Origin of the sequence: Nonomuraea sp. NPDC049158 (genome assembly GCF_040648335.1) — a bacterium.
Taxonomy (GTDB): domain Bacteria; phylum Actinomycetota; class Actinomycetes; order Streptosporangiales; family Streptosporangiaceae; genus Nonomuraea.
In genome coordinates this window covers 115,008-170,333 of record NZ_JBEZDM010000020.1, presented here as the reverse complement: position 1 = coordinate 170,333, position 55,326 = coordinate 115,008, and the positions used below count along the sequence as shown (strand labels likewise).

General features: G+C 70.6%; 56 protein-coding genes and 1 pseudogene (2 of these 57 running past the window's edge). 28 read left to right on the top strand and 29 right to left on the bottom strand.

The genetic code is table 11. The features are described 5' to 3' along the window. Positions 1-843 carry the 5' portion of an MFS transporter gene (locus tag AB0B61_RS35460; protein ID WP_358441464.1) on the bottom strand. Its footprint begins 414 nt before the window's first position, so only the first 843 of its 1,257 coding nucleotides appear in the window; it begins with the start codon at positions 841-843; the stop codon falls past the left edge of the window. A 79-nt stretch (positions 844-922) separates the two neighbouring features. Here AB0B61_RS35460 and AB0B61_RS35455 point away from each other — a divergent pair, with 79 nt between their 5' ends. From AB0B61_RS35455 to AB0B61_RS35445, 3 genes are all read left to right on the top strand, one after another. Next, complete coding sequence (locus AB0B61_RS35455; protein ID WP_358441462.1) at positions 923-1,843, top strand: LysR family transcriptional regulator; 921 nt, start codon at positions 923-925, stop codon at positions 1,841-1,843. 33 nt (positions 1,844-1,876) lie between these two features. After that, positions 1,877-2,098 carry a hypothetical protein gene (locus tag AB0B61_RS35450; protein ID WP_358441459.1) on the top strand — a complete coding sequence of 74 codons (222 nt, stop codon included), beginning with the start codon at positions 1,877-1,879 and terminating at the stop codon, positions 2,096-2,098. A 246-nt stretch (positions 2,099-2,344) separates the two neighbouring features. Then, positions 2,345-3,982: a phospholipase A2 gene (locus tag AB0B61_RS35445; protein WP_358441457.1), complete on the top strand. Its 1,638-nt coding sequence runs from the start codon at positions 2,345-2,347 to the stop codon at positions 3,980-3,982. 51 nt (positions 3,983-4,033) lie between these two features. On the opposite strand, the gene AB0B61_RS35440 is transcribed toward AB0B61_RS35445, so the two are convergent. Further along, positions 4,034-4,669 carry a CGNR zinc finger domain-containing protein gene (locus AB0B61_RS35440; RefSeq protein WP_358441454.1) on the bottom strand — a complete coding sequence of 212 codons (636 nt, stop codon included), beginning with the start codon at positions 4,667-4,669 and terminating at the stop codon, positions 4,034-4,036. Between the two features lie 67 nt (positions 4,670-4,736). On the opposite strand from AB0B61_RS35440, the gene AB0B61_RS35435 reads away from it, so the two are divergent. The 4 genes from AB0B61_RS35435 to AB0B61_RS35420 all read left to right on the top strand — a co-directional run bounded on the left by AB0B61_RS35435 (position 4,737) and on the right by AB0B61_RS35420 (position 9,238). Next, positions 4,737-5,126 carry a RidA family protein gene (locus AB0B61_RS35435; protein ID WP_358441451.1) on the top strand — a complete coding sequence of 130 codons (390 nt, stop codon included), beginning with the start codon at positions 4,737-4,739 and terminating at the stop codon, positions 5,124-5,126. Between the two features lie 53 nt (positions 5,127-5,179). Continuing rightward, the gene (locus AB0B61_RS35430) at positions 5,180-5,461 is read left to right on the top strand and encodes a hypothetical protein (protein ID WP_358441449.1); all 282 of its coding nucleotides are present in this window, start codon (positions 5,180-5,182) and stop codon (positions 5,459-5,461) included. A gap of 189 nt (positions 5,462-5,650) precedes the next feature. Next, entirely contained in the window at positions 5,651-8,611 is a 2,961-nt protein-coding gene (locus tag AB0B61_RS35425) for a glycosyl hydrolase (protein WP_358441446.1), read from the top strand. A 96-nt stretch (positions 8,612-8,707) separates the two neighbouring features. Continuing rightward, positions 8,708-9,238 (top strand): MarR family transcriptional regulator, encoded by a 531-nt coding sequence (locus AB0B61_RS35420; RefSeq protein WP_358441444.1) that lies wholly within the window; start codon positions 8,708-8,710, stop codon positions 9,236-9,238. Between the two features lie 50 nt (positions 9,239-9,288). Here the strand turns inward: AB0B61_RS35420 and AB0B61_RS35415 are convergent, their stop codons facing one another. Next, positions 9,289-10,038: an NAD(P)-binding domain-containing protein gene (locus AB0B61_RS35415; RefSeq protein WP_358441441.1), complete on the bottom strand. Its 750-nt coding sequence runs from the start codon at positions 10,036-10,038 to the stop codon at positions 9,289-9,291. A 101-nt stretch (positions 10,039-10,139) separates the two neighbouring features. On the opposite strand from AB0B61_RS35415, the gene AB0B61_RS35410 reads away from it, so the two are divergent. Then, on the top strand, positions 10,140-10,742 hold the full coding sequence (locus AB0B61_RS35410) for a TetR/AcrR family transcriptional regulator (protein ID WP_358441438.1): 603 nt from the start codon (positions 10,140-10,142) through the stop codon (positions 10,740-10,742). 34 nt (positions 10,743-10,776) lie between these two features. Here the strand turns inward: AB0B61_RS35410 and AB0B61_RS35405 are convergent, their stop codons facing one another. Together AB0B61_RS35405 and AB0B61_RS35400 are read right to left on the bottom strand one after the other, a co-directional pair. Beyond that, on the bottom strand, positions 10,777-11,958 hold the full coding sequence (locus tag AB0B61_RS35405) for an erythromycin esterase family protein (protein WP_358441435.1): 1,182 nt from the start codon (positions 11,956-11,958) through the stop codon (positions 10,777-10,779). 73 nt (positions 11,959-12,031) lie between these two features. After that, positions 12,032-12,769, bottom strand: coding sequence for a haloacid dehalogenase type II (locus tag AB0B61_RS35400; RefSeq protein WP_358441432.1), 738 nt, complete (start codon positions 12,767-12,769; stop codon positions 12,032-12,034). Positions 12,770-12,893: 124 nt separating this feature from the next. Between AB0B61_RS35400 and AB0B61_RS35395 the strand changes: the two genes are divergently transcribed. Continuing rightward, positions 12,894-13,775 carry a nucleoside hydrolase gene (locus tag AB0B61_RS35395; protein WP_358441429.1) on the top strand — a complete coding sequence of 294 codons (882 nt, stop codon included), beginning with the start codon at positions 12,894-12,896 and terminating at the stop codon, positions 13,773-13,775. A gap of 17 nt (positions 13,776-13,792) precedes the next feature. Here the strand turns inward: AB0B61_RS35395 and AB0B61_RS35390 are convergent. Together AB0B61_RS35390 and AB0B61_RS35385 are read right to left on the bottom strand one after the other, a co-directional pair. Continuing rightward, positions 13,793-14,065, bottom strand: a pseudogene (locus tag AB0B61_RS35390) (helix-turn-helix domain-containing protein); the annotation flags it as partial. Positions 14,066-14,146: 81 nt separating this feature from the next. Then, positions 14,147-15,106, bottom strand: a complete 960-nt coding sequence (locus AB0B61_RS35385; RefSeq protein WP_358441426.1) for a hypothetical protein — start codon at positions 15,104-15,106, stop codon at positions 14,147-14,149. Here AB0B61_RS35385 and AB0B61_RS35380 point away from each other — a divergent pair. From AB0B61_RS35380 to AB0B61_RS35370, 3 genes are all read left to right on the top strand, one after another. Then, a complete protein-coding gene (locus AB0B61_RS35380) occupies positions 15,081-15,314 on the top strand; it encodes a hypothetical protein (protein ID WP_358441423.1) in 234 nt (77 codons plus the stop codon). The two genes, AB0B61_RS35385 and AB0B61_RS35380, sit on opposite strands and share 26 nt — an antisense overlap. Positions 15,315-15,637: 323 nt before the next feature. Next, the gene (locus tag AB0B61_RS35375) at positions 15,638-16,582 is read left to right on the top strand and encodes a DUF5829 family protein (protein WP_358441420.1); all 945 of its coding nucleotides are present in this window, start codon (positions 15,638-15,640) and stop codon (positions 16,580-16,582) included. A 321-nt stretch (positions 16,583-16,903) separates the two neighbouring features. Next, a complete protein-coding gene (locus AB0B61_RS35370) occupies positions 16,904-17,146 on the top strand; it encodes a hypothetical protein (RefSeq protein ID WP_358441418.1) in 243 nt (80 codons plus the stop codon). 134 nt (positions 17,147-17,280) lie between these two features. On the opposite strand, the gene AB0B61_RS35365 is transcribed toward AB0B61_RS35370, so the two are convergent. From AB0B61_RS35365 to AB0B61_RS35350, 4 genes are read right to left on the bottom strand one after another with little or no spacing between them, the layout of a single operon-like run. After that, positions 17,281-17,691 (bottom strand): VOC family protein, encoded by a 411-nt coding sequence (locus AB0B61_RS35365; protein WP_358441415.1) that lies wholly within the window; start codon positions 17,689-17,691, stop codon positions 17,281-17,283. A gap of 10 nt (positions 17,692-17,701) precedes the next feature. After that, positions 17,702-18,142: a helix-turn-helix transcriptional regulator gene (locus tag AB0B61_RS35360; RefSeq protein WP_358441412.1), complete on the bottom strand. Its 441-nt coding sequence runs from the start codon at positions 18,140-18,142 to the stop codon at positions 17,702-17,704. A 55-nt stretch (positions 18,143-18,197) separates the two neighbouring features. After that, positions 18,198-18,404: a tautomerase family protein gene (locus AB0B61_RS35355; RefSeq protein ID WP_357650494.1), complete on the bottom strand. Its 207-nt coding sequence runs from the start codon at positions 18,402-18,404 to the stop codon at positions 18,198-18,200. Positions 18,405-18,452: 48 nt separating this feature from the next. Then, positions 18,453-19,187 carry an SDR family oxidoreductase gene (locus AB0B61_RS35350; protein ID WP_358441410.1) on the bottom strand — a complete coding sequence of 245 codons (735 nt, stop codon included), beginning with the start codon at positions 19,185-19,187 and terminating at the stop codon, positions 18,453-18,455. A gap of 110 nt (positions 19,188-19,297) precedes the next feature. Between AB0B61_RS35350 and AB0B61_RS35345 the strand changes: the two genes are divergently transcribed. Continuing rightward, complete coding sequence (locus tag AB0B61_RS35345; RefSeq protein ID WP_358441407.1) at positions 19,298-19,996, top strand: TetR/AcrR family transcriptional regulator; 699 nt, start codon at positions 19,298-19,300, stop codon at positions 19,994-19,996. Here AB0B61_RS35345 and AB0B61_RS35340 read toward each other — a convergent pair. After that, a complete protein-coding gene (locus tag AB0B61_RS35340; RefSeq protein WP_358441404.1) occupies positions 19,980-20,714 on the bottom strand; it encodes an alpha/beta hydrolase in 735 nt (244 codons plus the stop codon). The two genes, AB0B61_RS35345 and AB0B61_RS35340, sit on opposite strands and share 17 nt — an antisense overlap. Positions 20,715-20,821: 107 nt before the next feature. Here AB0B61_RS35340 and AB0B61_RS35335 point away from each other — a divergent pair, with 107 nt between their 5' ends. Beyond that, on the top strand, positions 20,822-21,265 hold the full coding sequence (locus tag AB0B61_RS35335; protein ID WP_358441401.1) for a hypothetical protein: 444 nt from the start codon (positions 20,822-20,824) through the stop codon (positions 21,263-21,265). Between the two features lie 15 nt (positions 21,266-21,280). Here the strand turns inward: AB0B61_RS35335 and AB0B61_RS35330 are convergent, their stop codons facing one another. Next, complete coding sequence (locus AB0B61_RS35330; protein WP_358441507.1) at positions 21,281-21,664, bottom strand: hypothetical protein; 384 nt, start codon at positions 21,662-21,664, stop codon at positions 21,281-21,283. Here AB0B61_RS35330 and AB0B61_RS35325 point away from each other — a divergent pair. Next, positions 21,548-22,465: a sulfatase/phosphatase domain-containing protein gene (locus AB0B61_RS35325; RefSeq protein WP_358441504.1), complete on the top strand. Its 918-nt coding sequence runs from the start codon at positions 21,548-21,550 to the stop codon at positions 22,463-22,465. The genes AB0B61_RS35330 and AB0B61_RS35325 overlap by 117 nt on opposite strands. Positions 22,466-22,504: 39 nt before the next feature. Here AB0B61_RS35325 and AB0B61_RS35320 read toward each other — a convergent pair whose 3' ends face one another. After that, positions 22,505-22,945, bottom strand: a complete 441-nt coding sequence (locus AB0B61_RS35320; RefSeq protein ID WP_358441399.1) for an Lrp/AsnC family transcriptional regulator — start codon at positions 22,943-22,945, stop codon at positions 22,505-22,507. Positions 22,946-23,024: 79 nt separating this feature from the next. Here AB0B61_RS35320 and AB0B61_RS35315 point away from each other — a divergent pair, with 79 nt between their 5' ends. Continuing rightward, entirely contained in the window at positions 23,025-23,777 is a 753-nt protein-coding gene (locus tag AB0B61_RS35315) for an AzlC family ABC transporter permease (protein WP_358441396.1), read from the top strand. Next, on the top strand, positions 23,770-24,096 hold the full coding sequence (locus tag AB0B61_RS35310; RefSeq protein ID WP_358441394.1) for an AzlD domain-containing protein: 327 nt from the start codon (positions 23,770-23,772) through the stop codon (positions 24,094-24,096). The genes AB0B61_RS35315 and AB0B61_RS35310 overlap by 8 nt, the downstream gene beginning before the upstream one ends. 70 nt (positions 24,097-24,166) lie before the next feature. Here AB0B61_RS35310 and chrA read toward each other — a convergent pair whose 3' ends face one another. From chrA to AB0B61_RS35285, 5 genes are all read right to left on the bottom strand, one after another. After that, positions 24,167-25,390, bottom strand: coding sequence for a chromate efflux transporter (chrA, locus tag AB0B61_RS35305; RefSeq protein ID WP_358441391.1), 1,224 nt, complete (start codon positions 25,388-25,390; stop codon positions 24,167-24,169). Next, the gene (locus AB0B61_RS35300; protein WP_358441388.1) at positions 25,387-26,073 is read right to left on the bottom strand and encodes a TVP38/TMEM64 family protein; all 687 of its coding nucleotides are present in this window, start codon (positions 26,071-26,073) and stop codon (positions 25,387-25,389) included. The genes chrA and AB0B61_RS35300 overlap by 4 nt, the downstream gene beginning before the upstream one ends. Before the next feature lie 276 nt (positions 26,074-26,349). Beyond that, a complete protein-coding gene (locus tag AB0B61_RS35295; RefSeq protein ID WP_358441385.1) occupies positions 26,350-26,745 on the bottom strand; it encodes an arsenate reductase ArsC in 396 nt (131 codons plus the stop codon). A 193-nt stretch (positions 26,746-26,938) separates the two neighbouring features. Further along, entirely contained in the window at positions 26,939-28,099 is a 1,161-nt protein-coding gene (locus tag AB0B61_RS35290; RefSeq protein WP_358441382.1) for a winged helix DNA-binding domain-containing protein, read from the bottom strand. Positions 28,100-28,105: 6 nt separating this feature from the next. Further along, on the bottom strand, positions 28,106-28,723 hold the full coding sequence (locus tag AB0B61_RS35285; RefSeq protein ID WP_358441380.1) for a DinB family protein: 618 nt from the start codon (positions 28,721-28,723) through the stop codon (positions 28,106-28,108). A gap of 61 nt (positions 28,724-28,784) precedes the next feature. Here AB0B61_RS35285 and AB0B61_RS35280 point away from each other — a divergent pair, with 61 nt between their 5' ends. From AB0B61_RS35280 to AB0B61_RS35270, 3 genes are all read left to right on the top strand, one after another. Further along, entirely contained in the window at positions 28,785-29,789 is a 1,005-nt protein-coding gene (locus AB0B61_RS35280) for a WYL domain-containing protein (RefSeq protein WP_358441377.1), read from the top strand. Positions 29,790-29,903: 114 nt separating this feature from the next. Next, complete coding sequence (locus AB0B61_RS35275; protein ID WP_358441374.1) at positions 29,904-30,317, top strand: ribonuclease domain-containing protein; 414 nt, start codon at positions 29,904-29,906, stop codon at positions 30,315-30,317. Positions 30,318-30,325: 8 nt separating this feature from the next. Continuing rightward, on the top strand, positions 30,326-30,694 hold the full coding sequence (locus AB0B61_RS35270) for a barstar family protein (protein WP_358441371.1): 369 nt from the start codon (positions 30,326-30,328) through the stop codon (positions 30,692-30,694). Between the two features lie 28 nt (positions 30,695-30,722). On the opposite strand, the gene AB0B61_RS35265 is transcribed toward AB0B61_RS35270, so the two are convergent. Next, positions 30,723-32,228, bottom strand: coding sequence for a helicase HerA-like domain-containing protein (locus tag AB0B61_RS35265; RefSeq protein ID WP_358441369.1), 1,506 nt, complete (start codon positions 32,226-32,228; stop codon positions 30,723-30,725). A 416-nt stretch (positions 32,229-32,644) separates the two neighbouring features. On the opposite strand from AB0B61_RS35265, the gene AB0B61_RS35260 reads away from it, so the two are divergent. Both AB0B61_RS35260 and AB0B61_RS35255 read left to right on the top strand, forming a co-directional pair. Further along, the gene (locus AB0B61_RS35260) at positions 32,645-33,808 is read left to right on the top strand and encodes a Cmx/CmrA family chloramphenicol efflux MFS transporter (protein ID WP_358441366.1); all 1,164 of its coding nucleotides are present in this window, start codon (positions 32,645-32,647) and stop codon (positions 33,806-33,808) included. 174 nt (positions 33,809-33,982) lie between these two features. Continuing rightward, positions 33,983-39,442: a carboxyl transferase domain-containing protein gene (locus tag AB0B61_RS35255; protein ID WP_358441363.1), complete on the top strand. Its 5,460-nt coding sequence runs from the start codon at positions 33,983-33,985 to the stop codon at positions 39,440-39,442. A gap of 126 nt (positions 39,443-39,568) precedes the next feature. Here the strand turns inward: AB0B61_RS35255 and AB0B61_RS35250 are convergent, their stop codons facing one another. Beyond that, positions 39,569-40,432: an NAD(P)H-binding protein gene (locus AB0B61_RS35250; protein WP_358441361.1), complete on the bottom strand. Its 864-nt coding sequence runs from the start codon at positions 40,430-40,432 to the stop codon at positions 39,569-39,571. 130 nt (positions 40,433-40,562) lie between these two features. Between AB0B61_RS35250 and AB0B61_RS35245 the strand changes: the two genes are divergently transcribed. Next, a complete protein-coding gene (locus AB0B61_RS35245; RefSeq protein WP_358441358.1) occupies positions 40,563-41,276 on the top strand; it encodes a TetR/AcrR family transcriptional regulator in 714 nt (237 codons plus the stop codon). A 925-nt stretch (positions 41,277-42,201) separates the two neighbouring features. Here AB0B61_RS35245 and AB0B61_RS35240 read toward each other — a convergent pair. Together AB0B61_RS35240 and AB0B61_RS35235 are read right to left on the bottom strand one after the other, a co-directional pair. Continuing rightward, entirely contained in the window at positions 42,202-42,924 is a 723-nt protein-coding gene (locus AB0B61_RS35240; protein ID WP_358441356.1) for a Tn3 family transposase, read from the bottom strand. Positions 42,925-43,150: 226 nt separating this feature from the next. Next, positions 43,151-43,651, bottom strand: coding sequence for a ricin-type beta-trefoil lectin domain protein (locus tag AB0B61_RS35235; protein ID WP_358441353.1), 501 nt, complete (start codon positions 43,649-43,651; stop codon positions 43,151-43,153). Between the two features lie 1,022 nt (positions 43,652-44,673). Here AB0B61_RS35235 and AB0B61_RS35230 point away from each other — a divergent pair. From AB0B61_RS35230 to AB0B61_RS35220, 3 genes are all read left to right on the top strand, one after another. Beyond that, the gene (locus AB0B61_RS35230) at positions 44,674-45,858 is read left to right on the top strand and encodes a DUF2786 domain-containing protein (protein WP_358441350.1); all 1,185 of its coding nucleotides are present in this window, start codon (positions 44,674-44,676) and stop codon (positions 45,856-45,858) included. Positions 45,859-46,155: 297 nt separating this feature from the next. Next, on the top strand, positions 46,156-47,538 hold the full coding sequence (locus AB0B61_RS35225; RefSeq protein ID WP_358441348.1) for a cytochrome P450: 1,383 nt from the start codon (positions 46,156-46,158) through the stop codon (positions 47,536-47,538). 97 nt (positions 47,539-47,635) lie between these two features. Next, positions 47,636-47,989 (top strand): hypothetical protein, encoded by a 354-nt coding sequence (locus AB0B61_RS35220; protein WP_358441346.1) that lies wholly within the window; start codon positions 47,636-47,638, stop codon positions 47,987-47,989. Positions 47,990-47,998: 9 nt separating this feature from the next. Here AB0B61_RS35220 and AB0B61_RS35215 read toward each other — a convergent pair whose 3' ends face one another. The 5 genes from AB0B61_RS35215 to AB0B61_RS35195 are packed head-to-tail and all read right to left on the bottom strand — an operon-like array spanning position 47,999 to position 53,982. Further along, the gene (locus AB0B61_RS35215; protein ID WP_358441343.1) at positions 47,999-50,329 is read right to left on the bottom strand and encodes a penicillin acylase family protein; all 2,331 of its coding nucleotides are present in this window, start codon (positions 50,327-50,329) and stop codon (positions 47,999-48,001) included. Positions 50,330-50,336: 7 nt separating this feature from the next. Continuing rightward, a complete protein-coding gene (locus AB0B61_RS35210) occupies positions 50,337-52,556 on the bottom strand; it encodes an FtsX-like permease family protein (RefSeq protein WP_358441340.1) in 2,220 nt (739 codons plus the stop codon). Continuing rightward, positions 52,553-53,245 (bottom strand): ABC transporter ATP-binding protein, encoded by a 693-nt coding sequence (locus tag AB0B61_RS35205; protein ID WP_358441337.1) that lies wholly within the window; start codon positions 53,243-53,245, stop codon positions 52,553-52,555. Before AB0B61_RS35205 ends, AB0B61_RS35210 begins: the two co-directional genes overlap by 4 nt. Continuing rightward, positions 53,242-53,769 carry a PadR family transcriptional regulator gene (locus AB0B61_RS35200; RefSeq protein WP_358441334.1) on the bottom strand — a complete coding sequence of 176 codons (528 nt, stop codon included), beginning with the start codon at positions 53,767-53,769 and terminating at the stop codon, positions 53,242-53,244. The genes AB0B61_RS35205 and AB0B61_RS35200 overlap by 4 nt, the downstream gene beginning before the upstream one ends. 48 nt (positions 53,770-53,817) lie before the next feature. After that, positions 53,818-53,982: a hypothetical protein gene (locus AB0B61_RS35195; protein WP_358441332.1), complete on the bottom strand. Its 165-nt coding sequence runs from the start codon at positions 53,980-53,982 to the stop codon at positions 53,818-53,820. Positions 53,983-53,994: 12 nt separating this feature from the next. On the opposite strand from AB0B61_RS35195, the gene AB0B61_RS35190 reads away from it, so the two are divergent. Beyond that, complete coding sequence (locus tag AB0B61_RS35190) at positions 53,995-54,456, top strand: hypothetical protein (RefSeq protein WP_358441329.1); 462 nt, start codon at positions 53,995-53,997, stop codon at positions 54,454-54,456. Between the two features lie 33 nt (positions 54,457-54,489). On the opposite strand, the gene AB0B61_RS35185 is transcribed toward AB0B61_RS35190, so the two are convergent. Next, positions 54,490-54,864: a nuclear transport factor 2 family protein gene (locus AB0B61_RS35185; protein WP_358441327.1), complete on the bottom strand. Its 375-nt coding sequence runs from the start codon at positions 54,862-54,864 to the stop codon at positions 54,490-54,492. A 167-nt stretch (positions 54,865-55,031) separates the two neighbouring features. Here AB0B61_RS35185 and AB0B61_RS35180 point away from each other — a divergent pair, with 167 nt between their 5' ends. Continuing rightward, on the top strand, positions 55,032-55,326 hold the start of the coding sequence (locus AB0B61_RS35180) for a YafY family protein (RefSeq protein WP_358441324.1). Its footprint extends 725 nt past the window's final position; 295 of the gene's 1,020 nt are visible here — the first part of the coding sequence; its start codon is at positions 55,032-55,034; its stop codon lies off the right edge, out of view.

Sequence of the window (55,326 nt, the reverse complement as noted above, 5' to 3'; positions counted from 1 at the left end):
GTACCCGCGGTCGGCCAGCCGCCCGGCCACCGTGGCGGCCAGCGCGCCCACGGCACCGGCCAGCCCGAACAGGCCGATGGCCGACTCCGACCAGCCGTACGGCGAGCCCGCCAGCAGGAAGGTCAGCGCCGTCCACAGCACGCTGAACGAGGCGAAGCTCAACGCGCCGATCCCCGCCCGCCAGCGCAGCAGCGGCTCGTACCGGAACATCGCCACCGTCGAGCGCAGCAGACCGGCGTAAGACTGACGGCCGCCATCTCCGCCGAGCCGGGGCAGGAAGACGCGCAGCAGCACGGCCATCAATGCCATCAGGACCGCGCTCACCCAGTAGACCGTCCGCCACCCGCCCAGCTCCGACAATGCTCCGGACGCGGTCCGCGCCAGCAACAGGCCGAGCATCAGCCCGGTCATCACCGTGCCGACCACCCGGCCACGCTCGGCCGGGGCCGCCAGCGTCGCCGCGAACGGCACCACGACCTGCGCGCCCACCGAGGTCAGCGCGGTGAGGGCCGTACTGACCAAGAGCACCGTGCCGTTGGGCGCGGTGGCCGAGACCAGCAGAAACACCGCGGTCGCCGCGTAGAGCGACATGGCGAGCCGCCGCCGCTCCACCAGGTCGCCGAGCGGCACCAGCAGGATCAGCCCCACCGCGTACCCGATCTGCGCGGCCGTCACCAACAGCGCCGCCCGCGACGGCCCGATCTCCAGTTCCCGGCCGATCAGGTCGAGCAACGGCTGCGCGAAGTAGTTGCCCGCGACGGCCAGCCCGGTCGCCACCGACATGAGGAAGAGCAGCCCGCGCGACAGGCCGCCGTCCGTGTTGTGAGGTCTCATCGCCGTCATGCCCCCACCTTGGGCGACAGGGGATCAATGAGTCCAACGCATGTTTGTCATCGAACCGATCGTGTATCACGATTGATCCATGGAACTGCAGCAGATGCGCTATGTCGTCGCGGTCGCGGAGACGAGCAACTTCACCCGCGCCGCCGAGCAGTGCCTGGTCGTCCAGTCCGCACTCAGCCACCAGATCGCCCGCCTGGAACGTGAGCTGGGTGCCAAGCTGTTCGACCGCACCAGCCGCCGCGTCCGGCTGACCCCCGCCGGCGAGGCGTTCCTCCCCGCGGCCCGCCAGGCTCTCGACGCCGCCGAACGAGCGCGCGCCGAGGTGGCCGCCGCCGCCGGCGAGATCCGCGGCCGGCTCGCCATCGGCGCCATCCCCACGGTCGCGGCGGTCGATCTGCCGGCCGCGCTGAAGGAGTTCCACCTGCGGCATCGGCAGGTACGGATCAGCCTCCGCTCGGGCGCGAGCGAGGATCTCATCGAAGGGGTGCGCCAGGGCGCCCTGGACGCCGCGTTCCTGGGGCTTCCCCTGGGCGTACGCCCCAAGGGGGTCCGCGGCCGCGAACTGGCGCGCGGCGACCTCGTCGCCCTGGTGGCGCCCGACCACCCGCTGGCCGACGAGCCGTGCGTGGACCTGCGGCAACTGTCGGACGAACCGTTCGTCGACTTCCCCCTGGGCACCGCCGCGCGAGCCCAGTCGGACGAGGCGTTCGCGGCGGCCGGGGTGCGGCGCGAGGTCGCCTTCGAGGTGACGACCGTGGACTTCATCGCTCGCCTGGTCCGGCAGGGCCTGGGCATCGGGATGCTGCCCGCCGCCTTCGTGGCCGAACTCCCCGACCTGCCCGTCCTCCAGCTCCGCGACGCTCCCGCCCGCATGGAGCACCTCATCTGGAGTCGCTTCCCTCCCTCACCCGTCGCCGCAGCGTTCCTGTCCGCCCTCGGTATCTCGGCGACGGAATCCGCAGGCCCGCCGGAATCCGCGGCAGTGGTTCCCGACGAATAGGTCAAGAAAGCGCTCGACAGACAGGGAGGACATGTGAAGGAGAGGCTGCGGCAGCTCGCCCTTGCCTTTGTGGCGGTTCTGGTGCTGGGATTCGTCGCTCTGACGGTGGTGATCTTCGTACCTGAATCGCTGCCGTATGTGTTCGTCGCCGTGGTGGCCATCCTTGTGGTGGGCGGCATCCTGTTCGAGATCTTCGTCCTGTCCGACCCGGAGCCGCCCGACCTGCCGCCGCGACGACGTCGCGATCTCTGGTGACACGACAGCACAATGGCCGATAACCAAAGTCAAGTCATTATTGTCGAAGCCCCCACAGTATCGCCATAAATTCGCTATAAACTCACCACACAGCCCGCTGAACTGGGCAAATGAATAAATAACCGATAGCTCCATGGGTGATTTGAACATCGTTCTGCGAAACCGTCAAGCTCTTGTCAAATCGATTTATTTACACTTATCCTCCAGGTGATCAAATCACTTTTACTCTTTTCCTGGAGGCACCACTTGCGCCGATTAGCGCTCCCCGTCGCCGTCACGGCGATGCTCCTCCCCTTCCTCGCCCCAGAGGTCTCCGCCGCCACGGTCACCTCGAAGGCCTCCACCGTCGTGCTCGCCGACCCGCCGCCGGCCGACGTGCAGGAGATCGGCCCCGGCCAGTACTCCGCCGACACCAAAACGTTCAAACTCACCGAGCTGGACGTGTCGGCGGGCGCGATCAGCCGTAAGCACGGTGTGGCGCTGGCCGGTGGCGATCTGGCGCGGCCGCAGTCGGCTCCGGCCACCCGTCCCGAACTGGGCGTCTTCGGGCCGGGCTGGCAGGCGGAGTTCGCCGGTGGAGAGATCAACCGGAAACTGGAGAACCAGAACGGCACTCTCGTCGTCACGGAACTCGAGGAAGGGACGACGACCAGCTACCCCCTGAAGAGCAGCGTCTCCACCCCTGACGGCGGCGGCATCCAGACGTACGAGGCCGCCGACGGATCCAAGATCACCGAAACCACCAAGTGGGACGCGGCCGTCGGCGCGATGCGCACCACGACGACCGAGACGTACGTGACGGATCTGGGTCCCCTGAACCCGGGCGCCGAGCCCATGACCTACCCCGACGGCACCCCCATCAGCGCCGCCGACCTCCAGCTCACCTACGTCTGGTCACGGCCGGCCGGGGCGCCGAGCGCCGACCCCTGGCGCGTGACCAGCGTCGGCACCACCGCCCTCGGCAAGTCCACGATCACCTACGACGCCCAGGCCCGGGTCAGCACCGTCAAGGAGCCGACCCGTGGCGAGAACCCCGCGTCCGTCACCAAGTTCACCTACGCCACGGCCACCACGGCGACCAGCACCTCCAACGGCGACTTCACGGGCCGGCTCAAGGAGATCACCGTCGCGTACGGAACCCAGGCGCCGCAGACCGAGGCCAGCTACGCCTACGACCCGAACGGCCTGCTGCGCACCGTGACCGACCCCACCGTCGGCGCCACCCAGGGGACCTACGCCTACGACTCGGTGGGACGCCTGTCGTCGATCGAGTCCGCCAGCAACGGCGGCTGGCAGCTGTCCTTCCCGGCGGGCGTCGCCGCTCCCCAGGTGACCGCCACCGGCACCGACATGCCGGCCAACGGCGGGACGACCGAGGGCGCGGCCGGCCTCGACGACCCCAACGCCACCGAGCCGCCGGCCAGTGACTTCCTGCCGGACGGCGTGGACCCCCCGCAGTCCTACCCGAAGAAGTGTGACACGGCCAAGACCTGGATGTGGTACACGAAGTCGGGCTGCTCGGCCTGGGCATTCCATGGCGGCAAATGGCGGAAGCCGAGCTGGAAGCGGACCGCCAGCGGCTTCAAGGTCCGGGGCATCGACTACGACCACTGCACGAAGCCGGGGGCGGACCGTCCCGCCGGGTTCGACTTCCGACCGGCCTGTGACTCCCACGACTACGGGTACGGCCTGATGACCAACCAGAAGAAGCACTACAAGTACTACCTCGACCGCACTCTCTGGCGAAAGGCCGATGTGGACACCCGCTTCTACATCACCTTGAAGGACAAGGTGTGCGGGGGCTACTTCTTCCTGGTGCGGGGCGCCTGCAGGAAGATCGCGGCAGTGTACTACGCGGCTGTTCTCCTGTTCGGCATGCCCTGAGAACGGCGTGACCCGCTGAGTACGTAACCTTCCTCGGGCCGGATGGCGGCATCAGCCGCCATCCGGCTCCGTGCTCCGCCGGGCGCGGTGCGCCCGGAGCTTGTGGCGGTTGCCGCAGCGCTCCATCGCGCACCAGCGCCGGGCGCCGGGGCGGGAGGAGTCGACGAACACGAGCGGGCAGTCGTCGCTCGCGCACTCGCGAAAGCGCTCGGCGAGCGGCCCGGACAGCAGCTCGATCATCTCCCGCGCCAGCGTCGACAGCGCTTGCGTCGCCCGCACCGGCGGCACCCACCCCGCGGTCGTGCCACCGGCGACGAACTCACGGCCCGGCTTGGGGACCAGCTCGGGGACCAGCGGCGCCGCAGCCGCGGCCCGGTTGATGGTCGCGACCGCCCCGGCGGGGAGGGCGCGACGCGCGGCCTGGGCGTGCGCCACGTCCCAGATCGCCTGACGGAGGGCCTTGGCCGCGCTCAGCTCGCGGGCCGTCACGGGGACCGTCATGACCGCGGCCAGCGGCGGCTCGGCCAGCCATTCGCCCAGGTCGGCGGGCTCGTGCAGGGTTTCGAACACCGCGTAACGGCCCTCGCCGCCCGTGTGGGCGAAGTCCAGGCAGACGGCGCCGGCGTCGAACCAGAACGACCCTCCCTTGGGATCGTGCAGCGTCCGGCCGGTTGCACTCGCTCGCATGAAACCACTATAACTGGTGTCGAACGTAACCACTAATACTGGTGTCAGCGTCAGAGGAGGGCGACACATGAGCACACGGCACATCAACCCCGAGGGACTCCACCGCAGCCCGGCCTTCAGCCAGGCCGTCGTGGTCGAACAGCCGGCCAAGACGATCTACATCGGCGGGCAGAACGGCGTCGACGCCGACGGCAAGGTCGTCGGCCCCACGGTCGGGGAGCAGGCCAGGCAGGTGTTCCGCAACCTCACGACCATCTTGGAGAGCGAGGGTGCGAGCCTGGCGAACATCGTGCACTGGCGCATCGCCGTGGTGGACGGCCACACCTTCGACGAGGGTGTGGCCGCCTTCCAGGAGTTCTGGAACCGGGCCGACCCGCCGCCGGCCATCACGGTCCACGTCGTCGCCGGTCTGGGCCCCGGGTTCCTCGTCGAGATCGACGCCGTCGCCGTCGTGTGACCCCCCACGGGGTGAGTTCAACTGACCGCCCATGCAGTCGCTCGTGCCGGCGGGTGGCTCTCGTCTTCTCGGAGCAGGTCGCGGTTTCCAGGGGAAACCCCTTGGCGCTCGGTGAGACCGCCGGGAAGGACGACGGGCTCGAGCCCGTGCCGTCGCATGGCCGCTCGGTAGGCGCGGCGCCGGACGGCGGCGATGTGTCCCGTGAGAGTGGCCGGCTTGGCTTCGGGCATCGTCGGCCCCAGCAGCAGGAGCGCCTCGCACCGAAGTCGATGAGCGTCTCGATGGAGCGCCGCTCGTCGTGGGTGGCGGTCGTGGCCCCCAGCACCGTCTCGTAGCCCGCGGCGTCGACCATCGCCTGTCGGCGCGACGCTGTCGACGCGTTGTTCCGAGGCGTACGCGAGGGCTCACAAGTTTCCTCAGGACAATTTATTGTTTCCTCACGACATTGTTTTCTGCTGTTGCGCGCCCTAGTGTCGGTCCGGCGGGCACTCTCAGGGCGCCCCTTGACGTTCAGGGAGAAACGCGTGTCACTCGACGACCTCGCCCGCATGATCGCCGACCCGTCGATCGAGTTCCGGCCCGAGCTGCGCTGGTGGCTGGCGGAGGGCCTGCACACCGACGAGACGCTGGTCCGCGAGATCGACACCGCGCACCGGCTGGGTTTCGGCGGGATGGAGTTCCTCGCGATGGACGAGGGCGACATCGACCACTCCCGCTACGGCTGGGGCGCGGAGGAGTGGGTGCACGACTCCCAGGTGGTCGTCGAGGAGACCACTAAACGGAACATGTCCGTGAGCTTCACTTCCGGCACGAACTGGTCGAACGCCAACCTCCCCACGATCACCCCCGACCACCCGGCCGCGGCCCAGGAGCTCGACGTGGTGTTCGAGGACCTCGCCGCTTCGGGCTCCCGCAGCGGCGCGCTGCCGCGCGTCGACCTCGACGCCGAGCCGCCGACGCTGCACATTCCCGGCCACCGCGGCAAGGTCACCGAGCAGCACCTGGTGGCCGTCGTGGCCGCCCGCGTGCTGGAGAGCGGCGCGACGGGCGCGATCCTCGACCTCGACTCCGTCGTCGACCTCTCCGACCAGGTGCGGGGCGAGGCGCTGGAGTGGAGCGCGCCCGCCGACGGCGACTGGCGGCTCTTCGTCTTCTGGATGCACGGCACCGGACAGACCGCCTCGCCCTCGGCGTCGGTCAACTACACCGTCAACTACCTGGACCGGGACGGGGTCGACGCGGTCATCGACTACTGGGACTCGGTCGTGCTCACGCCGGAGCTGCGCAAGCAGATCAGCCGCAACCCGCGCGCGCAGATGTACATGGACTCCCTCGAGCTGTCCGTCTACGGCGCCGGTGGCATGTTCTGGGGGCGCACCCTCGCGCGGGAGTTCCGCGCCCGTCGCGGGTACGACCTCACCCGCTGGCTGCCCTTCCTGCTGCGGTCCGCGCCTTTCATGGCGGTCAGTACGACCTACCACAACGACGTACGCGAGGAGCACCGCGTCACCGTCGAGAAGGTGCGCTTCGACTACGTGCGCACGCTCACCGATCTCTACATCGAGAACATGCTGCGCCCCTTCGCCGCGTTCCTGCACGACAACGGGATCACGCTCCGCGCCGAGATCAGCTACGGACTGCCGTTCGAGCTCACCCGGCCGGGGCCGGAGGTCGACGGCATCGAGACGGAGTCGCTGGAGTTCGCCGCGCAGATCGACGCCTATCGCTTGCTGGCCGGGCCGGCTCACCTGTTCGGCAAGCAGTACTCCTCCGAGACCGGCGCGACCACCCGCAACCACATGCTCGACCACCGCTTCTACGACCAGATCATCGCCACCCAGCTGGCGGCGGGCATCACCAAGACCGTGCTGCACGGCTGGGCGAGCACCGCGGGCGCGGAGGGCGTCACCCATTGGCCCGGGCATGAGGGCATGTGGCCGATGTTCTCCGAGCGGTTCGACACGCGTCAGCCCGCGGCGGAGTTCTATCCGCTGTGGAACAAGGCGATCGGCCGCTTCCAGTGCGTCCTGCGGCAGGGCAGGCCGCGGATCGACGTGGGGATCCTCCGTACCGACCACTTCACCGACAACACCTCAGGGGTGGCCCTCCTCGACCAGGACGGTCGGCGGATCCCGGACGAGGACGCCTACGGGCGCATGTGGATGCGCGACCGTCATAACCACTGGTGGCAGGACCTGGGCATGCAGGACGCCGGGTGGACCTACGAGTTCTTCGACGGCTCGCTGCTGCTGCGCGAGGAGGTGTCGTTCGCGGACGGGCTCGTGCAACCGCACGGTCCGGGTTACCAGGCGCTCGTCGTCTACCAGGACACGCTCGACCCGGATGTGGCGGTCAAGCTCCTGGAGTGGGCGCGGCGGGGCCTGAAGCTGCTCATCGTCAACGGTGCCACCGAGCTCAAGTGGCTCACGGCCGGCCAGTACACCATCCACGACCATGCCGCCGCCCGCACCCCGGGACTCGACGGCCGCGACGAGGAGCTCGCCCAGACGATGGCGCGGCTTCGCGCGCTGCCGAACGTCGCCGAGGTGAGCGACCCGTCCGGCACCGTCGAGGCGCTGCGTGAGCTCGGGCTCGCCGGACGCGCCGAGTTCACCGGCGACAACCGCAACCTGCTCGGTCACCTGCGCGAGGACGGCGACCTGCTGCACCTGTACCTGTACCACTTCCTGTACGAGACCGGCGAGCCGACCACGGTCGAGGTCGCCCTGCCCGGCACCGGAACGGCTCACCGGATCGACGCCTGGACCGGCGACATCCGCCCCCATCCCGGCCTCCGGCACGAAGCGGGACGGACGCTCCTCTCCGTCTCCCTGGCACCCGGGGAGACCGCGCTGTTCACGATCGACCGCTCGGCGCGGGAGCCGGCGGGCTCCGAGCCCGTCCAGCCGTACCTCCTCCAGGAGATCACGGAGTGGACGACCACGGTCGAGAGCTGGGACGCCGGCGGGTTCGAGGTGATCAGCGAGGACCGCGGGCTCGGCTACGAGACCCGCGAGGTACGGCCCACCACCGCGATCACCCGCCTCGACGGCGGCCGCGGCCCGCTCCGCCCGTGGAAGGACCTCCCCGAGGTCGGTCCCGACGTCAGCGGCGTCGGCGCGTACGAGGCGACGTTCACCCTGGAGGAGGCGCCCGTCGCGGGAGCCAGGTACGTGCTCGACCTCGGATCGACGGCGGGTGGTCTCGGCTCCGCTCAGGTCAATGAGGGCCCGGTCAAGGGCTTCGACACCTCCTGCCCGAACGTGGACGTCACCTCCGACCTGCGGCCCGGGGAGAACACGGTGACGGTCCGGGTGTCGAGCTCGCTGAACAACCGGCTGCTCGCCCGCGGCTACTACGACTCGATTCCCGACATCGCCGCGCAGCTCGCCGGCGGCACTGGGATGCAGCAGACCGAGGTACACGACCACGGCCTGCTCGGACCGGTACGGCTGCTGCTCCTGCGCGAAGCGACGGCGGGCTGAGCCGGCCGGGAGGGCGGGGGCCGCTGGATCCGGTCGCCCGCCCGACCGACCGGCAGTAGGGTTCCCGGGGATACAACGGGCGAGGGGAGGCACATCGTGACGCGGACACAACGCCACGAGCTCGACGATCAGGACATCGACCTGTCATCCGTCATCGCCCCGGACCTTCTCGATCCGCGCGTCTCGCTCTCCTCGATCGTCCACTGGGCGGACAGCCACGCGGTACGGCTGGCCCTCATGACCGCCGTCGATTTCCCCGTCAACGATGTGCCGATGTTCCTCGTGGTGAACCAGCTCAGCTACCGGGGCGCGATGCGCCCCAGCGACCTCGCGCTGGCCCTCGGAACAGGGCGCGCCAATCTCACCAAGATCGCCCATCGCCTGCACGACGCCGGCCTCATCGTGCGTGTCCGTGAGCCGTCGGACGAACGCAGCGTGCTGCTCGCCCTCACTCCGCGCGGCCGGGAGATCGGGGAGCGGATCATGGAGTGCGTCCAGCGGGATCTCGAGTTGCTCCTCGCGGACTGGAGCGGCGAGGACGTGGACACGCTCAAACGCCTCCTCGCCCGCCTGGCCCGCGACACGTGGAAGGTGCCGACGCCGAAAGGCTATGCCAGGTCGGGCTGAGGTCTTCTGGTCACCACGGCCTCGCGGGCGAGGTCGCCGGCCGAGTCGGGTTACGCCCCCGCGGGAAGCTTTCCGCCCGCCACACCTCGTACGGCGCTGTCGACCAGTTCCTTCACCTGTGCGGCCGGCACCGGGACGCCAGGGGTCTCGAAGAATAAGCGGAACGCCTCGTCCTGGCCGACTCCCTCGGGCGCCTGCCCCGGGAAGTACGGCTGGACGTACACCGGCGTGCCCGGTTCGACGCGCCAGCTGTCGGCGAGCGACCCGGTGTCCACCGCGTCGTAACCGAGAACGTCCAGCAGCGCGGTCACCTCGGCCTTCGCGGCCGCGTCGTCACCCGCGATGGGCAGGGCGCTGCGGTCGGCGGCCCCGGCCGGCCGGGCGCTGGTGAACAGGCGGTGGAAGTCGATGTTGTTGAACGCCTTGACCAGGCGTGCGCCGGCCAGGTGCCGCTGCACCAGGGCGCTGGAGGTCAGCTCGTCGGAGTCCAGCTCGGCGATGCGGCCGTCGCGCTCCGGGTAGTAGTTCATCGTGTCGATCACGATCTTGCCCGCCAGCGCGGCGGCCGGCAGCCGGTCGTAGGCCTTCAGCGGAACGGTGGCCACGACCAGGTCACCCGCCTCGGCGGCGTCGGCCGGCGTGGCCGCGCGGGCCTGCGCGCCCAGCTCGGTCACGAGATCGGCGAGAGTCTCGGAGCCGCGCGAGTTGCTCAGAACGACGTTCAGGCCGGCGGCGACGGCGAGGCGGGCCAGCGTGCCGCCGATCATGCCGGTGCCTATGAGGCCGAGAGTCTTCGTCATGGCGTCTCCATCTCAGTGGGGGAGAAATTTACGGGACATCTGCAAGATACAGTACATCTGCAAGAATAAAGACACATGTCCGATAGGCTAGAGTTACGGACGTGGCCACGACCAGAGACAGCAGCCCCCCGAAGGTCGACCTGCGCGTGCGACGTACGCAGGCGGCCCTCCAGCGCACCCTGATCCAGCTCGCCGAGGAGCGGGATCTGTCGCAGATCAGCGTCGCCGACGTCGCCGAGCGGGCCGAGGTGAGCCGTTCGGCGTTCTACTCCCACTACCGGGATGTACACGAACTGGCCGAAGCCGCCTGCACCGCCATGGTCGACGACCTGATCGAGTCCCTGCCCGCCCTCGCCTGCGAGAAGGCGGACGAGGCGCCGGACCCGATCCAGTCGCTGGCGGCGTTTTTCACCAACCTCGCCGAGTACGCGGGTCTCTATCGCAGCCTGCTGGGGCCGCAGGGCAGCGCGCGCGTCATCGACCACGTACGCCGCCGCATCACCGCGACCATCCACCTCGCCACATGCGTGTCACCGGTCGCGGCCCCTCAGGTCCCGCACGACGTGCCCGCCGCGTTCACCGCCGGCGCGCTCATCGGCGTGGCCGCCGACTGGCTCCAGCGCGGATGCCCGCGGACACCGGCCGAGATGGCCGCGTCGACCTGGCCCCTGCTCGCCGCTCTCCACCAGGCCGACGGCTCGTAGGCGTGCTTGTGAGGCCCTCACAGGGATGAGGCGGTCAGATCTCCTTGACGAAGACGATGGCGTCGATCTCGTCGATGGTGGCCGGGTCCAGGGAGAGGTAGGTGTGGTCGGCCGGCACGCGGGGCGTCAGCTTCCGGTCCAGGGTGGCGACGAGGCGGGCGGGATCGATGACGGCGCGGGCGTGGGGCAGGGTCGACAGGAGCCCTTCGAGGGTGCCGGGAGGAGGGACATCGGAGCCGCGGGCGCCGAAGGTGGCGGCGGCGAAGGCGTACTGGTCGCCGAGGTGGGTGCCGATGATGGCACCCGCGCTCCACCACTGGAGCGACTGACCGGCGAACCACCAGTGACTCTTGTCGCGCTGCAGGTGGCGGTTGCCGGCGAACGCGAGCGTGGGGCCGCGACGGGCCTCGCGGCGCACGATGGCGTCGAGGTTGTCGGCCATCATCGCATCGCGCAGGCACATGAGCGCGCCGAGGCGGGTGGGCGCGGTGTCGGCCAGGCCGGCGTGGTAGCGCAGGAGCCCGGCGGCGGTGCGGGCGCGCAGGTCGGCGCGCCACCAGTCGTCGGGTGAGGTGGCGGCCGTCAGGTGGGGGGCGTGCGCGGTGAGCAGGACGCGCAGGTCGTCGGCGATCAGGCGCAGTTCCTTGGCCTCGGGGGTACGGCCGACGGACTCGGTGGGATCCATGATGCCCCGGTCGATCCAGCGCTCGTCAGGTCCGAGCAACTCGTCGAGGGTCTCGCGACTCCAGGCCGGCTCGAGGTGGGCGGCGAGGTGGTCGTACAGCGCGGTCAGGGCTGGGCGGGGACTGGCGACGCCGGTCACCTCCAGGGGGGCGTCGAAGCCGTAGAAGTGGAGCCGCTCGTTCGGAGGGCGCTGCTCGTTGTAGGCGCGCATCCAGCGCAGGAGCTCACGGTTGGCGGGTGAGGCGCCGAAGCCGTGGCTGAAGCCGCGGCTCATCGCGTCGTCGAGGGTCGCGGTGCCGTCGGTGACGTACGCGTCGGCGGTCAGGGCCGCCAAGCAGTCGCTCTCCAGGGTGATCGAGCGGTAGCCCTCGTGTTCGACGAGGTGGTGGAAGAGCTCGTTGCGCAGCTCGAGGAAGGCTTCGACGCCGTGGGTGGGCTCGCCGAGGCCGAGCAGGCGGGTGGCGGGAGGCAGGAGCGCGGTAAGTGCGCCGCCGGTGAGGGGACGGGCGGCGTCCCAGCTGGAAGCTGTCATGTCATTCGACTGTATCGTTGAACCTTCCGTTTAGACTTTGGCGGCATTTCTGGCTTCCTGCGAGGACGGACCTTCAAACAGCGGGGGCGTCGACCGCGTCCGCGAAGGCGCCCATGGACGTGAAGGTCCAGTCCGGAGTGACGTCGGCCGACGGCGCCGGCGTCGCTCCCCCGCCCGGGTTGCCGTGACGGCGGTTGATCCACACGGTCGGCAGGCCCGCGGCCTTGGCCGGCACATGGTCGTGGAACAGGCTCTGCGCTACGTGTAGCAACCTGCCCTCGGCCACCCCGAGCCGCTCGGCCTCGCGCGCCAGCGCCTCGAAGTTGCGGGGAGACGGCTTGTAGGAGCCGATGTCCTCGGCGGTGAGAATGCTGGTGAAGGTGACGCCGAGGCGCTTGTTCGAGCCGGCGAAGGAGGCCCGGTCCACGTTGGACAAGATGATGAGCTTGTAGCGGCGCGCGAGCCGCTCGAGCGCCGCCGCCGAGTCGGGGAAGGCCGGCCAGTCAGGTACGGAGACCGCCAGCCGCTCGGCCTCCTCGTCATCGACCGGCACGCCGAGCTTGGCGCCCAGGCCACGCATCGCCCGCGCCAGGATCCGCGGGTAGAGGTCGCCGGGGTGCTCGACCTCAGCCTGCGCCTCGTGCGTCGCGTACGCCGCGAGCAGCTGCTCGTCGGTCATCCGGAGATCGTGCGCGCCGGCCCACTCACGCAGTACGGCCGCGATGCCGGTCTCCCAGTCAATGAGGGTCCCGTAGCAGTCGAAGCTGAGGGCATCGAAGTCGCTGAAGTTCGTCACCATGGGAATCGACATGGTTAACCGTATAACGGGCAACCCGGCTCCCCCGCCACCCATCCTTGACAGCGCCCCCAAGGTCGGCCAACCTACCGTAACGAAAGATTATGCGGCAGTGCATAATTATGCAATGGGAGCTGCTATGCGCAAGCGCAGAGTGATCATCAACACCGACGCCAAGAACGAGGCGGATGACCAGTTCGCCATCGTCCACGGCTTGTTGTCACCGACTTTCGACATGCGCGGGCTGATCCCTGCCCATTTCGGCACCTGGCGATCGCAGCGGAGCATGGAGGAGTCCCGTGAGGAGATCGACCTCCTGCTGGATCTGCTCGGCATGACCGGCTCCGTCACCGTGGCCAACGGCGCGGCGACGCCGCTGCCCGACGAGCACACCGCGATGGACTCCCCCGGCGCCCGGCTGATCATCGAGGAGTCGAAGCTCGCGAGCGAGGAAGACCCGCTCTACGTGGCCTTCCTCGGGCCGCTGACCGACATGGCCACCGCGATCCTCCTGGACCCCGACCTCGTACGACGGCCGCTGGTGGTGATCTGGATCGGCGGCCCCGGCTACCGCGGCTACGACGAAGGACCGAGAATCGAGTTCAACCTCTCCAACGACGTCCACGCCGCCAACGTGGTGTTCGACTCCGGCATGACCGTGTGGCAGGTGCCCAGGGACGTCTACACCAAGGTCTCGGTGAGCTACGCCGAACTGGAAGAGAAGATCGGCGACGCCGGCCCACTGGGCCGCTACCTGATCAAGCAGCTGCACGAGTGGAACGCCACCTACCACCCCGGGCCGATCGAGTCCCGCTCGCTGGGCGACTCACCGGCCATCGCGCTGATGCTCTACCCCGCGAGCGGAAACCTGCGCGTCAGACCCGCTCCCCGCTTCGGCGCGGACGGCTCCTACCTGCCCGGCTCGAACCACCCGATCCGGGTCTGCGAGGAGGTCGACGTGCGCTTCCTGCTGGAGGACATGTTCGCCAAGATCAGGGCGTTCGGGCGCGAGCACGACTGACGCGCGGGTGTAGCCGGTCAGGCGTCCGCCATCTCGTCCTTGTGGCGGAACAGGCTCCGGTATTCCTGAGGCGAGGTGCCGAGGTGCCGATGGAACGCGGCCCGCAAGGAGGCGGGAGCGCCGAGCCCGGTGAGGCGGCCGATCTGCTCGATGGGCACGGTGGTCGCCTCCAGCAGCTCGCGCGCCCGGTCGATGCGTGCGTCGGTCAGCCAGGCCATGGGCGGGGTGCCGGTCTCCTCGCGGAAGCGGCGGATCAGTGTCCGCCGCGACATGTGGGCGCGTTCCGCGAGGTCGTCGACAGAGCCGTATTCAGCCGGTGGTCACCAGCTTTCGCGAGCTCGGCGAAGCCGCGCGACCGGTCTAGCCGGTGGTCACCAGGCCGCGCGTGGCGGGTCGCCCTCACCCGGACGCTGGTCGACGGTGATCGGCACCGAGTCGATCGCGCCGTCGGCGAGGTCGACCCGGTAGGCGCGCCAGTCGTGCACGTACAGGAGGTGCTCGCCGGTCCCGTCGACGCTGAAGCGCAGGGTCAGTGAGGCGCCGGGCGGCAGTTCCGGACGGGCCAGGACCCGCGTGGGCCCGCCCGCCACGGGGACGCGTTCGACGGTGTGCCCGGACGCGTAGATCAGCGCGCTGCCGTCGGGGGTGTGGGCCATCGACTCGATCTGCATGACGCCCGTGACGTTCTTGATGATCCGGGGCGCGGCGCCCTCCTGGTCGGCGGCCAGGCGGGCGAGGTCGAGCAACGCGATGGCCCGGCCATTCAGCACGCACGCGAGCGAGCGGCCGTCCGGGGCCCAGGACAGGCCGGTCACCATCCAGTACGCCGCCGTCTTCCAGTCCCGGCGCCGGCCGGTGGCGACGTCGAGCACGGAGATCTTGGCGCCACCTCCGATGAGCGGCGTGGAATAGGCCAGCCGGGTGCCGTCGGCGCTGAGGGCGAGGTCGTAGACCATCGTCAGGAAGTCGGGGTCGGTCTGCGTGATGACCACCGGCTTCCCGGGCCGCCCGTCCTCACCGAGGCGTACCAGGAAGAAGCGGATCTCCGGCTTATTCGGCTCGCTCCAGCCGGCGATGGCGAACGTGCGGTTGTCCCGGGCGGCGGCCACGAGGTGCCAGGAACTTTCGACGCCGGGCGGCAGCGGGATGTTCGCGATGAACGCCCCGGTCTCGGCGTTGTGCACGGCGGGCGGCACCGGGGTGAAGACAGCGGTCTTGGACCTGCCGGGGAAATAGGTGAGCGGAGTGCGCGCGGAGACGAAGAACCGCGGCGGGCCCGTCGCGGTCAGGGGTGCTCCGGTCGCCATGGGCTCGGCCAAGGAGGTCGCCATCGGGAACGGGTGCCGCCGCACGGGACCCGAGGACACCATGGGCGACGGCGGCGACGGGGCCACCGTGAGCGACGACGGTGGCGAAGAGGCCAGGGGCTGGGGCGCGCTGATGAGCGACACCCGGTCGGCGGCCGGATCGGCGCATCCGGCGGCCAGGACGGCCAGGGCTAAGCCCGCCAGGGCGGCGGACGTACGGGACGGCATGTAGAGATCATCGTATGGATCGGCCCGCTTGACCAACACCCTGCCGCGCGTGCCCGCCCGATCGCCGGCCTGCTGCCGCGTGTGCCATCCGATCGCCGGACTGCTGCCACTGCCTGCGAACGCCGGTCGCCCAGGGAGCAGCGCGCATCAGCACGGTCACGCATCACGTCCGCAGCACCGGCGACCCGGGCCACTCACCGCGCGACACCGGGCGACACGGTGGCTGACCTGCGGATTCGCGGGAGCGGTGGGTGCGGTTCCCGCGTACTGTTAGAGGTTTGTCAAATTTTCCGTGGAAAGGATCTTCCCCAACCTACGATCACTCCCATGCTGATTCACCGAACCTTACGGACGATCACCGTCCTCGCCGCGACGTTCACCGTCGCGTTGGCCGGGGCGGTCACGAGCGCGGCGATGGCCGACGAGACCCAGCCCAAGCCCGGCCGTCAGCTGCTCTTCTACAACCACGCCTACAGCGTCGTCGACAAGGAGACCGCCGACGCGGTCGAGAACTCCGACTACCTCCGGAAGTTCGCCAACTTCGAGGTCCGCACCACGACCGGCGGCGGGATGACCTGGAAGGGCCGCTACCTGAAGGGCCGCGAGACCTACCTGGAGCTGTTCTCGGTGGGCGACCTGCCCGGCCAGGACGCCGAATTCGGCTCCGCCGGGCTCGGGACCTCGGTCGAGCGCGCCGGGGACCTCGGCACGGTGACCGAGCGCCTGAAGGCCGCGGGGATCGCCAACCCGTTCCCGTACCGCCAGACCCGTGACTTCGGCGACGGCGTCAAGGTGCCGTGGTTCGACACCATCCGTACCACCGGTGACCAGTACGACGCCTTCGACCCGTGGGCGATGGAGTACCTGCCGGAGTACTTCGCCGACCCGCGCAGCAAGACCGAGCCCGCGAGCTTCCCCGGCGACGTCGGCCGTGAGCGCTACCTGCCCGACGACTACCGCGACCACCTGATGCGTGAGGTGACCTCCATCCGCATCGGAGTGCCCGCCCGCGACCTCGCCAACACGGTGCCGCTGCTGCGCGCCGGCGGCTTCACCGTCCGGACGCTTCCCGGCGGGGGCGTCGTCGCCGAGGGCGGCGGCACCCGCATCCAGCTGGACTCCGTCGCGCGCGAGCAGGCCGGCCTGAAGCAGATCCAGATGTCGCTCAACAAGCCCCTGCCGTCCATGACCGAGGAGCGGATTGGCCGATCCACCCTCTCCGTCGGTCCCGGCGCACACGCCGTGTGGACCTTCGACGCGCCCGCCCAGTAAGCATCACTCCACGCCTACCTGCGGGTACGGCGAAGCGGTGCCGGTGAAGCCTTCCTCGCCGGCACCGCGGACGGCGTCACTCTCGCCCTCGTCACCCGGCTCGTGGACCTGCTGTTCCCGCACGTGGAGCTGTCCCCGCGAGAAGAAAGGGGAGGCACATGCGTACCGAATCCGTCCAGTGCTGCGTGGTCGGCGGCAGACCGGCCGGGATGATGGCAGGCCTGCTGCTGGGGCCCGCCAGGGTGTCGAGGTCACCGACCTGGTGATAAAGACGGGCTGACGGCCGGTGTACGGGCCCTCACCGACGACGGTCCGCTGGAGGTGCGCGCCGATCTGGTGATCGCAGCCGACGGACGCCACTCCACCATGCGCGCGCAGGCCGGTCTCCAGTCGATCAGCGGTTCGCCACCCTTGGACGTGCTGTGGTTACGGCTGCCCCGGCACGCGGACGATCACGTGCCGTTCTTTCAAGGCGGGCGGGGCGCGTTGATCTCCATTGATCGCGGCGACTACCGGCAACTCGCTGCTCCAGTGGCACCGGCCAGGACTGCTGTTCATCGGTGACGCCGCGCACGCGATGTCGCCCGCGGGAGGCGTGGGCATCAACCTCGCGGTCCAGGACGCGGTGGCCGCCGCGCGGACACTCGTCCCCGTCCTCCATCGAGGCAGCCCGAAGAAGGAGGACCTGAACGCGAGTCTTACGCCTTGGGCGCCTGCTGGATCCGCACCAGATTGCCCGAGGGGTCGCGGAAGGCGCTGTCGCGCGGCCCCCAGGGCTGCTCGATGGGCTCCTGCAGCACCTCGGCGCCGGATGCCCGGACCCGCTCGAAGGTCGCGTCGAGATCGTCGGTGCTGAAGATGATCATCGCCAGGACGCCCTTGGTGAGCAGTTCCTGCAGGGCGTCGCCGTCGGCCTGGGAACGGCCGGCGTGTGGTTCGGAGAGCACGATTTCGAGGTCCGGCTGGGTCGCGCTGCCGAGCGTGACCCAGCGGAACCCGCCGGAGGCGACGTCGTTGCGTACCTCGAGGCCGAGCGCGTCACGGTAAAAGGTGAGCGACTCGTCCACGTCGTTGACGGTGATGTGGCAGTAGCGGAGTGCGATGGTCATGTCGCCCACGTTAGGCGGCGGCGACGCGATCCGCTTCTCCGATCCTGCTCGGCTGGTTTCGTGTCGGCCGCGTGCGCACCTTCGCCACGCACGCGGGCATCGCCGCCTCGGCGCGGTGCTCCCGGCCGCGGTACGCGCTCGGCGTCTCCCCCGCCACCTCGGTGAACCGCGAGCTGAACGAGCCAAGTGACGTACAGCCGACCGCCATGCACGCGTCGGTCACGCTCATGCCCTCGCGCAGCAGCGCCATCGCCCGCTCGATCCGGCGGGTCATGAGATAGCTGTACGGCGTCTCGCCATAGGCCGCCCGGAACCGGCGCGAGAAGTGGCCCGGCGACATGAGCGCGTGGCGGGCCATCGTCGGCACATCGAGCGGCTGCGCGTACTCCCGGTCGATCAGATCGCGCGCTCGGCGCAGGTGCGCGAGATTGGCGAGCTCTTCCGGACTCATGGGGCGAAGCTACCACACACAAATAGTCATCTACCTGCACGAATCCCGAGAGAGCTCAGCTTCGGCCGAGCATTTCAGCGGTGAGGATGTCGCCGCCGAGCCCCCAGCCGCCGTCGGGGACTTCGTCGATGAGGACCAGGGTGTTCGCCCGGGCCCGCTCGCCGTACACGGCCGCGTAGGCGTCGGTGACGGCGTCGATGAGCTTCTTCTTGGATTCGGGGGTCAGGGTGTCGGCGGGCACCTTGAGGTTGGCGAACGGCATGGTGTTTCCCTTTCGTGTGGGTGATGAAGAGCTGACAGGAGGCGGACGTCAGATGATGCCGCCGTTCACGCGCACGACCTGCCCGTTGACCCAGTGCCCCGCGGGGCTCGCCAGGAAGGCGACGACCTGGGCGATGTCCTCCGGGGTGCCGAGCCGCTCGAGCGGGGCCTGGTTGGCGAGCCGCTCGACCGTGGCCTCGTCCTTGCCTTCGAGGAACAGGTCGGTGGCGGTCGGCCCGGGCGCGACCGAGTTGACGGTGATGTCGCGTCCCCGCAGCTCGCGGGCCAGGACGAGCGTCATCGCCTCGACGGCACCCTTGCTGGCGACGTACGCCCCGTAGTTCGGGAACTGCAGGCCCACCACGGAGGTGGACAGGGTGACGATCGCCCCTCCGGCGCGCACGCGGCGCGCGGCCTCCCGCGCCATGACGAAGGTGCCGCGGATGTTGGTGCGGTGCAGGGCGTCCAGGTCGGCGAGGTCGAGGTCGGCGATCGGCGACAGTGACAGCCGTCCCGCGGAGTTCACGACGACGTCGACCCCGCCGAACACCTTCTCCGCCTCGTCGAACATCGCCGCGACCGCGCTCTCGTCCGCGACGTCGGCCTGCGCCGGGATCGCCCGGCCGCCGGCCGCGGTGATCTCCTGGACCACCTCGGCGGCGGCCGCGGCCGACCCTTGGTAGCCCACGACGACCGCGGAGCCCTGTGCCGCCAGAGTCGTCGCGATCGCCCGGCCGATCCCACGGGAGCCGCCACTGACCACGGCTATGCGCTGCTCATTCATGGAAACCCCTCCATTCGTATCGTCGATACGCCTCAGCGATATCGTCGTTAAGGCATGACGGTAGCACGGTCTTCGTATCGTCGCTAGCGCTGAGGCGTATCATTGGTCGCATGACAGGAACGGACTCCCTTCGCACGGCGATGATCGAAGCCGCGGAGCGTCAGCTGGCGACCTCCTCGGACAACGAGATCGCCACGCGGGCGGTCTGTGAGGCGGTCGGTGTGAGCCAGCCCGTGCTCTACCGGCTCTTCGGCGACAAAAGAGGACTCCTCGACGCCATCGCCGACCACGGATGCGAGAGGTACGCCACGCTCAAGGCCGCGCAGGAGCAGACGGCCGACCCGGTAGCCGATCTGCGCGCCGGCTGGGACGGCCACCTGGCGTTCGCGAAGGAGAACCCGGCCCTCTACCAGCTGATGTTCACTCCCCGGCCGTGGTCCCACTCTACTGCTCGGGATCGCGTGTTCGACTTGCTGGTGGAGACGCTCGTACGGTGCGCGGCGGCGGGCGCGTTGCAGGTCGAGCCGCGGATCGCCGCCCGGCTGATCCTGGCGGCGAGCATCGGCAACGCCCTCAGCCACCTCGCCGGCCCGGCCCAGTTCGACGACCCCGCGCAGTCCCACCGCATGCGTGACGCCGTGTTCTCACACGTGCTCACCGAATCAACCGGTCAACAGGACGCCGATCCGTTGCGTACCACCGCGCTGCGCCTCCACGCGCAACTCGACCTCGAAGGCACCGACGCCCTCGAACCGGCCGAGGTCGCCCTGCTCCTGCGCTGGCTCGAACGCGTCACGCGACCGAGATGAGCCTCTGGCGCAGCCAGTCGTGGGCGACCGCGATGTGCTGACGGGCGATCGCCGTACGGGACGCCCACGTCTCGAAGCCGTGTGGCGCGCCGGGTACGACGTCGAAGGTGGTGGTAACGCCGGCGGCCCGCAGCCGGTCGGCGTAGTCGCGGTCCTCGTCGTGGAACAGGTCGATGTCGCCGACGCCGATCCAGGTGGGTGGCAGCCCGCCGAGGTCCGCACGCCGCGCCGGGACGGCGTACGGCGCGGCGAGACCGCCACCGGCGCTCTGGCCGCCGACGGCGACCCGGGCCGGGTCGAAGCCGAGCGATCGCGCGTGCTCCTGTAACCACGCCCAGCCCGCGTGGCAGTCGTCGAGGGCGGCGGGGAACGGGTGCTCCGGGGCGAGACGGTATTCGACCGACAGGACGGGGACGCCGAGTTCGCGGGCCGTCGATCCGCACAACCCGTCGTCCATGCTCACGTTGCCGATGACGTACCCGCCGCCGTGGATCCACAGCAGGGCGCCGTCGCCACGCCGGGTCTCCGGACGGTAGAGGCGCGTACCGGGGACGGGTGCGGACGGATCTTCCCGCGCGACGCCGGGGGTGTCCACCGTGGGCAGCCGTCGGCCGACGTATCGCACGAGACGCCGCGCCCAGGCGCGATCGACCGGCACCAGCGGCAACCGGCGCAGCAGCGGGCGCAGCTCCGGCGCCACCACCATGGACCTCTTCATGGCTCATCTACTCCGATTTCCCGATGCGTCTATCCTGCTGCCCTCTGTCTACTCTGGCTTCCTGCCGTGCTCGTCGTCACGCCCCCACGTCACCCTGGAGAATGATCATGCCCGAACAGATCCCCACCTGGCGCGACGCTCGCTACGACATGCCGGTCAGTCAGCAGCTGGCGCGCTACGACGAGCTGGCCGCCAAGCACGCCTCGGCTCGCGCCCGGATCGAGCTGGTGACCCGAGGGATCTATGACCCGGTCCGGCACGGAGCCGACGACCGTCCGCCCCTTACCGTGGCCGAGCACATGGAGCTGCTGGCGCTGGCGGAGTGCGTGGCGCGTACCGTGCGGCATCCCGCCAACGTCCACCACGCAGTGCTGGCCGGAGTCACCTGGGCCGACATCGCCCACATCGTCGACTCCGACGAGCTCACCGTACGGCGGGACTACCGGCGATGGGCCGACGACCAGTACGACCTCAACCGGCAGGACCCCGACCTCGGCATGACCGCCGACGAGCACGCCGCCGCGACCGCCAGAGCTTCGGAAGTCGTCTGAGACAGCACTCGGGGTTCACGCGCCCAGGATGTCGAACGCCTGGCGGGCCAGGCGCCGCGCCGAGTCCAGCGTCCGTTCCTCCTCGGGAAGCGCGTGAAAGGCGAGCACGGTGGCGCGCAGCGCGCCCACGTTGGCGCGGGAGAGCACGGAGGCGCGCAGGGCCAACGTGGGCTCGTCCTCCCCGCTGCCCGCCTTGACCAACCGGTCGCGCAGCGCGTCCATGAGGCAGTCCTCGAGCTCCAGCAGCACCGGCTGCGCGGACTTGCTCGGCTCGGAGACCATCTGGCCGGGCAGGCCGCTGAACAGGACGGCCACCCCCGCGCCGCGGGTGCTCGCGAGGTCGAACAGGGCGTTGCGCACGGCCGTGTACGGCCCTTCGCTCTCGGGCCTGGCCCGCACCTGCCCAACTTCCAGGAGCGGGACGTCAGCGACAAACCCACCTGGCTGAAGCGGAGCACCAAGGTCCGCTCGGCACTCGTCGCCGCCACCAACAACTGGGACTACCGCAACCGCATGGGCAGCCTGCTCGCGCTCGACGACATGGTGGCCGGCATCGTCAAGACGCTGAAGGACACCGGCGAGTACGACAACACCTACCTGGTCTTCGCCAGCGACAACGGCTACAACCTGGGCGCGCACCGGCTGGTCCAGAAGATGGCCCCGTACGAGGAGTCCACGCGTGTGCCTCTGGTCATCTCGGGCCCCGGCGTCAAGCACGGCACGAGCACCGCGATGGTCACCTCCATCGACTACGGACCGACCTTCCTCGGCCTGGCCGGGGCGCCGATCCCGGCGAACGTGGACGGCACCTCGCTCGCGCCGCTGTTTCGCGGCGGCACGCCTCGCGGCTGGCGCACCGACTTCTTCGGCCAGTACGCCGGCTCGGGCGTGACCGACCGGAACGGGATCTTCCAGGAGTACACCGAAGGCGACGTGAAGGAGGTCTACCTCGTCGACGTGCCGTCGTGGAGTTCGCTGCGCACCGAGCGCTACGCCTACATCCGCTGGTACGACCTGGAACGTTCCGCGAACAAGCGTGAGTACGAGCTCTACGACCTGACCAAGGACCGCTACGAGCTCAACAACCTGCTGGCCACGCCGGCCGGCCGCAGGCGGAACGCCGCCCTGGCGGCCCGGCTGGACAAGCGTATGACGGAGCTGAGCTCCTGCCAGGGCGCGACCTGCCGCACCCCCGCCTGAGCCCGCGTCTGACTGGGCCGGGGACATCGTGCGGGGTGGTTACGGAGCCGGCTTGACGTTCTTGAGCGTGAAGTGCGAGGTGATGCCCCGAACACGCGGGATGGTCATGACGTACTGACTCAGGAACGCCTCATAGGCACCCAGATCGGCCACGGCCACCCGGACGAAATAGTCGGGACTGCCGAACAACCGCCGCAGCTCGACGACCTCCTCGGCCCGCGCCAGGGTCTGCTCGAAATACTCGACCGTCTCCGCGTCCTGGGCGTCGAGCGTCAGGTCGACCAGGACCTCGAAGGACCGGCCCACGGCGGCGGCGTCGATGACCGCCCGGTAGCCGCGAATCACGCCCTCCGCCTCCAGCCGCTGAACGCGCCGCAGGCACGGCCCGGCGGTGAGCCCGACCCGCTGGGCCAGCTCCACGTTCGTCAGCCGCCCGTCACGCTCCAACTCGGCGATGATTGCTCTGTCGATCAGATCCACGAAAGAATATTGCACCACGGGCCCTTGCCTGAGCAATATCCGCAACCACATACCAACTGTTTTCCGGCATCCTGGAGGGGTGCAAGACGTAATAGACCCGCCCCAGTTGACCGCGGCGGTTCCCGCCCACTCCACCCGGCGCCGGCAGATAGCCGCAGGCGTACGCGACTCCTTCTCCGCCGGGCTGGGGATCTTCCCGCTGGGGATCGCCCTCGGCCTGCTGGTGCTCCAGGCCGGTCTGCCCGGGTGGCTCGCCCCCGCCCTGTCCATGGCCGCCTTCGCCGGCTCCCTGGAACTCCTGCTGGTGGGCATGCTGGCCACCGTCACACCGCTCGCCGCGGTCGCGCTGACCGTCCTGGTGGTCAACTTCCGGCATGTCTTCTACGCCTTCTCCTTCCCGCTCCACCTGGTCAAGAACCGGTGGGCGAAGGCGTACTCGGTCTACGCGATGATCGACGAGGCGTACGCCGTCAACGCCTCACTCCCCGAGGCGGAACGCTCGGCGGCCCGGCTGCTGGCGATGCAGATCTCCTGCCAGACCTACTGGGTCGGCGGCGGCCTGGTCGGCGTCGCCATCGGCGCGGCCCTGCCCGCGCCGATCAAGGGCCTGGAATTCGCCCTGTGCGCCCTGTTCACCGTGCTCACCCTGGACGCGTTCCGCTCGCGCCGCGAGATCCCCGCCGTGCTGCTCGCCGCGGCCAGCGTGACCGCCGCCCTCATCGTCACCCCGGGCGTCGCCATGTTCACCGCGTTGCTGCTGTTCGTCGCCCTGCTGCTGGCCCGCCACGCGCTCACCACCCGCCGGCCCGTCCCGGAGGCCGAGAATGCCTGACGCCGCCTACATCCTCGCCGTCCTCGCGATCGTCTTCACCCTCACCCTCGCCCTGCGCGCCGTCCCCTTCGCGCTGCTGCGCACGTTGCGCGGCTCGGCCGCCGTACAGCAGCTGGCGGTCTGGATGCCGGTCGGCATCCTGGCCATCCTCGCCCTGACCGCCCTGCACGGCACCATCACCGCCGACCCGCACGCGACGCCGTACGCGTTGCTCGCGGTCGCCGTCACCGCGGGCGTCCACCTCGCCTCAGGCCGCCGCACCATCCTGAGCGTCGGCATCGGCACCGCCGTCTACGTCGTCCTCGTCAACGCCTTCTGAGGTACGGAAGCTTCCCTGACGCGGTCAGCGTCGGTCCCGCCCCGCGCACGTGGCGGAGCGGGGCCGGCCGTCAGAACAGCAGGGCGCGCGCGATGCCGATGGCGGCGCCGCCGGCGATGAACCAGGCGTTGTTGAGCCGGGTCTGCCACAACAGCACGAGCGTGACCACGGCGATGCCCGCGGTGAGCGGGTCGATGATCGCGGTCCGGCCCAGTTCGTAGGACACCCCGGCCATGAGGGCGAGGGCGGCGGCGTTGAGGCCGTCGAGCAGGGCGGAGGTCCACTCGCTGGAGCGGAGCTTGTCGGTGAGTTTGGTGAGCAGGCCGACGAAGACGAACGAGGGCAGGAAGATGGCCACCGTGGCCAGGAACGCGCCCAGCGGCCCGGCGATCATGTAGCCGACGAAGGTGGCGGTGGTGAACACCGGGCCGGGGGTGACCTGGCCGATCGACACGGCGTCGATGAGCTGCTGGTTGGTGATCCAGCCGAGCCGGTCGACGAAGTCGCCACGCAGGAAGGCCAGCAGCACGTAGCCACTGCCGTACAGCACCGAACCGATCTTCAGCATGGTGGCGAACAGCTGAAGCAGCTGGCCGCCGGTGGGGTCGCCGAACACCGGGAGCCCGCCGAACACCGGAGACCCGCCGACCTTCAGGGACCCGCCGAACGTCAGCAATGGCGCCGCGAGCACCCCGTGTGCCGCGCCCCGGCCTGGCGGGCGGCGCAGGGCCCGGGCCGCGGCGGCCAGCACCGCCCCGGCCACCAGCACCAGCAGTTCGTTGACGCCCAGCAGGTACGCGGCCAGTGCCGCGACCGCCAACACGCCCAGCCAGACGGTCTTGACCACGGTGCGCAGCAGGCCGAACAGCGCGTGCGCGATGATCGCGATCACCGAGGGGACGATGCCGTACAACAGACCCTCGGCCGCCGGCGTGCTGCCGTAGGTGACGTACGCCCAGGCCAGGGCCGTGACCATCAGCGCGGCCGGGAGGATGAAGCACACCCCGGCGGCGATCAGGCCGCGCCACCGGGCCCGGTCGTAACCGAGGTGGATGGCCAGTTCGGTGGAGTTGGGGCCGGGGATGAGGTTGGTGGCGCCCATCAGGTCCACGAACCGCTGGTCGCTGACCCACCCGCGGCGGCGTACCAGCTCATCGCGCATCATCGCGGTGTGCGCGGCCGGGCCGCCGAAGGCGATGACGCCCAGCTTCAGGAACAGCAGCGTCACCTCACGCAGCCGGCGCCGGGCCGCCATCGGGTCCCGCTCGTTCGCGCCGGGCTCGTCCTGGCTCACCTGGACCCGGCCGGATCTTCCGCGTCCGGTCGCTCGATGCCGAGACGGCCGTCGGCCAGCAGACCGGCCAGTCCGATCGCACCGCAGATCACGGTGACGAGGACCAGCGCGGGATCGGTACGTCCGGTGAGCGCGTCACCGAGAAGGACGACCGCGATCGTGCCGGGAGCCACACCGACGGCCGTGGCGACCAGGAAGGGCACGAGCCGGACCGACGACACGCCCGCGCAGTAGTTGACCAGCGGAAAGGGAACCGGCCCGATCAGCCGGAGCGACCCGACGGCGAGCCAGCCACGACGGGCCAGGCGCCGGTTGACCGCCGCGACCGCCGGGTGGGTCAACCGGGCGGCGACCGCGTCGCGACCGATCGCGCGTACGAGCAGAAAGGCCAGCGCCGCGCTCACCGTGGTCGCGCAGATCGCGATGGCGATGCCGGTGACCGGCTCGAACAGGAGTCCGGCGCCGAAGGTGAACGGGGACCGCGGGAAGGCGATGGTCACCAGTGCGTGCGTGACGAAGAACATGAGGGGAAACCACGGACCGGCGGCCCGTGCCCAGTCGCGGATCTGTTCGGCGTCCGGATAGGGGACGAACAGCGCGATCGTCACGAACGCCGCGAGAAGCACCACGACCCCGATCAGCTTCGGAGTACGGAGCCATCGCGCTCGGCGGCGTATCAGCATGGAAGGTGCTTTCAGTTTTACGCGGGGCTCTGGGCGGGCTGGAACAGTTCGATGAGGTTACCAGCGGGGTCGGCGAGCAGGATCTGGCGCCCACCGGGGCCGGACACCGGGCGGGCGCGGCGTCGAAGGCGACGCTGAAGCCGAGGTGTGTGGTGTAGAAGTCGACAGCCGCTCGTACGTCGTCGTTGAGGTAGCGGACGCTGGCGAATTCGGTCGGTGAGGTGGTCAGGTCAGATCTCCTTGTGGTGTTCATGTTCACGAAAGCGTTGTGCGTGCTTACAGAGGCAGGAATCTGATCCGGGTATCGAGTTCCTTCGCGACACGCCGGAATTCCGGGTAGGTCGCGCTGTCGGTGTCCGCGCCATCGGACGGGTTGGGCAGGCTCCAATGCGTCGTGGCGGCCGTGCCGTGGTCGCGAGGGACCTCGCGGATCTTGTCGCACAACGTGACCACGTAGTCGAAGCGCCGCCCCGCGACCGCGTCCAGCGACTGCGGCTGCCGGGGTTCGAGGTCGATGTCGTAGTCCTCACGCAGGACCCGCACCGTGTTCGGATGGAGCCGCGGTGCGGGATGGCTGCCCGCGCTCGTGACCTCGACGCCGCCGACGCGGCGCCGCAGCAGCGCCTCGGCCACCGGGGAACGCGCGCTGTTGCCGGTGCACAGGAACAACACCGAGCCGCCCCTCGGCCACCCACGCTCCGTGGGCGCCAGCGCCGGATGCAGGGCGGTGGCGGCGTCGCCGAACGCGGTCAGGCAGCCGGCCAGGTCGAGGTGGTAGTAGCAGGCGGCGGCGCCGGTCTGGGAGGTCAGCCGCGACTGCCGGGACGATCCCGTGCTCGGGGGAAGCAGCTCGCGGGTGTAGCGGTCAGCCGGTAGACGCGTCGATCTGTACGCGGTCGCTCTCGTTGTCGGAGAGGAACGCCGCCAGCGCCTGCCCCTGCTCGGCGACTTCGGCCTGGTCGGCTCGGGAGAAGCCGCCCAGCGGGGTGACGATCACGGTTCCTGCCTGGACGGTCCAGGTCGCGGCGACCCGGCCGTCGACCAGAACGACGCGCGCACCGGCGACCGACAGGTTGCGGTGAGCGTCGTCGATGATCCGGCCGCGGTCGTGGTAACCGAGGAGCGCGTTGTCGAACGCCGGCAGGAACCGTACCGGGGCGGGCGTGTCGGGGTCGGGGCGCGGCGCGTCGGGGAGGTCCAGCAGGACCCGGCCGCGCTCGTCGCGGAAGGTGACCAGCTCCTCTCGTATCGCGGCCACCGCGGCCGGCAGTCCGGCCAGGCCGCACCAGGCGCGCAGGTCCGCCGAGGCGGCGGGGCCGAACGCGGCCAGATAGCGCCGTACCAGCGCTTCACCAACCGGATCGGAGCCGTTCCGATCAGGGCCGTCCGGATCCGAGCCGACCGCATCGGAGCCGACCGGATCCGAGCCGTTCAGGGCCGGTGGGTCGATTTCGCGCCCCAGCCAGGAGGAGAGCAGCACGTTGCGTACTCCCGCCCTCGTCCGCCACACCCCGCGCGGCGGCAGCTGCGCCATCGGGAGGAGCGCGGCGACCAGCATCTCGCCCAGCGCCCGCGGTCCCGGCGCCGGCCAGCGATCGGCCAGCGCCCGCGCGAGCTCGCTCATCGAGCGCGGTTCGTCGTCGGCCATCACCGCCAGGCCCGCCGCCGCGAGCTCGTCGAGATCCACCCCGGCGAGCTCGCGGCGGTAGGTCCCCAGTACGCGTTGGCGCAGCATGGCGTCGTGGCGGGCCCGCCAGGCCAGGACGTCGTCGGCGGTGAGGAGGTGGACGGTGCGGCGCATGAGGTGGGTCCGCACCACGCTCCGCCGGATGAGCAGGTCCGAGAGCGCCGCCGGGTCGAACGCGCGCAACCGCGACCAGAGCCCGACGAACGGTTCCTGCGGCTCCTGCGCCTGCAGACCGCACAGGTGCGCGACGGCGTCGAGGACCGGCATGTCGGCGCGATCGAGCAGCAGCTGCCGGGCGAGCGTCGCGCGGTTCAGCGCCCGGCTGTCGAGAACGGTCATCAACGCTCAGGTCGACTTCTGACCGTCGAGCGTTTCGCGCAGGATGTCGGCGTGCCCGGCGTGCTGGGAGGTCTCGGCGATGACGTGCATCAGCGCCCCGCGCACGCTGAGCACCGCTCCCGGCTCGTGCCAGGGCGCCTCCGGCATCGGGTGCGTCGCCGACAGGTCGGGGACGGCGGCGACGATCTCCGCGGTGCGGGCGGCGACCTGCTCGTAACGCTCCAGGATCCCGGCCAGCGTGTCGCCGGGCAGCATCTGGAAGTCGTTCTGGTGGTCGATCATCCACTGCGGGAACTCGCGTGCGGTACCGGTCGCGATGTCGGCCCAGGTGACCCCCTCAGGCAGAGCGTAGGTCATCGCCGACGGGCCGTCGACCACGAAGCGCAGCCACGCGTCCTCCATGGACGCGACGTGCTTGATCAGCCCGCCCAGGCACAGCTCGCTGGTCGTCGGGCGCTCGCCGAGCTGCTCGTCGCCGAGCCCGCGGACGGTGTTGGTCAGGGCGGAGCGCGCGTTCGCGATCGCGGCGAGCAGGTCGACCCGCTCGGCGTCGAGGGTCGCGGGGGGCGTGGTGGTGGCGGTCACGGCGTTCGGGCCCTTCGCGTCGTTGTCGTTTTCTGGCACACGACAACAGTCGCAGAGGAAGCGGACAGGGAGTGGCCTCTTCTCCGGGCAAAATGACGTCATGCCGAAGACTTCCGCGCGACTGCTGTCGTTGCTCTCGCTGCTCCAGACGCGCCGGGACTGGCCGGGGGCGCTGCTGGCCGAGCGGCTGGACATCAGCCCGCGCACCGTACGCCGCGACGTCGACCGCCTGCGTGAGCTCGGCTATCCCATCCTGGCCTTCAAGGGGCCCGAGGGCGGCTACCGGCTCGACGCCGGTGCGGAGCTGCCCCCGTTGCTGTTCGACGACGAGCAGGCCGTCGCGCTGGCCATCGCGCTCCAGGTCGCCGCCACCTCCAGTGGTGCGGGCATCGAGGAAGCCGCGGCGCGCGCGCTGAACACCGTCCGGCAGGTCATGCCCGCACGGCTGCGCCACCGGATCGACACCCTCCAGATCACCGCCGTCGAGCGGCCGGCGAGCCGACCGGCCCCGCAGGTCGACAGCGGCGTCCTCATGGCGCTCAGCGCCGCCGTCCACGCCCGGGAGGTGCTGCGCTTCGACTATCCGCCTGGGGTGGACGACGACGGCGCGCCGGCCCCGCCGCGCCGGGCGCAGCCCCATCACCTCGTCACGTGGGGCGGGCGCTGGTACCTCGTCGCCTGGGACCTCGACCGCGCGGACTGGCGCACCTTCCGCGCCGATCGGATCACCCCGCGCACCCCTACCGGGCCCCGCTTCATCCCGCGTGAGCTGCCCGGAGGTGACCTGGTCGCCTTCGTGACCAGCAAGTTCCGGGGCGTCGACGGCGCCGGCAACTGGTCCTGTCGCGGCGAGGTGATCCTCGATCTGCCCGCCGCCGCCGTCTCCCGCTTCACCCACGACGGAGTCGTCGAGGAGCTCGGCCCGAACCGCTGCCGGCTCGTCCTGGGCTCGTGGTCCTGGCCCGGCCTGGCCGCCACCCTCGGCAGGTTCGACGCCGACATCGAGGTCGTCGGCCCGGCCGAGCTCAAGGACGCCTTCGCGCGCCTGGCCCGCCGCTACGCGAGCGCGGCGGCCGACAGATCCGCCCCACTGGGTACGAAGTGATGCAACAGGCGCCGTCCGCGAAGTGTTCACCTTCCCCTTGGCATTCTTTGCCTTGATTTGACCTGAGATGAGCGGCGAACATGACCATGTCTGTCACCCCCCGAAGGAGGCCTCGTGCACACTCAGCCGCGCCCCCGCCCTTCCTGGCCGGTACGACTGACCGTCGTCCTCGCCGCCCTCACGTCCCTCGTCGGCCTGGTCGGCATCACCCCAGCCAACGCCACGGTCTACAACTCCTGCACCATCTCCCGCTGCGCCGACGCGCGCTCGGCCAACTCGATCTGGGCCTCCAAGAGCTACCCCACCAGCAGCGGCTGGTACGCCTGGACGGACGGCAGGTACAACTACACCGGCGGGCGCTTCTACAACCGGGAAGGCCAGCTGCCCAGCGGCGCCACCTACTATGAGTACGACGTGTACTCCCGGGCGCGGGGTGCCGCGCGTGACGCGTACCGGATCGTCGTCAACCGCAGCAGCGGTGTGACGTGGTTCTCCCCCAACCACTACACCGACTTCTACCGGCTCTAGGACCGCCAATGACCGCCGCCGCACATCCGCCGCCGCACTGGCTGACAGTGTCCACCGACCCTGCGCCGGCGCTGGTGGATGGGCGGGCCTGCCGGACGCGTGCCGCCTTCTTCGAGGAGGTGGCACGCGCCCTGCGCCTCCCCGGCCACTTCGGCCGCAACTGGGACGCGCTCACCGACTCCTTGCGCGATGTCGGCGCCGTCCCACTGACCGTCGGGCACGCCGAGGAACTGCTCAGCGCCGAGCCTCCCGGGCAGCTCGCGACCCTGCTGGCCGTCCTCGCCGACGCGGCCAGGACGGGACTGACCGTGACCCTGCGCACCGACCCCGGCCACGAGGCCCTGCTCCGGCAGCGGGTCGCCGCCGCGCTGGCCTGAGACCTCGGACCGGTCCACGTGCGCTGATTCAGCCTCGCCCGCGACGGGCGGTGCCGAAGATGGATCTGGTGATCTCCCGGCCGAGGGTGGACGCCGCCGACCGCGCCAGGGACTGGAACTCCTTCGACTCCAGCACCCTCTCCAACATGGACTGCTTCGGCTCCGGCTCGCGTGGAGCCTCGGGAGCGGGGCCTTTGGGGGCGGGGCCTTTGGGAGGCTCGGCCAGCTTCGCCGACAGGATCTCGTAGGCCGACTGGCGATCGACCGCCGTACCGTACTTCGGCTGAAGCGGCGAGGCGGCGATGACGCCCGCGACCACGTCCGGGCTCGACGGTCCCATGAGCGTCTGAGGGGCGCGCAGGCGCGTCCAGGCCACCGGGGTCGGCGCGCCCGTCTCGGACAGGACCGTCACGACGGCCTCGCCGATGCCGACCTCGGTGAGCAGCCGCTCCAGGTCGTAGGAGGACTCGGGGAAGGTCGAGACGGTGGCCTTGAGCGCCTTGGCGTCCTGGGGGGTGAAGGCGCGCAGGGCGTGCTGCACGCGCGCGCCGAGCTGGGCCAGCACGTCCGTCGGCACGTCGTTCGGCGTCTGGGTGACGAAGAAGACGCCCACACCCTTCGACCGGATCAGCCGTACGGTCTGCGCGATCGACTGCAGGAACGCCTTGGACGCGTCGTCGAACAGCAGATGCGCCTCGTCGAAGAAGAACACGAGCTTCGGCTTGTCGACATCGCCCACCTCGGGGAGCACGTGGAACAGATCGGCGAGCAGCCACATCAGGAAGGTGGAGAAGAGCTGCGGCCGGTCCTGTACGGCGGGCAGTTCGAGAACGGAGATCATCCCGTGGCCGTCCGGCGTCACCCGGAGCAGGTCGCGCACGTCGAACTCCGGTTCGCCGAAGAACGCCTCCGCCCCCTGCGCCTCGAAGTTGGTCAAGGCGCGCAGGATGACCCCGGCCGTCGCCGCCGACAGCCCGCCGATCCCGCTCAGCGCCTCCGGCGTGGTGGTCAGGTACCGGATGACCGCGATCAGATCCTTGAGATCGAGCAGCGGCAGCCCTTGCTTGTCGGCGAAGTGGAAGATCAGTCCGAGGGTCGACTCCTGCGTGTCGTTGAGCCCGAGGACCTTGGCGAGGAGGGTCGGGCCGAAGGCGGTCATGGTGCCGCGGATCGGGATGCCGTCTCCCAGACCGCCCAGGGAGAAGAACTCCACCGGACACGCCGCGGGGTGCCAGGTCTCGCCCACCTCGGCGGCGCGCCGGGTGACGCGCTCGGAGGCCGTACCCGGTGAGGCGAGTCCCGACAGGTCGCCCTTGATGTCGGCGAGGAAGACCGGGACTCCCTGGGCGGCGAGCTGTTCGGCCATGAGCTGGAGGGTCTTGGTCTTTCCTGTTCCGGTGGCGCCGGCGACCAGTCCGTGCCGGTTCAGCATGCTCAGGGGGATGCGGATCCGCTCGGCGGGGTCGGCGGTGCCGTCCTCGCGCACCAGGGCGCCGAGCTCCAGCGCCGCTCCCTCGAAGTCGTACCCCTTCATCGCTTCTCCCCCCGTTCAGGACGTCCGCCGAGGGGTCGTGCGCATCATGCTCGCTTCGCAGGTGCGAAAAACCCGTATCTGGGCAAAAGCGCTTATGCGATGGACGAGTTCTGCGACTTTTGACTATCGTGTGGCCTATGTCCAGTCCTGAGGCGTCAAGACGCTAGCCACCGGTTCTTCCGGTGGCTTCTCGTGATGTCACGCGGCAGCGCCGCCTCCTGAGGCCGGCGCGCCCTTTCGTCACTCTCGCCGCCGGATGACCGTCACACGGACTGCTTCGTTCCAGGAATTCCGCCTCTGTCGTGGGGCCGGGCCTGGTTCCTCCTTTCACGCGGTAGCGCGCGCCCTTGATGAACGCGGGTGCGCGCCGCGTCGTCCTGTGATGCCCTTTCAACGCGGCCTGGAGTCTTTCGCTCATGCCTTTCGCCATCTACATCCTCGGACTGGCGGTCTTCGCCCAAGGAACGTCCGAGTTCATGCTCTCCGGACTGGTTCCGAACATCGCCGATGAACTGAACGTGTCCATCCCGGCCGCCGGCGCGCTCACGTCCGCCTTCGCCGCCGGAATGATCGTAGGAGCGCCGCTGATGGCGGTGCTCAGTCTGCGCTGGCCACCCAGGCGGGCGCTGCTCGTCTTCCTGGTCGCGTTCATGCTCGTGCACGTCGCCGGTGCGCTCACCACCAGCTTCTCGGTGCTCCTGGTGACCCGGGTGCTCGGAGCGCTGGCCAACGCCGGCTTCCTCGCCGTGGGGCTCGCGACGGCGAGCGGCATGGTCGCGCCGAACGCCAAGGGGCGGGCCACCTCCATCCTGCTGGGCGGCATCACGCTCGCGTGCGTCGCCGGGGTGCCCGCCGGTGCCGCGCTCGGCCAGACGTTCGGCTGGCGGTCGGCGTTCTGGGCCGTGGCCCTGATCTCCCTGCCTGCCGTCTTCGCCGTGGTGCGCTCGGTGCCGGACCTCACGCCGGCGACGGGGGACCCCCGCGCGGGGCGCGAACTCCGGGCCCTGCGCGGCCCGCGCCTGCTCGTCGTGCTGGTGCTGGCCGCGCTGGTGAACGCCGCCACCTTCTGTACGTTCACGTACCTGACTCCGCTGGTCACCCAGGTGACCGGCTTCGCGCCGGGCTGGGTGCCGGCGGTGCTGGCGCTGTTCGGTCTCGGGTCGTTCGCCGGAGTGACCATCGGCGGGCGCCTGTCCGACACGCGGCCGACGCAGGTCCTGATCGTTGGTGGGATCGCCCTGCTCGCCGGGTGGGCGCTCTTCGCCGCCACAGCCGGCAGCCCCGTCGCCACGCTCGTGCTCGTCTTCGTCCAGGGGACCCTGTCGTTCGCCGTCGGCTCGACCCTGATCGCCCAGGTTCTGTACGCGGCCACCCAGGCGCCCTCGCTCGGCGGCTCCTTCGCGACCGCGGCCCTCAACGTGGGCGCGGCGGCCGGTCCCGCCATCGGCGGCGCCGCCATCGCCGCCGGGCTCGGCTACCACTCGCCCCTGTGGGTCAGCGCCGTACTGGTGGCGGCGGCGTTCGCCACGGCGGGCCTCGCCCAGGCCCTACGGCGTCACGCTGTGGTGGCCGCACGGTAACCTAGGGCCACCTGGCACGCCCGCGCACGCGTGCTTTTGGTCGTTCCCTACAACTGTGGAGCCTTGGTGTGCTCCCTCTGCGACATTCCCCTACGCGCCGGCAGAGGCAAGGCTGTACAGGTGCGGGGGGTGCCACAGGGAAGGCGCGCACAGTCAACAGGAGGGCTCGGTCGGGTGTTCAGTCGTGTCGCCATCGTCAACCGTGGTGAGGCCGCGATGCGGCTCATCCACGCAGTCCGGGAGCTGGCCGCGGAGACCGCGACACCGATCCAAACCGTCGCGTTGCACACCGACGTCGACCGCACCGCCACGTTCGTGCGCGAGGCCGACCTCGCCTACGATCTCGGTCCGGCGTCCGAGCGCCCATACCTCGACCTGAAGGCGCTGGAGCGCGCGCTGGTGGAGACCGGGGCCGACGCCGCGTGGGTCGGCTGGGGCTTCGTCGCCGAGGACCCGGCGTTCGCGGAGCTGTGCGAGAAGATCGGCGTCACCTTCGTCGGGCCGAGCGCGGAGGCCATGCGCCGGCTCGGCGACAAGATCGGCGCGAAGCTGCTCGCCGAGGAGGTCGGCGTGCCGGTCGCGCCGTGGAGCCGCGGCGCGGTCGAGACGCTGGACGCCGCCCTCGCGGCGGCGGCCGAGATCGGCTACCCGCTGATGCTGAAGGCGACCGCGGGCGGCGGCGGGCGCGGCATCCGCGTGGTCACGAACGAGGCCGAGCTCGCCGACGCCTACGAGCGCACCAGCCAGGAGGCCGCTCGGGCGTTCGGCAGCGGCGTGGTGTTCCTGGAGCGCCTGGTCACCGGCGCCCGGCACGTCGAGGTCCAGGTGATCGCCGACGGCCAGGGCACCGCGTGGGCGCTCGGCGTCCGCGACTGCTCGGTGCAACGGCGCAACCAGAAGGTCATCGAGGAGTCGGCGTCGCCGGTGCTCAGCCCCGCGCAGACGGCCGAGCTCAAGGCGTCGGCCGAACGGCTGGCCGTCGCGGTCGATTACCGGGGCGCGGCGACCGTCGAGTTCCTCTACCACCCCGGCGACCAGCTGTTCGCCTTCCTCGAGGTCAACACCCGGCTGCAGGTCGAGCACCCGATCACCGAGTCCACCACCGGGTTCGACCTGGTCAAGGCGCAACTGCGGGTGGCATCCGGCGGCCGGCTCGACGGTGCGCCGCCGGTGGAGCGCGGCCACGCCGTCGAGGCCCGGCTCAACGCCGAAGACCCCGACCGCGACTTCGCGCCCTCCCCCGGCCGCATCGCCCGGCTGGACCTGCCCGCCGGGCCGGGCATCCGCGTGGACACCGGCGTCAGCGAGGGCGACACCATCCCGGCCGACTTCGACTCGATGATCGCGAAGATCATCGCGTACGGCGGCGACCGCGACGAGGCACTCGGCAGGCTGCGCCGGGCCATGGCGCAGACCACGGTGATCATCGAGGGCGGCGCGACGAACAAGAGCTTCGTGCTCGACCTGCTCGACCAGCCCGAGGTGATCGACGCCAGCGCGGACACCGGCTGGATCGACCGCGTCCGCGGCCAGGGCAGGCTCGTCTCCCACCGCCACTCCGCCGTCGCGCTGGCGGCCGCCGCCATCGAGGCGTACGAGGAGGAGGAGCGCGCCGAACGGCAGCGGCTGCTGTCCACGGCGTTCGGCGGACGCCCGCAGGTGCAGCACGAGAGCGGCCGGCCCCTCGACCTCAAGCTCCGTGGCGCCGGCTACCGCGTGCGCGTCGCGCGGGTCGGCGCGCACCGCTTCCGCGTCGGCGTCCAGGCGGGTGACGACGTCCGCACCGCCGACGTCGAACTCGAGCGCTTCGACCGCCACAGCGGGCGCGTCATCGTCAACGGCACCCCCTACCGCCTGCTCACCGGCACACACGGGCCGATCCACCTGGTCGAGGTCGACGGCGTGACGCACCGGGTCAGCCGCGACGAGGGCGGCGTCGTCCGCTCGCCCGCGCCCGCGCTGGTCGTCGCCACGCCGCTGAAGGTCGGCGCCGAGGTCGAGGCGGGCGCTCCGGTGCTGGTGCTGGAGAGCATGAAGATGGAGACGGTCCTGCGGGCGCCGTTCAAGGCGCGGCTGAAGGAATGCGTCGTCTCCGTGGGCAGCCAGGTCGAGACCGGTGCGCCGCTGCTGCGGCTGGAGCCGCTCGCCGACGACGCCGAAGCCGCGAGCACCTCGGCCGCCGAGTCCGTCGAGCTGGACCTGCCCGTCGCGAACGGGAAGATCCCGGCGCGGGCGCGCGCCACGCGCGGCCAGGAGGACCTGCGCAGCCTGCTGCTGGGCTTCGACGTCGACCCGCACGACGAAGGCGGAGTGCTCGAGGACTACCTCGCCGCCCGCCGGGCGGCCACCGAGGACGGCCATCGGCCACTGGCCGAGGAGCTCGCCCTCGTCGAGGTGTTCGCCGACCTGGCCGAACTGAGCCGCAACCGGCCGGCGGGCGAGGACTTCGGCGCCGGCCACGTCTACAGCGCTCGCGAGTACTTCCACACCTACCTGCAGAGCCTCGACGTCGAGCGGGCCGGGCTGCCGGCCGCCTTCCAGGCCAAGCTCGCCAAGGCGCTCGGCCACTACGGCGTCACCGACCTGGAGCGCTCTCCCGAGCTCGAAGCCGCGGTGTTCCGGATCTTCCTCGCCCAGCAGCGCGCCTCCGCCGACGCCGCGGTGGTCACCACGTTGCTGCGCGCCTGGCTGCGGGAGTCGCCGCCGGACGAGACGCTGCGCGAGCCCGCCGGTCTCGCGCTGGAGCGGCTGCTGGCCGCGACCCAGGTCCGCTTCCCCGTGGTCTCCGACCTCGCGCGCGGCGTGGTGTTCGCCTGGTTCGGCCAGCCGCTGCTGCGCCGCAACCGCGCCCGCGTCTACGCCGACGTCCGCAAGCACCTGCGCCACCTGGACGCGCACCCCGACGCGCCGGACCGCGCCGAGCGCATCGCCGAGATGGTACGCACCACCGAGCCGCTCGTACGCCTGCTCGGCCAGCGGCTCACCCGCGACGACCTGGACAACGCGATCATGCTGGAGGTGCTGACCCGGCGCTACTACGGCAACAAGGGTCTCACCGGTGTCCGCACCAGCCAGGCCGCGGGCTGCACGTTCGTGGTCGCCGAGCGCGCGGGCTCCCGCGTGGTCTCCTCCGCGGTCGGCTTCGAGGACCTGGGCAGCGCGCTGCGCGGGCTCGCGGAGCTGGTCAGCGGCGAGGACGCCATCGACGCCGACATCTATCTCGCCTGGGAGAGGCAGCCGGAGGACTCCGAGGCGATGGCGGCCGCGCTGCACGAGGTCGTCAGCGCGCACCCCCTGCCGGACCAGGTCCGCAGGGTCACCGCCACCGTCGCGGGCAGCGGCGGCACGGTGATGCACCACCACTTCACCTTCCGCCCGTCGGCCACCGGGATGACCGAGCAGCGGCTGATCCGCGGCCTGCACCCGTACATCGCGCAGCGGATGCAGCTGGAGCGGCTGAGCAAGTTCGACCTGACCCGGTTGCCGTCGTCGGACGAGGAGGTCTACCTCTTCCAGTGCGTGGCGCGGGAGAACCCGTCGGACGATCGCCTCGTCGCGTTCGCCCAGGTGCGCGACCTGACCGAGCTGCGCGAGCACGACGGCCGGCTGGTCGCGCTGCCGACGGCCGAGGACACCATCGCCACCTGCCTCGACTCCATCCGCCGCGCGCAGTCGCGGCGGCCGTCGGAGAAGCGCTTCAACACCAACCGGATCGTGGTCTACGTCTGGCCGCCGAGCGGCATCACCCGCGCCGAGATCGAGATGATCGCCGCGCGCGTACGTCCGACGACCGTGGGCGCCGGCCTGGAGGAGATCCTGTTCATCGCGCGGCAGCGCGACCGGACGACCGGCGAGCTGACGAAGATGGCCGTGCGCATCACCTTCGACGCCACCGGCGGCACCGACCTGACCATCGGCGAGCCGTCGGACGAGCCGGTCGAGCCGCTGGACGACTACCGGCAGAAGGTGCTGCGCGCCAGCAGCCGCAACACGGTCTACCCGTACGAGCTGACCGGCCGGCTCGGCGACTTCGCCGAGTACGATCTCGACGACGACCACGCGCTGGTGCCGGTCGACCGGCCGAAGGGGCGCAACACCGCGGCGATCGTCGCGGGCGTGGTCACCACGCCGACCCGCAGGCACCCGCAGGGCGTCACCAGGGTCCTGCTGCTCGGCGACCCGACGAAGTCGCTCGGCGCGCTGTCGGAGGCGGAGTGCCGCCGCGTGATCGCCGCGCTGGACCTGGCCGAGCGGATGCGGGTGCCGCTGGAGTGGTACGCGCTGTCGGCCGGCGCCCGGATCTCCATGAAGTCCGGCACGGAGAACATGGACTGGGTGGCCGCGGCGCTCAAGCGGATCGTCGAGTTCACCCAGGACGGCGGCGAGATCAACATCGTGGTCGCGGGCATCAACGTCGGCGCGCAGCCCTACTGGAACGCCGAGGCGACGATGCTCATGCACACCAAGGGCATCCTGGTGATGACGCCGGACTCGGCGATGGTGCTGACCGGCAAGCAGTCGCTCGACTTCTCCGGCGGCGTGTCGGCCGAGGACAACTTCGGCATCGGCGGCTACGACCGCGTGATGGGCCCGAACGGGCAGGCCCAATACTGGGCGCCCAACCTGGCCGCCGCGCGGGACGTGCTGATGTCGTACTACGACCACACCTACGTCGCGCCCGGCGAGCAGGGGCCGCGACGGGCGAAGACCACCGACCCCGTCGAGCGCGACATCTCCGACTTCCCGCACTCCTTGCCGGACAGCGACTTCAGCACCGTCGGCGAGATCTTCTCCGCCGAGGCCAACCCGGACCGCAAGAAGCCGTTCGACATCCGGACCGTGATGCGGGCCCTGTCCGACCAGGACCATCCGGTGCTGGAGCGCTGGGCGGGCATGGCCGACGCGGAGACCGCGGCGGTGCAGGACGTACATCTCGGCGGCATCCCGGTGTGCCTGCTCGGCATCGAGTCGCGGGCGGTGCCGCGGCGCGGCTTCCCGCCCACCGACGGCCCGGACACCTACACCGCGGGCACGCTGTTCCCGCGATCGTCGAAGAAGGCCGCGCGGGCGATCAACGCGGCCAGCGGCAACCGGCCGCTGGTGGTGCTGGCGAACCTGTCGGGCTTCGACGGCTCGCCGGAGTCGATGCGGAAGCTGCAGCTGGAGTACGGCGCCGAGATCGGCCGGGCGATCGTGAACTTCCGCGGGCCCATCGTGTTCTGCGTGATCTCGCGCTACCACGGCGGCGCGTTCGTGGTGTTCTCCAAGGCGCTGAACCCGAACATGACCGTACTCGCGCTGGAGGGCTCGTTCGCCTCGGTGCTCGGGGGTGCCCCCGCCGCCGCGGTAGTGTTCTCCGGCGACGTCAACGTCCGCACCGCGGCCGACCCGCGCGTACGGGACCTGGAGGCGCGCACCGCGGCCGCCGCCGGCACCGAGCGCGCCGCGTTGACCGCGGAGCTCGACGAGCTCCGCTCGTCGGTCCGCGCGGAGAAGCTCGGCGAGGTGGCCACGGAGTTCGACCGGGTGCACAACATCCAGCGCGCGGTCGAGGTCGGCTCCGTGGACGCCGTCATCCGCGCCGCCGAACTCCGCCCGCGCATCATCGAGGCCATCGAGTCGCGTCTGCGATAGCCCGCGTTGGCCCGGCGTTGACCCGCGTCGGGCCTCCGCAGCCGCGTCAGCCCAGCATTGGCGCGGGGTTAGTCCCCCGCAGCCGCGTCAGCCCAGCGTCGACCCGCGTCAGCCTTCGCAGCCGCGTCAGCCTTCCGTGAGCGCCGCTTTCATGACGTCCCGCAGGGGCGTCGGCGGGTGGCCGATCAGGTCGGCCAGCGCCGGGCCGACCTGGGCGAACTCGCCATGCCTGCTGGCGGCGAACATGCCCACGAGCATCCGCGCCTGCGGCTCCGGCACGCCATGGGAGAGCAGGTTCGCCACGTACTGCTCGTCGGTGATGATGACGCGCCTGATCGGGCGTCCGGTGAGCTCGGCGGCGATCGCGGCGACGTCGCCGAGGTCGAGGGCTTCGGAGCCGGTGAGCGGCGGGGTCGGGCCGTCGAAGCGACCCTCGTCGGCCAGGACGATCGCGGCGGCCTCGGCCAGGTCGGCGTGGGCCGTCCAGGAGACCGGCCCGTCCTGCGGCGCGGCCAGCTCGCCGGTCCGCAGAGCGTCGCGCAACAGCATCAGCGGCGTGGCGGCGTAGAAGCCGTTGCGCAGTGAGGTCCAGGCGACGCCGGACTCCCCCAGCACCGCCTCGGTGGCGGCGTGGTCGGGCATGGGCGCGAAGAGCGAGGCCGGGTTCGCGCCCATATGGCTGGTATAGAGGATCCGGCGCGCACCGGCCGCCTTGGCCGCCGTGATCGCGGCGCGGTGCAGACTGAGCGCCGTGTCGCCGGTGGCGTCGGCGGACACGATCAGGACCTGCGAGGCGTCCTCGAAGGCATGGGCGAGGCTCGCGGGCTCGGCGTAGTCACCCCGGCGGACGCGGACGCCCCGTTCCCGCAACCACTGAGCCTTCTCGGGGTCGCGGACGCTCACCGCGACCTTCTCGGCGGGGACGCGTTCGAGCAGCCCCTCCACGATCGCCCGGCCGAGCCGGCCACCGGCCCCGGTGACGATGATCATTATGGCCTCCAGCTGTCGTCCTGCGGTCGGGTTGCCCGGGCCGGATCCATTCCGGCACATCACCGCTAACGAGATTGACGTTATCATCGATAAATAGTGACGCTAACGCGAATCTGTTATCGTTGCCACCATGGATGCCGATGACGCCGATGCCGGGGGCGGTCCCCGCGAACGCATCCTCGCCGCCACGGCCAAGCTGCTCGCCGAGGGCGGCCGGGAGGCCGCGTCGACGCGCGCGGTGGGCGCCGCGGCAGGAGTACAGGCGCCGACCATCTACCGGCTCTTCGGCGACATGCGAGGCCTGCTCGACGCGGTCGCGGCCGAGGGCTTCGCCGCCTACCTGAGCAGCAAGACCGACCGGCAGCCCACCGCAGACCCGGTCGAGGATCTCCGTGCCGGCTGGGACCTGCATATCGGGTTCGGCCTGGCCAACCCGGCCCTGTACCTGCTCATGAACGAGCCCCGCCTCGGGGACACCGCCGCCCCGCCCGCCGCCGTCGCCGGCGAAAAGGTCCTCGCCACGCACATCCGCCGGATCGCCGAGGCGGGCCGGCTGCGCGTCAGCGAGGAACGCGCCGCCCACCTCGTCCAGGCCGCCGGCCTGGGGACTACGGTCACCCTGATCACCATGCCCGCGGACCGTCGCGATCTGGAGCTGTCCGCCCTCGCCCGCGAGGCGGTCATCGCCGCGATCACCACCGACACTCCGGCGGCCACGTCTCCAGGCCCGGTCACCGCAGCGGTCACCCTGCGCGCCGTCCTGCCCCGGACCACCGTCCTGACCGACCCGGAGCAGCGCCTCCTGGAAGAGTGGCTCGACCGCATCGCCGACCCGGCCACCTGACGGTCCCCCCGGGTGGTTCGCCACACGGTCCGTGGTGGCTAGGGTTCTTTGAGAGGGATACCCCCTGCGGGGGAGGAAGACAACGGTCGGTCGCGGCTGGCGTCCCTCGGGAGGCACCCCCGCGGAGGGGAAGACAACGGTCCGTCGTGGCGCGTCATGTACGGGGCCCCGCCCCGCACGCGCCCGCGTCAAGTACCACAAGGTAACCATGAGCTCCCTGGTCTTCGCTTCGGGCACCCAAGAGTCGGGCGACGGACTGGGGGACGTGGCGGCGTCGGACCTGGACGGCGGAGCTGAAGTGCTCGCACGCCGAGGCGCAGCCGCGGTCGGTGAGCACCACCAGCGGCAGGTTGAGCAGTGCGCGACTTTGCCGAAGGTGCTCAGCTCTGATGCCCAGCCACCACCACTCTGCGCGGAGCCGGCGCGCCACCGAACGCAAGGGCGATGTCCGGGAGAGGGCCACTGAGCCACACGGCTGACCTGTTCATCACGGCCATCACCGTCGTCCTGGAACGAGCCGGCGTTCAGGCCGGCACCGAACCAGAACAAGCGTCAGCGATGGCCCGCGCCCTGTGCTGGATGATCGAGCGGACCTTCTACCACGCCTCGCAGGAATCCCGCGAGAATTTCCCAAAGGCATCTTCGACCTGCGAACACATCTGGCTGACCAGCGCCGGTCTCACCACCTGAATGAGGCACCTGGCGTGGCAGTGAAGGCGCAGACATGCCGGCGCCGGCACATCCCAGCCCGAGATCAATCTGATCGAGAACCGCCGTACGACCGCTCCTGATGGCTGAAGCAGACGGATCGCCGATCGGGCGGTTTCCGCCTCGGGCGGGGTTCGGGGGCCGGGAAGAGTGGCCGCCACCGCAGTGGCGAGGTCGAGGTGGGAGTTCATGTCCAGCTCGAATCGGCCGTAGGGGTTCACGTGGGTCCAGAACAGTGGCGACAGGGCCCGCCGGTCGGCGTCGGTGGGCCGCTTCTGCCACTCGCCGTACATACCGTGCGGCCCAGTTCCTCGATCACCCGGTAGGTGGGGTGCTTGGGCCCGCGGGTGAAGCGCCGCAGGACCTGCTCGGCCTCGGCGGTGCCCAGGCGCAGGGCGGTGGTGTACTTCACGATCTGGTCGTACTGCTGGCGGAGCAAGTCCCAGTCGATCGTCTTGGTCGACAGCACAGGCGCCAGGTTCGGCCACTTCTCGTCCTCCCCGGCGGCCTGCCGGTACAGGCGGGCCGAGACGACGTTCTTCAGCCGGGGCAGCCGGTTGAAGCCGAGCATATGGGCGAAGGCGAACCCGACGATGGAAGCGCCGTGCGTGTCGGTGTACTGCCGGTCGATCTCCACGTCCGTGCAGTGCCCCAGTACGCCCTCGATCATCGCGGCGACTTCGGAGGCCGCGCAGGATTTGAGCCGGCTGTAGACGCACAGCGACTTCTTCTCGACGTGCCAGTAGATCATCACCCCGGGGCCGCGGTACCGCTGGTGCCACTCGGTCGTGAAGTTCGAGCTCCACGAGCCGAACTTCTTGGAGTCGCTCGCGCAGGCCATGCCCTCGCCCCACCACGCCGCATCGCGGGCGGCGAAGGTGGCATTGACCAGCCGTACCATCGCCGCCGGGGTGAAGGTCTCGGTCGGCGTCGTCCACAAGACCCTCGCAGCCGCCCGGTCCGAGACCGAGCCCGCCGCCATCGCCGAGGGCCGCCCGCTCCCGGCTCGGAGCGGGCGACGGTGCGGCTAGACGCAGTTGAAGCCGACGACCTCGCTCGGGATCCTGCCGGCGCAGCCGGCGGGCCCTTGTTGGGGGCCAGCCACAGGCGAGCCCAAAGTCATGCAGCGGTCGCACTGACTACCTAGGCGACGGAGAGTCGAGAGGTCATCCGCAGGGGGCGGTGGTGACGGCGGAGGTGTTCGGGTCCGCGGTCAGACACTGGCTGTGCCCATTGCTCCGGGTCCAGATCTTTCCTTGCGGCACGCCCTCGAACTCCATGAACCAGTACTGCCCCGGAGTGCTGTTGCCGCACGGGGCGGTGGCGATGGCGGAGGTGTTCGGGTCCGCGGTCAGACACTGACTGTGCCCATTGCTCCGGGTCCAGATCTTTCCATGCGGCACGCCCTCGAACTCCATGAACCAGTACTGCCCCGGAGTGCTGCTGCCGCACGGGGCGGTGGCGATGGCGAAGGTGTTCGCGGTCAGACACTGGCTGTGCCCACTGCTCCGGGTCCAGATCTTTCCATGCGGCACGCCGTCCAACTCCATGAACCACTGCTGCTCCGGCGCTTGGGCCGCGGCAGGCGATGGGTTGACGAGAGCCACCCCGACCGTCGCCACGGCGACGGCCAGGGTGGTCAGACCGGCCAGCGAAAGTTTCATCACGAGGGTTCCCCTTTTCGGGTCTCGGAAGTGTCGACTTCTCAGAACTATCACTCTGTGTATTCAATTCAGCGCATATAGTTAGCTTGTCGTGCCGAGCCTCGCTGGTGGACCACCCGCATCGGAACGGCCAGTGGCGATAACCCGAGCCCCAAACGGCTCGTTAAAGGGGGTCGGGGAACAATCCGGCATAAGAACCCCGCACCGCCATGCGCTACGTCAAACCCGGCGCCGAAGCCTTCGCCAAGGTCACCGTGGTCTTGGCCCCCGTCGCCGTTCCCATTGATCAACTGAGTGGCGGCTTACCGGAGCCATAGGAGTTCCGGGCGTCTTGATGTAGGTCTTTCTGCTGGTGCTCGAGGCCTGCTGCCTTGGCTGCCACCGCTGGGTCGTCGGAGTTGTACAGCCAGTCGCGTAGATGGAGGCGTCCTAGAAGAAGCGGTAGACGCGATCATGTGCCTCGTCGCTACCGATAAAGGTGGGCCGCCGCGCATTCAGAACCGCTTGATCCCGCGACACATCCCGACACCGCGTGACACGCAAAACCACGGACTCATAATCCGTAGGTCGTGGGTTCAAGTTCCGCCCGCCCTACCACACCGACCTGCGGCTTTACGCGCATCTGTAGTCGTGTCGTCTGATCGTGAGCCACGGTGAGCCACATGTGGGTCAGGTCCCGGCCCGGGCCTTGCCGATCTTCCGGCTGGTCGTCCGCACCGCCTTCAGCACCAGCCGCGCGGCCGCTTGGCGCTGTCGTGATACAGCTGCGGCAGCACCGAAACATAGGTGCCGACGGTCAGCACGATGCTGGCACGCCCCAGCGTGCCCTGCACCGGGTGGCACAAGAGCGGACAAGCATTCTCGTCAGCTTGAGGACCGGGACTCAAGCCGACTCGCGGCGGTCGAGACGACAACACAGCCGGGGTCGGTCTGGACCTCGCCGCCTTCCGCCGCGCCGGTGAGCCGGGGACGGTGCTCTGTCACGGTAGGGTTCTGGCGGACTTTCTTTAAGGTGGACGGCACGTGTGAGCAAGGCCAATGAGCTGATCGGCGCGGCGATGGAGGCGCTTGCCAGCGATGATCAGGCGGCCTTCGACTCCGCTGCGGCCTTCCTGGCCGACCGGGACGACGCCGATCGCGTGCTGGTGGAGGTCGTGACCCGGGCGATCTCGGGGTTGTGGCGCAACGGCTGGCAGCCCGCCGACGTGGTCAGGATCGCGGCCAGGCGGCTGACCGACTGGCACGGGCGGGCGGCGGCCGACCTCATCGCCTGGGAGATGCGGGCCTATGAGCAGACCACGGTTGATGAGCGCTGGCGCGACCAACTCGCCGGCTTGGAGGCCGCGGTGTGGTGGAAGGGCGGCTACCTGGCGGCGCGGCAGGCGCGCGACGGGGCCGGCCGTCTGGTGACCGTCTCCGGCGTGCTGGAACTGCTGGGGTTGCTGACCGGGCTGCCCCGGCTGGAGTCGTTGAGCCCGCCGCCCGGGGCCGCTCGCCGTACGGTCCAGGCACGCTCGCACGTGGTCAGCGAGAAGACGCTCGGGCGGGTGCGGGCGCTGCTCGCCAAGGCGGAGTCGACGGCGTACGAGGCGGAGGCGGAGACGTTCATGTCGGCGGCGCAGAGCTTGATGGCGAAGTACAGCATCGACGCGGCGATGCTGGACGCGCGACCAGGCGGAGGTGAGGCCCCGGCGGGCATCCGGGTCGGCATCGACGCGCCGTACGAGCAGCCCAAGGCCGTGCTGCTCGTTCTCATCGCCGAGGCCAACAGGTGCCGGGTGATCTGGTCGAAGGAGCTGGGGTTCGCCACCGTGCTGGGGTTCTGGGCGGACCTGTCCTGGGTGGAGATGCTGTTCACCTCGCTGCTGGTGCAGGCGCAGACCGCGCTGGTGAACTCGGGCACCAGAAAGCACGGCACCGGCCGATCGAGGAACAAGACGTTCCGCCAGTCGTTCCTTTCGGCGTTCGCCTCCAGGATCGGGGAGCGGCTCGCCGAGGCCACGGCGGCCGCGGTCTCGCAGGAGAGCGCCAGCCGGGGCACCGACCTGGTGCCGGTGCTGGCGGCCCGCGAACAGGAGGTGGAGCAGGCCGTCGAGCGCATGTTCCCGAACCTGGTCTCGCATGCGGTGCGCACGTCCTGGGACCGGGAGGGCTGGGCGGCGGGCCGTACCGCCGCCGATGAGGCCAGCCTCGGGGCGCGAGACCGATAGCGCTCCGTCCAGAGGGAACTCGATCACGATCACTCCATTTATCTAGACTTCTAGGACTTTAGATTGCTCTACCTAAGAAGGCAGCAAGGAGCCGGCGCCCCCGGAAAGGGGCAGGTAAGGAGCTGGCGCCCCCGGCGCCGTCCATCAGGCTGAACTCTTGCCATGACCAGCGGGATACGTGATGCTTACTGACCTCTTGTGCGAATCGGCCGAAAGCTCCCAGAGCGCATCACTCGTGCTGTTACATCTGCACCGACGTGGCGACAGGAGCGGCAACCAGAGAGGTAGTTCGTCCCCGTGACCCATGGCTCGTGGCCCCAGCAGCCTGCGCAAACACCACCATCGACGTCCATAGAACCGCTGCTGACCAGGGAATACGACGCCGATCCCGCCCTCGTGCACGAACGCCTGCGCGCCACGTACGGGCCGGTCGCCCCGGTCGACCTCCTGGGGGTGCCGGTCTGGTTCGCTCTGGGTTATGAGGAAGTGCTGCGCGTCCTGCAGAACACGGGCGGCATCTGGAGCAAGCACGTCGACAGGTGGCAGGCCAACATCGAGGGGCGGCTACCGGCGGACTGGCCGCTGCTGCCCGTCTTCCAGGTCAACAGCTCGGCGTTCCAGGAGGGGGCGACGCAGCGCGAGTTGCGGGGCGCGTGGACCAGCGCGCTCGCGCCGTTCCAGAACCCCAGCCACATCCAGGCGCAGCAGTTGGAACGTTCGATCGTGCGGTACGCCGACGACCTCCTCGACACGCTGGCGGAAGGCGGCGCCACGGGATGGGCGGACCTGGCGGCGCAGTACGCGCGGCCACTCCCTCTGATGGTCGCCAACCGCATGCTCGGCTTCGCCGCCTCACGCGGCGAGGACGTCGTGATGGACCTCTGGCGGATGATCGACGCCGGGCCGGACGCGCCCGCGGCGTTCGAGCGGCTGTACGCCGCCATGACGGAGCTCGCGGCGAGCAAGCGCGACCGTCCCGGGGACGACCTGCCCTCCTACATGATCGAGGCGAAGCCGGACTTCACGCTGGACGAACTGGCCCGCGAGCTGCTCATGCTGCCCGGCCTGCTGGACTTCACCGCCAGCCTCGTCTGCAACGTGGTCGTCGAGGTCATCTCCAATCCGGATGTCCGGGAGAGCCTGTCGGTGGGTTCGATCGACGAGACGGTCAATCGGGTCGCCCTGCTCAATCCGCCGATGGCCAACCTGACCTTCCGGTTCCCGATGACGGACGTGAAGCTGGGCAACTACACGATCGCCGCCGGGGACCCGGTCATGCTCTCCGTCGCGGGCGCGCACGCCGACCCGCGATTCGCCGGGGCGATCGATCGGCAGGCCATCCGCAGCACGCGTGCCCACCTCGCCTGGGGCGCGGGGCCGCACAGCTGCCTGGGCCAGCGACTGGCGACCCAGATCACCACGATCGCCGTACGCCGGCTCTTCAACCGCTTCTCCAAGATGAAGCTGGCACTCCCGGCCGACCAGCTGCCCTGGCGCCCCTCCCCCTTCATGCGAGCGCTGCGGTCCCTGCCCGTCCAGTACGAACTCGCCAGCCCCCACGTCCCCGCTCCCGCCCCCGTGGACGCGCAGCCGTCCCCGGCTGGTGAGGCCGCCACCGGGCAGGCAACGCCCCGTTCGGCACTGTGGAATTTCCTGCGCGGGCTGCGTCGCGGGCGATAGGCCCCTTGGCCGAGCCAACCGGATGGGGTAATCCACTTACCGTGCTACGGTGACCGGTAACTGGAGATACCCCTCCAGTTACCGGGATGGAGGATTCGTGCCCTTTAAAGGAACCCTGCCGAAGCGAGCGGTCACCCGTGTCAACGCCTGCGCGACCGCGCTGCGCTCCTCTCCTCGCTGGGGCCGGCTGGTGCGCGAACACCTCACGATCGTCACCTACACGGGACGACGCTCGGGACGTGTCTTCAGCACACCCGTCGCCTACCGGCGGGCGGATGACGTCGTCACCATCGGCGTGCAGATGCCGGACGCCAAGAAGTGGTGGCGCAATTTCCTGGACGAGGGCGGCCCGATATCGCTGGACCTGGACGGCGCCGACCGCACCGGGCACGCGGTCGCCCGACGCGACGCGGCGGGCCGCGTCACCGTCACCGTGCGCCTCGACGGCTGAGCTGAGCCGTCACCCTCGCACCGTGGCCGTTTTCAGCCGCGGTGCGGCGGCGATCTCGGCTTCGGTGAAGCGCTCGGTGACCCACTGACCGCGCGAGAACAGGACCGTCTGGTCGGTGTGGTGGGGCGAGGCGGGGTTGGCGGACAGGGAGTAGGTCAGGACGGTACGGGCACGCGGCCCGTCAGGGGTGAGCTCGATGGCCATCATGAAGCTGGAGCCGGTGTCCACCTCCGGGTAGCGCCCGTCGGCGCCGAGCGGGCCGCGCATGCGCACCCTGTCGAAACAGCCCTCCCCCTCGGTGCAGCCGGGAAGCGGGATCGAGGCGTAGCGCTGCGCCTGGCCCGGAGTCAGCGTCAGGGGGACGCGGTTGGTCTGGAAGAAGAGCACAACGTCGGCCAGGGCCTGCCGGACCGTCGGATCGTCGCCCTTGAGCCCCCGAGGGGTGGTCAGCGGGCGCGCGGGATCGAACGGCACCCGCCAGGGGCTGTACATGGGCTCTCCCGGCCTGGTGGGACGCTCAAGCCGGGTGAAGAACTCCCGCCACAGGATCGCCCCCTGGCCGTCGAGAGTGGCGCGCCCGTCCCAGTCGGCCAGCGTCCGGCAGGCCTCGCGCACGTTCACCCGCTCGCCTTCGGAGGTGGCCAGCACGGGGTTCGCCCGGCACAGCCGGAGCAGGTCCGTACGCATGAGCTCGAAGGTGTAATTGCGCTTGCCGTATACGGTGGCCTGCAGCGTTTCCAGGGTGAAGCCGGGCGCGCCGAGACCGTCGGCGCCGGACCGCCGCTGGGCGATCATGTCCAGGCTGACCCGGGGGCGCGGCTCCAGCTCGGTGCGCGCCTGACCCCACGCCTGCGGGTAGCCGGTCAGCGGCGCCGCCGGGTTGGTCATCCAGAAGGTGTTGTTGGAGTTGGCCACGTAGTCGGCGCGGGTCAGCCTGGGCTGCTTGGCCGGTCCGAAGATGCCGGGCACCACGGCGTCGTCGTCCTTGCCCCACAGGCACGCGGTGGTCGAGCCGTCCAGGACGTACGCCTCCAGGCCCGGGATGGGCGAGGGCTTGGCGCAGCGGCGCGCTTGGGCGTCGGTGACGTGGGGGACGACCGAGGCGTCGGCGAAGTAGGCGGTCCCGCCGACGTCGGTGGCCAGCGTGTGGACGAACGCCATGCCCTGGTAGGTGTTCTGGGCCGCGCGCAGTTCGGTGAGGTTCCTCGCCCTGCCCATCGCCAGCCACTCATCGGCCGCGCGCAGGTTGGCGGCGTTGACGTCGGCCAGCGCGTAGGCGACCTTGTCGGTCTGGCCGACGGCGAGCACCGGCCCGTAGCGCGAGGTGTAGAGCGTGTGGCCGCTGGTGGTGCCGTCCCGCAGGATGACCTCCACCTCCTGACGGCCCACCGGCTCCGCCTGGCCGTCCACCAGGTAGCTGCTCCGATCACCCGCGAGCTTCAGCTGGTAGACGGTGAAGCGCTGGGCGTGGGAGACGGTGTGGGTCCAGGCCACGCTCGCGTTGTGGCCGATCTGGACGACCGGGGTGCCGTACAGGCTGCCGCCGGAGACGTCGAGCACGCCGGGGATGGTGAGGTGCACCTGGTAGAAGCGGCGGATCCCGTTCCACGGGAAGTGCGGGTCGGCCAGCAGCATGCCGTGGCCGTCGCGCGTCGCCTGACGCCCCAGCGCCCAGCCGTTGCTGCCCGCGGCCGGTTTCCGCTCCGGGCCGTCGGGCTCGGGTCCGCGCACTCCGGTGATGGCGTCCTTGAGTCCGGAGCTGCCCACCATGCGGTTGAGGTCGAGCAGGTTGTTCCAGATGTCGGTGGCGGTGATGGGGCCGACCCAGGCCTTGCCCCGGCAGGTGGGATCGGGCAGGTTCGCCGCACCGGTGTCGGCCAGGTAGCGGTTGTATCCCGCGACGTAGCCCTCGACCAGGCGGCGCACCTCGGCGCCCGGCCCCACCGGCGCGGGCCGGGCCAGCAACCGCCCTACGACGCCGGAGTCCGTGACGCTCTTGAAGTAGACGTCGCTGGACAGGTTGGTGACCGGGCGGACCGGGTCGTCGGACATGGCCGTGGCGCCGAAGTAGCGGGACCGCTCGCCCCGCATGGTCACCACCCACGAGGCGAGCACGCACAGGTTGTCCTGCGCGAAGGCGTAGCCGTACCCGAACCCGAGACCGCCGTAGTCCTTGGCGGAGACGTGCGGGATGCCGTACTCGGTGCGCCGGATCGTGGCGGAGTAGCGCTCGTCGGCGGCAGCGGCGGCGGCGGACGGCGCGGTCGCGTGCACCACCACCATCACGGAGGCGAGCACGAGCAGCGCGACCAGCAGGGCAGGTCGCGGTATGAGCTTCATGTGGCTCCTATTCGAAGCGGGCGTTGTCGGGCGCGGTCAGGCGCCTGAGCAGCGGCAGACCGGCGAGAATCACCAGCAGGGAGGCGGTCAGGCCGCCGCCGACGGTCGCGAAGTAGACAGGGCCGGGCAGCGCCAGAGTGGCCTTCTTCATCGCGAGCTGGCCGACGAGCGGCTCGGCCACGCCGAAACCGGCGCCGGCGGCGAGCACGGCGGCCAGGACGAGCGGCAGCGCGGACTCCAGCAGCACCACCCCGGCCAGGGTGCGGGTGGGGGTGCCGGCCAGCCGCAGCAGGGTGAACGGCTGCCGGCGTTCGACCAGCCCGCCGCCGACCGCCACCACGAGGCTGCAGCCGCCGACGATGAGGGTCAGGGCGACGACGGCCAGCGCGATGTTCTGGCCTTGGGTGTACAGGGTCGCTCTGACCCGGGCGACCTCGGCGAAGGTCATCGGGGCCTCGGCGGTGTGCTCGGCCAGCAGCGTGCGGATCCGCTCCACCGCCGCCGGGTCGTTCGTGCCGATCAGGATCGACTCCATGTCGAGGCCGGTGGTGGAGGAGACGGATCTGCTGCCGGCGCCCGCGAGGGGCAGGATCTTGTCGACGGTGAGCGGGTTGTCGACGTTGACCACGCGGTAGAAGGCTCCCGCCACGGCGTGCGTGGCCGCCGGGCAGCGCCCGAGCACGGGGAAGCGGGCCAGGCTCGCGCATTCGACGGCGGTTCTCGCGGGCGGCTGACCGTCCGCGGGCGGGGGGCCGCTCGGCTGCTCCGCCATGGCGTAGATGGGCAGTACGTCCACACCCGGGAAGCCGCGCAGCCGGGCGAGCAGGTCCTTCTGCGTCCGCTGGGACAGCCCCGCGGTGCCGGGCCGGGCGAACTGGGCGCGCAGTACGTGGTTCAGCGCTCCCCCGGCCACGGCCTGCTGGCCCGACAGCACCGCGGGGACGATGCCGGCGAGCGCCGTGCCGACGAACACCGCCAGCACGAGCCCGCTGACCGCGCGGAAGGCGGCCCTGGGGTCGGCGACCATCCGCTGCGCGGCCACCAGCGTCGCCGCGCTCCGGGTCCGCCGGGCGGCCAGGCGAGCGGCCCGCATCGTCAGCCAGGGGCCGGCCAGGATCAGCCCGACCATGATCAGGGCGAGCCCCGCCACGGCCAGCACGGTGTCGAGGTCGTTGCCGCCGCGGAACACCGGGCCCGCGAACAGCCCCAGCCCGGCCAGCAGCGGGATCACCCGCCACGCCCTCGGCGCGGGCGCCGCGCCCTTCCTGGCCACTCCGAGGGGTGAGATCCGCACCCGGCGCAGCGACCACAGGGCGGCGCCCGCCGCGGCGACCGGCACGCAGGCGAGCACGGCCGCGTACTGCCAAGGATGTGGGGCGATCAGCTCGGGGAAGTAGCGGACGCCGGTGATCCGCACCCCGGCCAGGGCGGGCCGTACCACCTGGAAGAGCGCCAGGCCGGCCAGCGCGCCGAGCAGCGCGCCCAGCGCGGCGTCCACCGCGGCCAGCACGTTGATCTGCCGGGAGGTGGCGCCCACCAGCCGGATCGCCGCCAGGCGGGTCTCCCGGCGGGCGGCCGCCAGCCGGGTGGCGGTGCCCACGAGCGCCAGCAGCGGGACGATCAGCGCGATGGCGCCGACACCGAAGCCGAACCGGTAGATGTCGGCGTTGCCGTCGGTGGCGGGCTCGGTGGCGACCGTGTCGACCTGCGTGGCGCCCGGCATGGCGGCGACCTGCCCCGATGTCCGCCCCACCACGATGGCCAGCTCGTCGGGCCCGGACAGCCCGGCCTGGCCGATCAGCCCGGCACGGGTGCCGGGGAAGCGATCGGCGAGTTGCTCGCGCGGCGCCGAGTCCAGCAGTTTGGCCAGCGCGGGCGAGGCGTAGTACTGGCCGGGAGCGGGCATGCGGGACAGGCCGGGGATGACCGGCGCCCGGGTGCCGAGCGCGGCGGCGTCCAGTCTCGTGATCATCTGGCCGGCGTAGTAGTCCTCGTGCAGGTTCCACAGCGCGCCGTCGGCGGTGACGTCCAGGGCCCAGCCGTTGGGGGCGGTGCCCCGCGTGCACTCCCAGCACTGGCGGTCGTTGGTGGTCTGGAAGGCGTTGAACAGCGACAGCGTGCCCAGCAGCACCGCGACGCCGGCCGCCACCCCGGCGACGATCAGCGCCAGCCTGGCCGCCGCCTCCCTGCCGCTGCTCAGCGACAGTCGCAGGCCCAGCCGGATCATCGGACGAGCCCGCTGGCGTACGGGTCGGTGACCCGGCCGTCGCGGACGACGACCTCCCGGTCGGCGCTGGCGGCCACCCGGGCGTCGTGGGTCACCACGATCACGGTGGTGCCCTCCTGGCGGGCCAGGCCCACCAGCAGCTCCATCACGTGCTCGCCGGTGAGGGAGTCGAGCGCGCCGGTCGGCTCGTCGGCGAAGACGACCCGCGGCCCGGTCACCAGCGCTCTGGCGATGGCCACCCGCTGCGTCTGCCCGCCGGACAGCTCCCCCGTACGCCGGCCGCCCAGCTCGGCCAGCTCCAGCCGCTCCAGCCAGGAGGCGGCCCGCGCGTAGGCCCGGCGGCGCCGGGTACGGCCGAGCAGCAGCGGCAGCGCCACGTTGTCGGCCACGGTCAGCTCCGGCACGAGCTGGCCGAACTGGAAGACGAAGCCGAAGGCGGTGCGCCGCAACTCGCTGCGGCGGCCGTCGTTCAGCGTGTCCAGGCGCCGCCCGTCGAACCACACCTCACCGCTGTCCGGGGTGAAGATCCCGGCCAGGCAGTGCAGCAGCGTCGACTTGCCGGAACCGCTGGGTCCCATGACGGCCAGGACCTCGCCCGCGCTCACCGACAGGCTGGCCTCGCGCAGCGCGGGCGTGTTGCCGAAGGAGCGGCTGATCCCCTCGGCCCGCAGCACCGGGTTGACGATCATCGCTCGCGCACCGCCGCCGTCAGCGCGTCCAGCCGGGCCTGGGTGACGTCGATCCACCGCAGGTCGGCCTCGAGGCGGAACAGCCCGTGATCGGCCAGCAGCGCGTCGACCAGGTTGCCGGCGCGCTTGATCTCGGTCAGCTCGCGCATGCGCCGCAGATGCGTAGCCCGCTGGGCGTCGAGGTAACCCACCGCGTCGCGTCCCAGCATCAGGGCCAGCACGACCTTGGTGAACAGTACGGTCTGCAGGTACGGCTCGGCCGCCACCGGCTCGGCCAGCCACTCCTCGACCTCGCCCGTACCCACCGGGGTGATGGCATAGCGCTTACGGTCGGGGCCGTCGCCCGGCTCGCTCGGCCCGGCGGTGATCTTGCCGTCTCTGGCCAGCCGGCCGAGCGTGGAATAGACCTGGCCGAAGGGCAGGGGCTTACCGCGGCCGAAGAAGGTGTCGTAGTCGCGTTTCAGGTCGTATCCGTGACTCGGCTCCCGTTCCAGCAGGCCGAGCAGGGCAAGGGGTACGCTCATGGGAGGCACTATACCCTGAGGGTATATACCCCGGGGATAACAGGCCGCTCAGCCCGATACGGGCCGGACTCCCACGAGGGCGGTGGCGAGCTGGGTGAGCTGGGCGCGCTGAGCGGCGGAGAGATGGTCGGTGAGCCCGATGACGCGGCGGCCGATCTCGGCGGCGCACCCCTCGGCGAACCGCCTGCCCTCAGGGGTGAGGCGGACCAGCACGGCACGGCCGTCGTGGGGAGAAGGCGAGCGCTGGACCAGCCCGCGCTTCTCGGCGCGGCCGGCTCCAGCTCCGACGACGTCGCCGAGCGGCTCGCGCGGACGGCCGCGGACGTCGACGTCGTCATCGACTACCTGTGGGGCCGGCCCACTCAGCAGGCCATGCCCGCCCTGCTGACCGCCCGCACCGACCGGTCCAAAGCCCTGGCCTGGATCCAGATCGGCTCCATGGCCGGCCAGGACATCACCCTGCCCTCGTTCCTGCTGCGCGCGGCGAACCTGAACATCATGGGCAGCGGCCAGGGCTCCCTGACCGCCGCCGGCATCATCGCCGAACTGCCGTCCCTCGCCGCGGAGATCGCCTCCGGCGCCCTGGCCGTGGACCCCCTGCCCATGCCGCTGGACCAGGTCGAACAGGCATGGAACACCCCGGCCGCCCCCGGCCGGCGCCTCGTCCTGACCCCCTCCCACCGGTGATCCGCTCTTCGCGGAGCCGTACAGATGGCCGGGTCAGTGCTGGTCGCCACCTCTGGCCAGGTGCATCGGGAGCATGTCGAAGACGCTGATCACGCGCGTGATCTTGCCGTTCTCGACGGTGATGTAGTCGATGCCGCGGAAGTCCTTCAGGATGGGAGTGTCGACGGAGTACACGGTCGCCGCGTTCGTGTCGTTGCCCAGGACGTCGATGACGGTGGCGCCGATGAGCGAGTTCGCGAACCGCTCGAGGAATGCGCGGTAGCCCTCCACCCCCTCGAATGTGCCGGTCGGGGCCACGCACACGACGTCGTCGGCGAGGAGGCCCAGGGCCTTCTCGACCTCCTTGCCGGTCCACGCGTGGACGAAGTCCTCGGCGATCTTCTGGGCGAGCCCGTTAGTCGCGGTCATAGCAGGTTCCTTTCACTCTTCCCGGGCGGCGGCGGACCGCGCGGGCGCGCCCTCACGGACGCCGCCTGGCATCAGGGTCCGAACCGCCTCTGCCGGCGGCTCGTCTACCTGCATCTTCACCGAGGTATATGTCAGGTAGTGTCATATAAAAGAGTGATTTTGGAGCCATGAAATCCGAGCGCCTGCTGTCGATCATGCTGCTGCTGCAGATCCACGGACAGCTGCCCGCCGGCGACCTGGCCGAGCGCCTGGAGGTGTCGGTCCGCACCGTCATGCGCGACGTGGAGGCGCTGTCGGCAGCCGGTGTGCCCGTCTACACCGTGCGCGGCCCCCATGGCGGCATCGCCCTGCTGCCCGGCTACCGCACCAACGTCACCGGCCTGACCACCGACGAGGCCCGCGCCCTGTTCGTGCTGCTGTCCGACCACGCCCACGCCGAGCTGGGCCTGGGCCAGGCCCTCG

Bases quoted from the DNA above. Each gene is read 5' to 3' on its own strand.
- AB0B61_RS35455 (WP_358441462.1), top strand. From the start codon at position 923: ATGGAACTGCAGCAGATGCGCTATGTCGTCGCGGTCGCGGAGACGAGC.
- AB0B61_RS35440 (WP_358441454.1), bottom strand. From the start codon at position 4,669: ATGCGAGCGAGTGCAACCGGCCGGACGCTGCACGATCCCAAGGGAGGG.
- AB0B61_RS35435 (WP_358441451.1), top strand. From the start codon at position 4,737: ATGAGCACACGGCACATCAACCCCGAGGGACTCCACCGCAGCCCGGCC.
- AB0B61_RS35415 (WP_358441441.1), bottom strand. From the start codon at position 10,038: ATGACGAAGACTCTCGGCCTCATAGGCACCGGCATGATCGGCGGCACG.
- AB0B61_RS35405 (WP_358441435.1), bottom strand. From the start codon at position 11,958: ATGACAGCTTCCAGCTGGGACGCCGCCCGTCCCCTCACCGGCGGCGCA.
- AB0B61_RS35400 (WP_358441432.1), bottom strand. From the start codon at position 12,769: ATGTCGATTCCCATGGTGACGAACTTCAGCGACTTCGATGCCCTCAGC.
- AB0B61_RS35395 (WP_358441429.1), top strand. From the start codon at position 12,894: ATGCGCAAGCGCAGAGTGATCATCAACACCGACGCCAAGAACGAGGCG.
- AB0B61_RS35380 (WP_358441423.1), top strand. From the start codon at position 15,081: ATGGGCTCGGCCAAGGAGGTCGCCATCGGGAACGGGTGCCGCCGCACG.
- AB0B61_RS35385 (WP_358441426.1), bottom strand. From the start codon at position 15,106: ATGGCGACCTCCTTGGCCGAGCCCATGGCGACCGGAGCACCCCTGACC.
- AB0B61_RS35375 (WP_358441420.1), top strand. From the start codon at position 15,638: ATGCTGATTCACCGAACCTTACGGACGATCACCGTCCTCGCCGCGACG.
- AB0B61_RS35365 (WP_358441415.1), bottom strand. From the start codon at position 17,691: ATGACCATCGCACTCCGCTACTGCCACATCACCGTCAACGACGTGGAC.
- AB0B61_RS35360 (WP_358441412.1), bottom strand. From the start codon at position 18,142: ATGAGTCCGGAAGAGCTCGCCAATCTCGCGCACCTGCGCCGAGCGCGC.
- AB0B61_RS35355 (WP_357650494.1), bottom strand. From the start codon at position 18,404: ATGCCGTTCGCCAACCTCAAGGTGCCCGCCGACACCCTGACCCCCGAA.
- AB0B61_RS35350 (WP_358441410.1), bottom strand. From the start codon at position 19,187: ATGAATGAGCAGCGCATAGCCGTGGTCAGTGGCGGCTCCCGTGGGATC.
- AB0B61_RS35345 (WP_358441407.1), top strand. From the start codon at position 19,298: ATGACAGGAACGGACTCCCTTCGCACGGCGATGATCGAAGCCGCGGAG.
- AB0B61_RS35340 (WP_358441404.1), bottom strand. From the start codon at position 20,714: ATGAAGAGGTCCATGGTGGTGGCGCCGGAGCTGCGCCCGCTGCTGCGC.
- AB0B61_RS35335 (WP_358441401.1), top strand. From the start codon at position 20,822: ATGCCCGAACAGATCCCCACCTGGCGCGACGCTCGCTACGACATGCCG.
- AB0B61_RS35310 (WP_358441394.1), top strand. From the start codon at position 23,770: ATGCCTGACGCCGCCTACATCCTCGCCGTCCTCGCGATCGTCTTCACC.
- AB0B61_RS35300 (WP_358441388.1), bottom strand. From the start codon at position 26,073: ATGCTGATACGCCGCCGAGCGCGATGGCTCCGTACTCCGAAGCTGATC.
- AB0B61_RS35290 (WP_358441382.1), bottom strand. From the start codon at position 28,099: ATGACCGTTCTCGACAGCCGGGCGCTGAACCGCGCGACGCTCGCCCGG.
- AB0B61_RS35280 (WP_358441377.1), top strand. From the start codon at position 28,785: ATGCCGAAGACTTCCGCGCGACTGCTGTCGTTGCTCTCGCTGCTCCAG.
- AB0B61_RS35270 (WP_358441371.1), top strand. From the start codon at position 30,326: ATGACCGCCGCCGCACATCCGCCGCCGCACTGGCTGACAGTGTCCACC.
- AB0B61_RS35265 (WP_358441369.1), bottom strand. From the start codon at position 32,228: ATGAAGGGGTACGACTTCGAGGGAGCGGCGCTGGAGCTCGGCGCCCTG.
- AB0B61_RS35260 (WP_358441366.1), top strand. From the start codon at position 32,645: ATGCCTTTCGCCATCTACATCCTCGGACTGGCGGTCTTCGCCCAAGGA.
- AB0B61_RS35250 (WP_358441361.1), bottom strand. From the start codon at position 40,432: ATGATCATCGTCACCGGGGCCGGTGGCCGGCTCGGCCGGGCGATCGTG.
- AB0B61_RS35245 (WP_358441358.1), top strand. From the start codon at position 40,563: ATGGATGCCGATGACGCCGATGCCGGGGGCGGTCCCCGCGAACGCATC.
- AB0B61_RS35215 (WP_358441343.1), bottom strand. From the start codon at position 50,329: ATGAAGCTCATACCGCGACCTGCCCTGCTGGTCGCGCTGCTCGTGCTC.
- AB0B61_RS35210 (WP_358441340.1), bottom strand. From the start codon at position 52,556: ATGATCCGGCTGGGCCTGCGACTGTCGCTGAGCAGCGGCAGGGAGGCG.
- AB0B61_RS35205 (WP_358441337.1), bottom strand. From the start codon at position 53,245: ATGATCGTCAACCCGGTGCTGCGGGCCGAGGGGATCAGCCGCTCCTTC.
- AB0B61_RS35200 (WP_358441334.1), bottom strand. From the start codon at position 53,769: ATGAGCGTACCCCTTGCCCTGCTCGGCCTGCTGGAACGGGAGCCGAGT.
- AB0B61_RS35185 (WP_358441327.1), bottom strand. From the start codon at position 54,864: ATGACCGCGACTAACGGGCTCGCCCAGAAGATCGCCGAGGACTTCGTC.